This is a genomic window from Nocardioides flavus (ex Wang et al. 2016), from assembly GCF_014653115.1.
Classification (GTDB): Bacteria; Actinomycetota; Actinomycetes; order Propionibacteriales; family Nocardioidaceae; genus Nocardioides; species Nocardioides flavus.
Window position 1 is genome coordinate 1 of the sequence record NZ_BNAD01000003.1, and the last position, 56,769, is coordinate 56,769.

Sequence of the window (56,769 nt, forward strand, 5' to 3'; positions counted from 1 at the left end):
GGGGAGCGGTCATCGTGATGGTCCTCGAGGATTCGGTAGAAGGTTGACTCGAAGGATCACGCGGTGGCCGCGCCTACGTCCGACGTACACGCCGGTGACGATCTCGGCGACCGCGCTACACCACTATCGGGGACTCAACTCCTCCGACGTAGGCCCCGAGCCATGTCCGGCGCCCTCCAGGGCCGCATCTTCAGCGAACCTTCACACGACGGCCGACGTCACCTTCACCCTGCGGCGCCACTGTGGAACTGGACCCACAGAACCCGCGGTCCAACCAGGAGTGGAGGACACCATGACTACCCGTTGGAGCACCAACATCACCCCCGCCGAACGAGCGGCTCGCATCCTTATCGGTGGCCTCGGCGCCGTGGCCGGCATCGTCTTGTTGGCCGGAGCCACCTCAACCCTGGCCGTAGTGCTCGAGCTCCTGCTCGTGGTGGCCGGTCTGGACCTGGTCGTCACCGGGGCGCTCGGGCACTGCCCGCTCTACGCCAAGCTGGGTCACGTGCCCGCCTCCTTGAAGGGAAGCGCCTCATGAGCACCCCGAACGGCATGGGACACGACCACGGCCGCAGCCCGAAGGACTGGATCTACCCGACCGAGACCATGCCCCCGACACAGACCCACGATGCCGGCCACGGGCAGGACACCGAGAAGGCCGGTCACGGCGGGCACGGTGGCCACGGGCTGATGATGATGATCTGCTGCATCCCGATGCTGGTCATCGCCGGGCTCCTGGTCGCCACGGGTGTGGCCGGGTCCGGGATCATCGTCACCGCTCTGCTGTGCACCGCCATGATGGCCGCGATGATGTTCGCGATGCCGGGCGGACACGGCGGTCACGGACAGAAGTAGGGCATAGCGCCGAGCCTGTGCTCGGTCGAGGGATGTGAGCCGACATGAGCGGCCGCAGCAAGGCATCGGTCCCGGTGACACGCCGCCTGCTCTCCGCACATCCTGTGCGCACCGCGGCCGGCGCCGCCGGGATCGGCCTCGCCCTGATGCTGATGCTGCTGCTGGCCGGGCTCTGGGTGGGCGTTCAGGACCGCGTCACGACGTACGACGACCACCTCGGCGCGGACCTGGTGGTGGTCCCGGCCGGCACCCGCAACCTGTTCGCCGACCCCGGGGTCCTGCCAGCGCCCGCCATCGACGAGATCGCAGGGACACCAGGGGTCACGGCTGCCGCGCCGCTTCGCACGATGTACCAGATCCTCGAGCTACCGCACGGGAAGGCCGCCGTCGCCGCGGTGGCCTACGACCCCGCCACCGACCTCGGTGGCCCGTGGGCCTTCACCGAAGGCAGGGCACCGGCGTCCGCCGACGAGGTCGCGGTCGACTCGCTGTGGGCCGACCAGCACGGCTTTGCGATCGGAGACCGGCTCCCGATCCTGGGCCACCCGATGCGGGTGGTCGGCCTGACCGACGACACGGCCCTGTTCATGACCCCGTTGCTGTTCACCACCACCTCGGGGATGGACCAGATGCTCCGGGCCACGGGCACCACCGGCGCCGTGCTGGTCACCACGTCAGATCCCGCGGGCGTCAGTCAGCGGCTGCGCGATGCCGGATTCACCGTCCGCACGCCGGCTCAGCTGCGCGCGGCGTCGCTGCAGCTGGCCACCGACATCTACGGCTCGCCGGTGCGCCTCATGGTCGGGGTGGCCTTCGCGGCCGGCACGCTGATCGTCGCGCTGGTGGCCTACACGCGTGTCACCGAGCAGCAGCGCGACCTCGGTGTCCTCAAGGCCCTGGGTGCCACCCCGCGACGTTTGCGGCGGATCGCTATTGCCGAGACGGCGGCCCTGACCCTGCTCGGCACCCTCGCCGCCGTCGTGCTGCTGGTCATCACGCGAGAGCTCCTCGCATGGTGGCGGCCCGCGTTCCCGGTCCTGCTGACCCCGGGCACGATCGTGCAGACCGCTGCCGCGGCTGCGGCGATGGCGCTCCTGGCGGCGTGGCTGCCGGCACGCCGACTCAACCGGCTCGATGCCGCCACTGCGTTCCGGAGCGGACGATGATCACCGCCACGCCGTCGACGGCGCCGAGGTCCGGCTTCGGGCTGGGAACAGCCGTGTCGCCCATCGTGCCCGTGGGACGGCGCTTCCTGTTCGCCGACCGGCGCCGCGCCTCGCTGACCGTGCTCGGCGTGGCCGCGTCCCTGATGCTCGTCCTCATCCTGGACGGCATCTTCGCCGGCGCCGTCGACCGGGTCACCTACTACATCCGCACCTCGCCGGCCGACGTGTTCGTCTCCCAGGCAGGGGTCCGCACCATGCACATGTCCGCCTCCACGCTGCCCGCCGACACCCCGGCCCGGGTTGAGCAGGTGCCAGGTGTCACCTGGGCCGCGCCGATCGCGTTCGCCTCCGGGTCAGTGGCGGGACCACGCGGCCGACAGCTGTCCTACCTGTTCGGCTACGACACCAGCACCGGCCGGGGCGGGCCGACCCGCCTGGTGGCCGGGCGCGCGCCGGGCGTCGGCGAAGCGGTCCTCGACGAGCAGGCCGCGGACCGGCTCGGCATCGGTGTGGGCGACCGCTTCATGGTCATGGGCATGCCGGTCCGCGCCGCCGGCTTCTCCACCGGCGGCAGCAGCATCACCAACACCACCATCTTCGTCGACCTCACTGAGTTCGCCCGGATCCACGACGACCGGGTCTCGTACGTGCTGGCCGGCCTCGATGACGGGGCCGATCCCGAGACGGTCGCCGACGCGATCCAGGCCGAGGCTGCCGGGGTGGAGGCACAGACGACAGAGGAGTTCGCCGACTCCGAAGCACGCGTCGTGACCGACATGAGCGCGGACCTGCTCCGGCTGATGTCGACCATCGGACTGGTCATCGCACTGGCCGTCATCGCGCTGGGCCTGATGACGGCCACCTTGACCAGGCTGCGTGACTTCGCGGTCCTCAAGGCCCTCGGGGCCCGCACCCCTCGCCTTGCCGGGGCAGTAGCCATGCAGGTGCTGCTGACCGTCGTTCTCGCCACCACCGTCGCCACCACCGCCGTGCTGGCGCTCGCGTGGCTGCTGCCGCTGGCCGCACCGGCCGTCCAGATCTCCATCACCGCCGCAGCCGTCCTCCAGACCGCCACCACCGCCCTGCTCGTCGGCATGCTCGCCGCGCTGTGGCCCCTTCGCCGCATCGCCAGCCTCGACGCCGCAACCGGCTTCCGGGAGACACGATGACCACCAACACCCACAGCAGTGCCGTTCCGGTTCCTGCCCCGGCTGCCCCCTCCCCCGACGACCCCAACGGCAATCGGAACGGAGCACCCGCAGTGCGTGTCTTGACCGTCCGAGGACTCACGAAGACCTACGGCACCGGTGACACCGCCGTCGACGCCGTCCGCGCGGTCGACCTCGACGTGGCCGCCGGTGAAGTCCTTCTCGTGATGGGCCCGTCCGGCTCGGGCAAGACCACCCTGCTCCTGATGCTCGGCGCACTGCTGCGACCCACAGCCGGATCCATCACGGTCACGGGCCGTGAAGGACGCGACGTCGACATCGCGAAAGCGCCCGAGAAGCAGCTCCCCGCCCTGCGATCTCGCACCTTCGGGTTCATCTTCCAGGACTACGCGCTCCTGGACGCCCTCACCGCCACCGAGAACATCGCCGTCGCCGCCAACCTGGCCGGCACCACGGGTCCCCACGCACATCAGCGCGCCACCGAGCTGCTCAACCGGGTGGGTCTGGGCCACCGCGTCGCCGCGCGACCCTCGCAGATGTCCGGCGGCGAGCAACAGCGGGTCGCCGTGGCGCGTGCCCTCGCCAACGACCCACCCGTCCTGCTCGCCGACGAACCCACCGCCAACCTCGACGCCTCTCGCGGCCGAGACCTCGCCCGCCTGTTGCGCCATCTCGCCGACGAGGACCGCCGTTCGATCATTATCGTGAGCCACGACGACCGGCTCCGCGAGATCGCCGACCGTGTCCTCTGGCTCGAAGACGGGCGGTTCCGTCAGGTCGCAGCCCTCGCCATCGACCCGGTGTGCCGCATGCAGGTCGAACCGTCCGGGCCACACGCCAGCTGGCGCGGCGACGACTGGTGGTTCTGCTCCGATGCGTGCCGCCACGAGTTCCTGACCCAGCCCGAACGGTTCGCCGGAGTTCCGCCGCCCGGGTGATCCACGTTCAGGGGCTCGGGCTTCGCTCAACGTGAGCTGAGCTGTGCGCGGAACCGGAATGAATCGCGCCGAGTGTCGACCCCGCCACCGGGGAATCCTGCGGCACGCAGCCGCCCCGGCAACCTTTCCCTGTCCACGGGGGTGTACGTGTCCCCAAGGTGCACCAATGCAAACAACGGCCCACCTCGGCTGTCCGACCCGGCGAACACGCCACCCGGCCGCAGGACACGGGCGGCCTCGGCGTACAGGCGATCCTGTGCGGCGGACGAGGGCAGGTGGTGCAGCATCGTGAAGCACACCACCGCGTCGAACGATCCGGCCCCGAACGGCAACGCCGTCGCGTCGCCGTGGTGCACCTCCACTCCGGGACTCCTCTGCGCGAGCGCCGCGGCGGCGCTCGCGTCGTACTCCACACAGGTCAACGACCCCACGCGTGGTAGCAGCCAATCCGTCGTCAGCCCGGGGCCGGGCCCCAGTTCCAGGACGGTCGCCGCCTCGAGCGCGACCCCTTCCAGCGCCCATGGCAGCACGTCGTCGACGTGGGCGCGCCAGATCCGGGACCGGCAGCAGACGCGATGAGCGAGGTTCACCGTCGAGTCCCCTTCCGGATGCAAGGTGGCGTGCGGCCATCAGACCATGCCGGGACCGGTCCGGCTCGAAGGCGAGCCATGTGTCCGCCTGCGCGGGTGCTCCTTCATCGGTTCTTCACCGAAATCCATGGCATTCCCTCCGGGTTGGGCAACAAGGGTGTCGGCACGCCCCCTCCAGCAGGGGCCCCAGCACTCCGCCGAAAGGTTCACCATGAGCACCACGCCAGGCACAGGCAGCGATACGTCGCATCACCAGCGGTCACATGACGAGCAAGAGCGGAGCCGGCGCATGCGCCGCGGTCTTCTTGCTGCTGGGTCCCTCGCCATCCTCGTCACCGCCGGCGCCCTGGTCCTGGTCAACCGTGACAACAACGACGGCTCAAACGCCGCCGGTCGCAGCGTGACGGCTGCCGCCTCCCACCGCGGCATGGTCGACGGCACCGTCTGGATCGCCAACGAGGGCGGCGGCTCCCTCACGGCGATCGATGCCGCCACCAATCAGGTCACGACGACCGTGTCGGGGGTCGAGGGGCCGCACAACGTGCAGGTGTCCGCTGACAGCTCCTCGGTATGGACGGTCAGCGGACATGACGGCTACGCCGCCATGGTCACCGCCGACAGCCTGGACCTCCACGGGGTGGTCCGCACCGGGGCCGCCCCAGCCCACGTCGTGGTCTCCCCCAACGGCGCCACCGCCTACACCACCAACGGCGGCGACGACACCGTCACTGTCATCGACACGACGACCATGAAGCGCGTCGACACCATCAAGGTGGGACGAAGCCCCCACGGCCTGCGCCCCAGCCCGGACGGACGCTGGGTCGTCGTGGCGAACGTCGCCGACACCACGCTCAGCGTCATCGACACCCGGACCAACCGCTCAGTGGCCGATGTCGAAGTCGGAAAGGCGCCCGCGCAGGTCGCCTTCTCCCCCGACGGGCGATTCGTCTACGCCTCGCTCAACGGCGAGGACGCCGTCGCCAAGGTGGACATCGCCACACGCAAGCTCGTCGACACCGTCAAGGTCGGCGACGGCCCCATCCAGACCTACGTCAGCCCCGACAACCGCTACCTGCTGGCCGCGAACCAAGGCACCGAAGACGCACCGGGCACCACCGTCTCAGTCATCGACACCAAGACATTCACCGTCATCGAGACCGTCGAGACCGGGCAGGGAGCGCACGGCATCGTCGTCGACCCCTCGAGCCGGCACGCCTACGTCACCAACATCTACGGAGACGACGTCGCCGTCCTAGATCTCAGAGAACTCAAGGTCGTGGCCCGAATCGCCGTCGGAGACAAGCCCAACGGCGTGAGCTTCTCCACCTTCGCGACGGACGATGGCCCCGACAGCGTCACGCTCGACCTCCCCGACACCGCCGGGATGACCGAGGACGACATGGAGGACGGGCACGACGACGAGCGCCACGACGGCGGCCACTGACCATCAAGAGTGGCCCCGACCATTGCCCCACCCCCCCACGGCGTTCGCAGACTCGACATATCGCGCCCACCGACAGGCGGCGCACTGGGTGTGGGTACGACGATCGTCGAGGCCAATGGTGCTGCGTCGCGACGCGACGAGGCTCCGAAGAGCAGAATGCACATGGGACGGACTCAAGCGAAGACGCTGACCTCTGGCGAAACTGGCGGCTTCACTGGGATGCCTCTTACTATCTGGCATAGTACTTACCCATGCATGCTCGTCTGCCGGCTTACTCGTCCGAGTCCTACACGGTTCGCTGGATGACGTCCTCCGACCTGGGGTTCGTCGCCCAGGAGCATCTGCGGAACTTCCCCGACGGGTTCTTCGCCCGGCTTGGACTCCGGTTCCTGTGCGCCTACTACCGCTCGTTCCTCGGCAGCCCCCATGCGCGAGCCTTCGTCGTGACCGATAGCGGCGGACGGCCGCAGGGCTATCTCGTGGGCATGACCGCGCCGCCCCAGCACCGCGAACTGGTGCTGCGCGAACACCGGCTGCGCCTCGCCGCTCTGGGTGGCACGGCTCTCGTGCTGCATCCGACACTCCTGCTCGAGTTCGCGCAGCGTCGGGCCCGCCGCTACTGGAAGAAGATGTGGGCGTCCGCCAAGGGTGCAACCGACCTCCTTCCTGACAAGAAGAGCGTGGCCCCGGGCAGCACGCAGCGCTCGGGGGTTCTGGCCCACGTCGCCGTAGGCAGCGCCCACCGCTGTCGGGGACTGGGCGATGCGCTGGTTCGACGGTTCCTCGAGGAGGCAATATCGGCTGATTGCGACCACGTACTCCTGGTCACGCAATCGGGCGGCCCCGCAGCGCGGTTCTACGAGCAGCGGCTCTGGACGCCAGTGAACGAGAAGGTGACCGTGGACGGGCACAAGTTGACGACATACAGCTACCCGACGACGCTGCCCGAATGCGCCCCCAGCAGTCGCCTGGCGAACGCCGGGCGCGACCGCGACCGTGCCAGTCGTCCTGAAGGGGCATCCTCCGGATGACCAGGACCTTCAGGCTCACGGCCGCGACTAGCAGACTATGGACCGCGCGGTCACTAGGGTGCATGACCTTCGGCGTCCTGGCGTTGGCCGTGGTCACGCTCGGCGCCTGTAGCGCAGGCGAGGAGGCGAGCCAGCAGGGCCGGCCCAGGCCTGAGTCAGATGCCACAGCGTTGGGCCTCGGGGAAGGCCGCTCCTCTCAGTCTGACGCCGACACAGTCGTCACCAAGATTCCGCACAGTCAATGGCGGCGGATCGTCGCGGCTGGTATGTCTCGTCGCGGATGCCCACTGACTCGTCGCGACCTGAGGCGGGTGGAGGTGAACCATCACCGCTTCGATGGGACGGTGGGTCGAGGGACATTGGTGGTGCACCGGGACGTCGCAAGATCGGTTGCAGACATCTTCACCCGCCTGTACGAAGCAGAGTTCCCCATCAGAAAGATGCGGCCAGTCGAGTCCTACGGGGGTGATGCCAACGCCAGCCTTGCGGACGACAACACCTCCGCCTACAACTGCCGGCGGGCGGACCAGATCAACGCACCCGCGATGAAATCGCCGCACGCGAATGGGCGCGCCATCGACATCAACCCACGGGAGAACCCGTGGAGGGACCTGCGGTGCAACTGTTGGTTCCCGACTGCCGAGACCGCACCGCGCGAACCGGGGCAGGGCGTCATCCTCAAGGGCGGCCTCGTATGGCGCCTCTTCACCCGTCGGGGGTGGGTGTGGCAGAACATCGACGTCCCGGATTACATGCACTTTGACACCGGCTACCCCTCAGGCCCCTACCGCGAACCGGATGGGGTGAACCGCTGACGCCTTGATGACCCGAGCAGCAGGCGAAAAAGTCATGCCTTCGACCTGTTCGAGAGTCGCCGGGCCCGAGAGCGCCGACCGCCGAGCCACTTCGCCCGGCGATGTGTGGCGCCGTCACACCTTCTTCGCGTTGACGATGATCCGCGTGCGGTAGACCCCGGTGGTGTTGTTGCGGTTTCCGCACGTGATGAGGACCAGGCGGGGCCTGCCCCTGTCAGAGAAGAGTCCACGGACTTCGGTGCGGGACAACTGCGTCACCCGCCGCACCCTGGTCACCTGGAACCCGACCTCTCCGACGTGCAGGCGGTCCCCAGGACGGAGCTGCCCCAAGCGGTCGAAGACCCCTGCTCCCCTGGACCATGTGTGCCCGGCCAGCACGGCGCTGCCAGGCTGCCCGGCGACGACTCCGCGCCGCCATCGGTAGACCGACCGTACGCTCGTGCCGACAGCCAGCTCGCCGGCACGGTTGGTGCCGACAGGGATGCTGCCAGCGTCGACGCCGATGGCTGGAATCACGAGGCGCCTGCCCGCCGAGGTCGTCACCCCTGAGGCTTCGAGGTCGGCGGCAACGACGCCGGACGCCGGTGCTGTGGGTGGCGCCGCCGGCGCCTGGGTCCCGGACGCGATCGTCAAGGCGACGACCAGCGTCGTAGCCACGGCCGCTGCCTCAGCGCGCATGATGTCCCCCTAGTGGTCGACTGTGCTGGCCGCCTGAGCGTACGTCCAGTGTCGCCAACGTCATTCGGCTTGATGGATTCCTCGGAGAACTCGTAGGCAAGGCTTCTGTGGTGCGGATGTGCATTCATCGCGCTCGAGAGCAAGCCGTGACCGCACGACGACGCCCTTCCCGGATGCAGCCAGAGGGTTCTGTCACCGGGTGGGAACCCGGTCACGCTGTCCTGCTGGCGGTCAGTGCTGCGAGCGCCGTCGTCAGTGGGACGGCCGCGATCAGCCCCAGGGTCGCGACGACCGTGCGAACGATCTCCTGCGCGATGATCTGATCGGTGACCACTCCGCCGAACGAGTCGCTGTTGGCCACGATGAGGATCAGTAGCGGTAGCGCCGAAGGGACTGCTGCACGGATAGGTGACAGTTGTTGTCACGCAGCCTGAGTGGCTGGCGTGGTCATGATGGTCTCGAACTCGATGGGGGTCAATCGGCCCAGGGATTCCTGCCTGCGTCGTCGGTGGTAGGTCCGTTCGATCCAGGTCACGATCGCGAGGCGGAGCTCGTCGCGGGTGGCCCAGGCGCGGCGGTTCAATACGTTCTTCTGCAGCAGGTCGGAGACTCCACTACTGCGGAGTCGGCCTCACTCCGGCGAACCTGGCTCAAGCGAGCGCCTTCCCACGGTCTCAAGTCGCGGCGTCGCAACCGCACACCGTCATTGAGCGTCCTACTGAGACAGCAAAGGGGCGACCCTCTGCGAAACAACGTTGTGCGGCCGAGCGCGCGCCTTGTTCGCGTGCCCGCGCCTCTCAGTGTCTGTTCGGTGCCAACGACGGCGCCTGTGAAGGGAAATACTGAGGTTACGAAAGGACTTGAGGAGACCTTGACCGAACCTCGAGAAAGGCTCCACTATTCGCGTACGTGATCTGCGTTGGCGTAGGTGGATCGGGGGAGCAGCGCTTTGATGAACCATTCGATCGCGCCAGGCCCGGGGCAAGAACCCCGTGGGTCGGGTGGCGGAGGCAGGCGACGTCGCATGCTGATCGTCGGGACTCTCATGACTAACGGATTGGTGGCCGCAGGCCCCCGGTTACGCGGACGAGTGGGGGTACCAAGACGGCGACACGGGCGCTCATCCTGACGAGAACCCGCATACCTACTGCTACTCCAGCACGGTGGGTGGTGACCTACAAGAGAACATCGTCGCGGCAGAGAACAACGCCCTTCGAGACGAGACGCAGGCGACGGTCACCTACGTCAGCGCCTGCAACTGGGACGGCTACCAGGAAACAGATGGCGTGTGGCGGAACGTCGACCTGGCCGGAACTACAACCGGCTCGACTCCGTGTCAGTCATGGGAGAACGGTGTTGTCCAAAGTCAGTGCGACCAGTACTACATCAACCTCGACGGTCCGGAGATCCGGTTGGGTGACAACGACGAGATCGACGAGACGCAGACTGCGTGTCACGAACTGGGGCACGCAGTGGGCCTCACGCACGGTGGCGACGACTGCACCATCTCCACCGGTCAGACTCCACCAACAGAACTCAAGTACCGGCGCTTTGGCTCTCACCACAAGGATCACATCAATGGCTGGTTCTAGAAGCAAGAAGGCAATCCTGCTCGGCGCACTGACTGTTTCGCTTGCATTGTCTGGGTGTGCAACTGAGCCCGAAGCAGAGTCGGCAGCGGCACCTCGAGCGCAAGCGCAGGAGAAGCTGGTCGAGAACTTGCGTGCTGGAATCTCGTTCGAGTACGTGCCCTTCGCGACTCCGGCAGAAGCAGAACGCGATGCAGACGTTGTGTTTGCTGGGCGCGTCCGTTCGATCGAGCCGGCGTTGATGAACAACGAAGTCGGACAGGAAGGCACAGCTCTGTTGGAGTTGGTGCCCACGAACGTGTGGAAGTCTCGAGCTCCGGGACGGGCGGAAGCCGAACCCGTGCGAGTGCTGTTGTACCGGGCCCGCAACGCGCCGATCGAGCCGTATCGGGAGGCTCTGCCGGAGGGCACCCAGATAGTCGTCTTCGGATACCTTCGCGAGGGCATCGACTTCGACGGAGACATCCCCGACGGCAGTGCCTACGAGTTGGCTCCACAGAGTCTTCACCTTCCAGTCGGCAACCAACTCGTCAACGTCTGGGGCGCCGATTCCGGCGGCGAATGGCCCGGCGTCGACTCCGTTGCGGACTTCGACCAGGCCTTGGGACAGTCAAAGAAGCCGTGATCGGTGGCCCGCCCGTCGTCGCGCCAGCGTGACGGCGGGCGGGCGGCGGCGGTTGCGACCGGCATGACCGCCGAGGGCGAGGAGGCATCATCGGTCTCGATGTCGGCGACAGCGAGGTCCGGGTTCGGGTGGTGACTCGACCAGCAATCTCGGCTGGTCGGAGCGCTGCGACGCTTCTTCCAGGGCATCGCGCATCACCGTCCGCGTACGCCCCTGCCACCCGTGTGAGATGACGAGCTCAGCTCATCGGGGGCCCCTGGCCGCCCAACTTCACGGCCGGTCCCACGCGCGGATGGGCTCGCGGAGCGACCCGGTGGCGGATCCGGTTGTGGTCACGCTGCGTGACGATGGGCTCGCGGAGCGACCCGGTGCGGGATCCGCTTGCGGGACTCCTTCTCACCTGTCGAGATGCAAGAATGATTGACGACGGCCCCGCGTGCAACCGTGTCGGATCTCTGCGCCCGGCCCGAGCCCGTCAAGGTAGCCATCTTCCGGATCCAGCCGAGGAGCGGTCGATTCGACGCTAGTCACTTAGACCCATCCACAGTCGGCGTTGACGCGCTGGATGGCGAGCTGGGCGCCTGGAACGGCTAATCAGGTCGCAGGACTCCCACAGCCGCCGCAAGAAGACCAAGACGGTCCTCAAGATGATGTTTGACGCCGCGGTCATCGACGACGCGCTCCCAGCCAACCCGGTCTCCTCCACATCACGGCTTCGAGGCCAGAAGAAGGACGTCCAAGCGCTCTCGGTGGAGGACCTCAACGCCGTCCGCTCTGCCGTGGACTCCTGGATGACCAAGAAGCGGCCCGGTCCAAAGCCGAACCAGGACATGCCCGACATCATTGACCTGCTACTCGCCACGGGCTGCCGGATCGGAGAAGTACTCGCCATCCGATGGACGGACATCGACTTGAGTGCGACGCCACCGACCGTGTCAATCAGCGGCACGATCAAGACGGAGACGGGAAAGGGCACCTACCGCAAGCCCAAGCCGAAGTCCGACTCTTCGAAGCGCACCATCGCCCTGCCGCCGTTCGCAGTCGATGTTCTGATAAGGCGACGTGTCGAGCAACGACCGAATCACTACAACGCCGTCTTCGCCACCCGAAACGGCACATGGCACCAAGTCGGCAACATCGAGCGGCGGTGGCGCACGATCCGAGCAGACACAGGCTTCGACTGGGTGACGCCACACACCTTCCGCAAGACCGTCGCGACCTTGATCGACCGCCTAGTCGACTCGGACACCGCGGCCCGCGTTCTCGGCCACTCGTCAGACGCGATCACCGAGGAGTTCTACATCGAGAAGGACAGGACGACACCCGACGTGACGCACATCCTTCAGTCCTTCGCCGGCAAAGCCACGACGACCAAATCGGACGTCTGACGTCGCCCAGGCGGCCGCCTCGAGCGCCAGCCTGGCCCCAACCACGGGACCACAATGGGCTGCCAACGCGGAGGTTTCCGGGACATAAACGCGGCACAAGGCTATGTGGCTCAAGAAACCAAGTGGCCCCCGAACTGCGTTTCCGCAGGTCAGGGGCCACTTTCTTGTAGCGGGGGCAGGATTTGAACCTGCGACCTCTGGGTTATGAGCCCAGCGAGCTACCGAGCTGCTCCACCCCGCGTCGGTGAACAGAACATTACAGGGGGTGGTGGGCAGGGCCCAAATCGGGGTCGGGTGGCGATGGTCACTGGCCGAGCTGGCGCACCGCCTGCTCGACGAGCTCGCGTCCCTCCTCCATCAGCTGCGCCCATCGGACGGTGTCGCCGGCCTGCTGTGCCTCGTCGGCCTCGGCGAACTTCGCCTCGGCCTCGCGCAGCAGCTCGTCGACGGTCGCCTCGCCCCCCGGGCCCTCGCCCGGGGTGTTGGTCGGCTCCTCCGTCGGCTCCTGGGTCGGCTCCTCCGTGGGCGTCTCGGTCGGCTCCTCGGTCGGCTCCTCACCGGACCCGTCGGTCGACGCGTCGGAGGTCAGGGCGTCCTCGATCGCGCCCACCAACGTGGTGCCGATGCCGACACGGTTCTGGTAGGAGACGAGGACGAACCGCAGGATGGGGAAGTTCGACTCACCGGCGCGGCGGGTGTAGACCGGCTGGACGTACATGAACTCGTTGCCGATCGGCAGGGTGAGCAGGTTGCCCGGCACCCGGTCGGCGTCACCGGTCGTGTAGGGCAGCAGCGCCTGGCTGACGTCCTCATTGGTCGCGAAGGTGTTGGCGATCTGCAGCGGTCCGCCCGTGGGCTCGTTGGGCAGCTGCAGGACCGAGACCTTGCCGTAGTCGGAGCTGGTCGCGTCGCTGTTGACCGCCATGTAGGCCGCGAGGTTGTTCTCCTTGTCGCGCGGCACGTAGACCGAGGTCAGCGACCACGTCTCGCCCTCGCCGGTGTCGGTGAAGAGACGGTACGGCGGCTGCAGGCGGTTGGGGCTCTGCGGGTCGCTCGGCACCTCCCAGCGGCTCGAGCCCTCGAACCACGCCGACGGCGAGGTCTCGTGGTAGCGCTGGAACTGGAAGCGCTGGGCCTTGAACAGGTCCTCCGGGTAGCGCAGGTGCTCCAGCAGCGCCTCGGGGATCTCGGACCTCGGCTGCACGACGTCGGGGAAGACGCCCTTCCACGCCTGGAGGATCGGGTCCTCCTCGTCCCACTCGTAGAGCCGCACCGTGCCGTCGTACGCGTCGACGGTCGCCTTGACCGAGTTGCGCAGGTAGTTGACCTCGTCGGTCGGCAGGGTCTGGAAGCCGGTGTTCTGCTGCAGCGCGTCGTCGGTCATCTCCTCGAGGGACTCACGCTGGGACAGCGGGAACTTGTCGGTCACGGTGTAGCCGTCGAGGACCCACTGGATCTTGCCCTCCACCACGACCGGGTAGGGGTCGGAGTCGACGGTCAGCCACGGCGCGACCTTCTCCACCATCGTGCGCGGGTTGCGGTCGTAGAGGATCTTGGAGTTCTCGTGGACGCGGCTCGACAGGATGAGGTTCGGCTCGCTGAAGCGGACCGCGTAGAGCAGCTGGTTGACGATGTTGCCGATGTCCACCCCGGCCTCGCCGTCGTACGTCGTCGCGATGTCCTCCTCGGTGCGCTCGCCGCGCGGCAGGTCGAACTCCACGGGCTCGCCGTCGGGGTCGAGGCCGACGATGCTGTAGGTCGGGCTCTGCTCGCCGAAGTAGACGCGCGTCTCGTAGCCGTCCTCGCCGGAGACGCGGGTGAGGGTGTCCTCGTCCGCCTCGGCGCCCTCGGCCCACTGGATGCCGGACTGCTGGCGCGAGTCGTCCTCGGGCCGCTGGTTGGCGAAGGCGGCGATGACGCCGTTGCCGTGCGTGTAGGCGGTGTGGAGGTTGGACCAGTTCTGGTCGTTCTCGGCGAGTCCGCTCTGGTCGAGCTCGCGCACGCCCAGCACGACGGCACGGTCCTTGCCGTCGATCTCGTAGCGGTCGACGTCGAGCACGTCGGGCACGGAGTAGTAGGCCCGGACCTGCTGCTGCTGCTCGAAGATCTCGCTGACGATCTGCGGGTCCACCAGGGGGATGCCGGCGGTCACGCCGTCGAGCTCCTCGAGCCCGCCGTCGTTGGGGACCCCGGCTCCGCCGACGTTGCGGACGTCGATCTGGTCGAGCTGGTAGGCCGCACGCGTCGCCTCGATGTTCGCCTCGATGTAGGGGCGCTCCCGGTCCGGGACGTTGGGGTTGACCCGGATGGCCTGGACGACCGACGGCACGATCAGGCCGAGGATGATCGCCGAGAGCGCGAACAGCGCCACGCCCACCGACGGCAGCAGCCAGGTGCGCCGCCAGATGTTGGCGAGGAAGAGGAGCGCGCACACGATCGCGATGCCGGCCAGGATCTCCTTGGCCGGGAGCACCGCCTTGTCATCGGTGTAGCCCATGCCGGTGAAGATCGACCCGGAGTTGGTGACGAGGTCGAAGCGGTCGAGCCAGTAGTCGACGGCCTTGGCGAGCACGAAGATCGCGAGCAGCGCCGACACCTGCACCTGGGCGGCGCTGGTCAGGCGGTCGCCGGGGCGGGCCGAGAGCCGGATCCCGCCGAAGAGGTAGTGCATCACCAGGGACGCGATGAGGCCGACCACGGCGAGCGCCATCACGTAGTCGACGATGTAGTGCCAGAAGGGCAGCTCGAAGACGTAGAAGCCGGCGTCCTTCTCGAAGTACGGGTCGGTCGTCCCGAAGCTCTGCGAGTGCCGCCACAGGGAGTAGCTGCGCCACTGGCCGGACGCGGAGGCACCGGCGAAGAGCCCCATGAGGATCGAGGCGCCGGCGATCACCCAGCCCATCCGCGGCGCGAGCAGCTCGCGGTAGCGGTCCATCCCGTCGTCGGGCATGCCGGGCATGCCCGGCCACAGCACCGGCCGGAACCTGTAGGCCAGCGCCATGGACGTCGCGACCGTGGCGGCCATCAGGCCGGCGAAGACGAGGAACAGCCCGATGCGCGTGAGCAGCAGGGTCGTGAAGACCTCCTGGTAGCCCACCGAGCCGAACCAGAGGCGCTCGGTCCAGAAGGACGCGAACGCGCTGAGGAGCATGAAGGCGACCACGAGGATGATCGCGGTGATGACCAGCGCGCCGGGGCGCCGCGAGGCGACGGCGGGGCGGACACCGCCGGGTCCGCCGGGTCCGCCGGGGCGCTGGGGGCCGCTCGGGCCGTCGGGTCGGTCGAAGGGATTGCTCATGGCCTGCTCAGGGGTTCTCGTCGGGGCGGGTCTGGGGGTCGTGCAAGGTCGCGTGCAGCAGCTCGAGGAGCCCGGGCACCAGCTCGGTGCCGTTGACCACGGACTGCTCGTCGTCGTGGGCCCTCAGCCGCAGGGCGCAGTAGGACGCGCCGGCGCGGGTGACGCCGGCGACCATCCGCACCTCCTGCCGGTCGGGGTGCTCGCGGGCGTAGAGCTCGGCGGCGGCCGGGTCGTCGGGAATGTCGTCGTCGGTGCCGGGTGGCAGGACCAGGCGCTCGATGACCGCGGCGCAGCCCGCCACGCTCTCGGGCCAGGCGATCGTGTGGAGTGCCTCTTCGAGGGAGTGGCCGGGCGGGAGCCCGTCCTGCTCGATCGGGGTGAACGACCCGTCGTCGCCGGGCCCGTCGATCTCCATCATGGCCGCGAGCGCCGGCTCCTGGGCCACGAGCGCCGCGGTCTCGACGAGGGCGTACAGGCGGGCCGGCTGGTCCCAGCCGTCCTGCGCGACGTGGGCCTCGATCTCGAGCACGGCCGCGGCCAGCGCGGGGTCCTCGGGAAGCGGCTGGTCGGGCAGCGACTGGTCGGGGAAGGGCTGGTCGGGCAGGTCGGTCATGACGCGGTGTCCTCGCAGGTGGGGAGCTCGGTGTCGGGGTCGGCGACCCAGTCGGCCAGGGTCTCGACGGCGCGATGCATCGTGGTCGCGCGGGCCAGCCGCATGCCACCGGGGTCCACTCCCCCGATGCCGTCGCAGTTGTCGGCCGGCACGAAGAAGAGGTCGGCGCCGGCGTCGCGGGCGGCGGCGATCTTCTGCTGGATGCCGCCGATCGGGCCGACCTCGCCGGCCGGTGTGATCGTCCCGGTGCCGGCCACGTCGGCGCCGCCCGTGATCGAGCCCGGGGTCAGCGTGTCGTAGACGGCCAGCGCCATCATCAGCCCGGCGCTGGGACCGCCGATGTTGTCGGAGATGTCGACGGTCACCCGGAACGGGAAGTCGAAGCCGACTCCCGGGGAGATGCCGATCCGGAGGTCGCCGTCGACCTCCTCGGGCGTGATGTCGACGCTCACCTCCTCGCCACCGCGACCCACGACGAACGTCAGGGGCTCGCCGGGCACGGCGGCGTCGACCGCGTCCACCACGTCCTGCGCGTCGGCGATGGGCGTGTCCCCGACCCGCAGCAGCCGGTCGCGCACCTCGAGCAGCCCGTCGGCGGGCAGGCCGGGGGTGACGCTGGTGACCTCGACGACCGGGTCGAGCTCCTCGCCGAGCTCGGTGAGGGCGGCGGCGACGGCGGTGTCCTGGGACGAGGTCATCGCGGCCTCGGACTCACGGTCGCTGGACTCGTCGGTCTCGTCGGGGGCGTAGATCGACGACCGGGGCCACACGGCCGCGTCGGGGTCGAAGTAGGCCTGCATCAGCTCGGGCAGGGTGACGTCCTCCTGCGGGGTGCTGACGTAGACCGTCGTCATCCGCAGCTCGCCGTCGTCGTGGTAGGCCTCGCGGCCGTCCACCCGGACGATCTCACCTGCGTCGGACTCGGCGAGGATGTCGACCGTCGGTCCGGGGTAGTAGGTGACGTAGGGCAGCGGGACGAACACGGCGCTGGCCCAGAGGACGGCCAGCAGGCACAGCGCGAGCAACCCCGCCCTGGTCCGCTGACTCATGGGCGCAACTCTCTCAAACGACGGCAACCTGCCCGCACCCAGCCGTGCCGCCAGCGGGTCCGGAGCCCACGTCAGCCGGCACGGCGGGTCGTGCCACGGCTCGCGGGGGCGCTGTGGCTGGGACGCACCGCGATGCCGGTGCTGCGGTCGCGCGCCGGGGCGGACGTACGCCGGGTGCCGGCCGGCAGGTCCTTGGCGAGGGCCCGGCCGAGCCGCTGGGCGGCGACGTCGCGGTCGACCTCGCCGCGGCCGTCGCGGCTGGCCCACGACACCCACGCCATCGCCGCCGCCGTGACGACGGCGGACGGGACGAGCCAGAGCAGGATCTCCACGCGCCGAGCGTAGGCGCCCGCGGGGGCGTGAGCGCGGAGGTCCTACGGCGTGCCGACCCACTCCTCGGTGCGGTCGTCGAAGACCTGGTGCTTCCAGATCGGGACCTCGGCCTTGAGCGTGTCGATCAGCGCCCGGGAGGCGGCGAACGCGTCCCCGCGGTGCGCGGCGGTCGTGGCGACGACCACCGCGAGGTCGCCGATGCGCAGCTCGCCGACCCGGTGCACGGCGGCCACGCCGCGTACGTCGTGCTCCTGCGCCACGCGCCGGCAGACGTCCTCGAGGCGGGCGAGCGCGGTCGGGTGCGCGGAGTAGTCCAGCGCGGTCACGCCCTTGCCGCCGTCGTGGTCGCGCACCTGGCCCACGAAGAGCGTGAGGCCGCCGGCACCGTCGTCACCGAGCGCGTGGAGGACCTCGGTGACGTCGAGCGGGGTGTCGCGGATGTCGACGAGGCGCACGGGATCGCGGGCGGCGTCGGAGGCGGCATCGGAGGCGGCATCGGTCACGCGACCGAGTCTAGGAGAGCAGGGGTGCCGAGGCTGGGCGCGGTGAGTACCGTTGATGCCATGAGTGACACCCCCGGAGGCGGACAGTCCGGCCAGGGCCCCGACGAGAACAACCCCTTCAAGGGCACGCCCTTCGAGCAGATTTTCTCCCAGATGGGCGGCTTCGGAGCGGGCGGCGGGATGCCCGACCTCAACGCGCTGATGTCGCAGATGCAGTCGCTGTTCGCGCCCCACGACGGACCGGTCAACTGGGACACCGTGACCGACCTGGCGCGCCGCGCCGCCGCGCAGGAGCCGGACCCGGCTGTCACCGCGGTGCAGTCGGGTGCGGTCGCCGATGCGGTGCGTCTCGCCGACCACTGGCTCGACACCACCACCGAGTTCCCCTCCGGCGTGACGACGACCGCCGCGTGGTCGCGGGCGGAGTGGATCGTGGAGACCATCCCGGTCTGGAAGGTGCTCGTCGAGCCCATCGCGGGCTCCGCCACCCAGGCCCTCGGCCAGGCGATGCCCGAGGAGATGCGCCAGCTCGCCGGCCCGCTGATGGCGATGCTCGGCAAGGCCAGCGGCGCGATGGTCGCCTCGCAGGTGGGCAGCGGTCTCGGTGCGCTCGCCGGCGACGTGCTCAGCGCCTCCGACATCGGCCTCCCGCTGGGCCCGATCGGCAAGGCCGCCCTGCTGCCGACCAACGTCACCGCCTTCGCCGCCGAGCTCCCCGACGTCTCCGCCGACGACGTGCTCCTCTACCTCGCCCTGCGCGAGGCGGCCCACCAGCGCCTCTTCGCGGGCGTGCCGTGGTTGCGCGACCACCTCCTCGGGGCGGTCGCCGAGTACGGCGCCGGGATGGACTTCGACACCTCCGGCATGGAGACCAAGCTGCGCGAGGTCGACATGACCAACCCGGCTGCGATGCAGGACGCCCTCGCGGGCGGCCTGTTCGACCCCGAGCCGTCGGCCGCGCAGAAGGCCGCGCTGGAGAAGCTCGAGGTGACGCTGGCGCTCGTCGAGGGCTGGGTCGACGAGGTGGTCAGCCAGGCCACCGCCGAGCGGATGCCGGCCGCGGCCAAGCTGCAGGAGACCGTACGCCGCCGGCGCGCGGCGGGCGGGCCCGCCGAGCAGACCTTCGCGACGCTGGTGGGCCTCGAGCTCCGTCCCCGCCGGCTGCGCGACGCCGCGACCCTCTGGGGCTCGTTGCGCACCCGCCAGGGCGCGGAGGCGCGCGACGGCGTGTGGATGTCGCCGCACCTGCTCCCGACGGCCGCCGACCTCGACGACCCGCTGGGCTTCCGCGAGGACTCGGTGACGCCCGAGCAGCTGTCGGAGGAGGAGTTCGACGCCGGGCTGCGCGACCTGCTCGAGGGCGGGTCCGGCACCGACTCGCCGCCGGAGTGACCCTTCGCGACGGGCGCGGGGCGCCCTCCTCAGGACAGGCCCTTCGCGACGGGCGCGGGGCGCCCTCCTCAGGACAAGGGCTCCACGAGAGCGCGCTCGCCACGCTGTCCGGGTGGGTCGCGCCGACGCCGGAGCAGGCCGTGCTCCGCGACCGCTACGTCGCCCACCTCGTCCGGCACCCCGACGGCCTGGCCAAGGCGTGCTTCCCCGACCACCTCACGGCCGGCGCCATCGTCGTCTCCCCCGACGCCGACGCGGTGCTGCTCAACCACCACCGCAAGGCCGACGCCTGGCTCGCCTTCGGCGGCCACCTCGAGCCCGGTGACCCGTCCCTGGCCGCCGGAGCACGGCGCGAGCTGGTCGAGGAGTCGGGTCTGGCGTCGTTCGACTTCGACACCGAGCCGCTCTCGCTCGACGAGCACACTGTGGAGTTCTGCTCGGACCGCGGCACGGTCCACCACCTCGACGTACGATTCCTCGCCACCGCGGAGCCCGACGCCACCCATGCCACGAGCGAGGAGTCGCTGGACGTGCGCTGGTGGCCGGTCGAGGCGTTGCCGGCGACCTTCGACGACATGTACGTCCTCATCGACGCCGCCGTGGCGCGGGTGCGCAGCCGTCAGTCGTTCTCGATGCCGGGCGGCGGCTCGAGGCGCGCGCCGGCGGAGTAGCCCTCGAGGTAGCCCTTGGCCTTCTCGGCGCGGGGATAGCGGTCGACCCACGCCCAGAACGCCGGGGTGTGCCCGGCCTCGAGCAGGTGGGCGAGCTCGTGGACGAGGACGTAGTCGACGACCCAGCCCGGCACCTGCTGCAACCGGTCGCTCAGGCGGATGGTGCGGTCGCTGGGGGTGCAGGAGCCCCAGCGGGAGTTCTGGTTGGTCACCCACCGCACCGACGCCGGCGTGGCCAGCCCGCCGAAGTAGAGGTCGTTGAGCTTGGCGGCGCGCGAGACCAGGTCGTCGTCGGAGCGCAGCTTGCGCTTCTCCTGCCGCTGGACCCGCGCGACCATGTCGGCGACCCACGTCGCCTCGTCGCGCTTGCTCATCGTGGCGGGGATGAGCACGACGATCCGGTCGCCGTCGCGATAGGCCGAGACCGTACGCCTGCGGCGGCGCGAGCGGCGCACCTCCACGTCGGGCGGGACGGCCGGGGTGCTCATGTCCTCGAACCTAGCCGCCACCACCGACGACGGCCCACCGGACGCGCGGGTCAGAGCCGGGCCGAGGCCCACGTCAGCAGGCGGTCGCGGTCCCAGGTGTTGACGATCCGGTCGGGGTCGATCCCCGCCTCCGTGGCGCGCGCGGCGCCGTGGTCGAGCATGTCGAGCTGCCCGGGGGCGTGGGCGTCGGAGTCGATCGAGAAGAGGCAGCCGAGGTCGCGAGCGAGCTCCAGCAGGCGGGTGGGCGGGTCCCGTCGCTCGGGCCGCGAGTTGATCTCGACCGCGACCCCCTCCTCGGCGCACGCGGTGAAGACCGCCTTCGCGTCGAACCGGCTCGGCGGCCGGGTGCCCCGGTTGCCGGTGACGAGCCGTCCGGTGCAGTGAGCCAGCACGTTGGTGTGCGGGTCGCGCACGGCCGCGACCATCCGCCGGGTCATCGGTGCCTCGTCCATCTTCAGCTTCGAGTGCACCGACGCCACCCGCACGTCGAGCCGCCCCAGCATCTCGGGGGTCTGGTCGAGCGAGCCGTCGTCGAGGATGTCGACCTCGATCCCCTTCAGGAGGGTGAACGCGCCGCCCAGGTGCTCGTTGACGGCGTCGACCACCCCGAGCTGACGCGCGAGGCGCTCGGCGCTCAGGCCGTTGGCCACCCGCAGCCGCGGGCTGTGGTCGGTCAGCACGAGGTAGTCGTGACCGAGCTCCATCGCGGTCATCGCCATCTCCTCCAGCGGCGAGCCGCCGTCCGACCAGTCGGAGTGCGAGTGGAGGTCCCCGCGCAGGAGTGCCCGCAGCTCCTCGCCGCCCCGGGCGAGCGGCCCCGCCGTCGCCTCCAGCCGCTGGAGCCGCTCCGGCACGACCCCGCGGCATGCGTCGGTGATCACGGCAGCGGTGCTCTTGCCGATGCCGGGCAGCTCGGTGAGCGTGCCGGCCTCCGCCCGGGCGCGTACCTCCTCCTCGGGCAGCGGCAGGATGGTGCGCGCGGCGTTGCGGAACGCCTCGATCCGGCGGGTCTCCTCGCGCTGGCGCTCCATCAGGAACGCGATGCGTCGCAACGTGGCGACCGGCCCGCGTGCGGCCCCGGACGGGGTGTCGTTCACGTCTTCTCCTCCACAGCCTGACGGTTGGCGAACCCGCTGGTTATCCGCACAGTACGGGCCTGCGCGCGGGCGTGTCGCCCACAGCCCCGTGCACACCCGGACTGCGGTCGTCCACCGCTCCGCCGTCGGGGTGCACAGGCTGTCCACAGCCCCGTCCACAGGGGTGGAGGGACACCCGTTGACCGGCCGGGGCGGCGGCCCTAGCGTTGCGCAGCAGAAGGGCCCCACGGCTCTTCGACGCCAGCAGGGGAAGGCAGGCGTCGGAGGCCGCGGGGCCCCTTCCCACGCGGAGGGTCACTCGCCGCGGAAGCGCGGCGCCCGCTTGTCCCGTGCCGCCGCGATGCCCTCCTGGAGGTCGGCCGTCGCGAGCGTCATCGGCTGGGCCAGCGCCTCCCACTGCAGCGCGGACTCGAAGTCGGCGTGACCGCCGTCGGCCAGGGCGATCTTGGTCAGCCGGGCCGCGATGGGCGCGGTGGCCGCGATGCCGGCCGCGGTCTCGAGCACCTCCTCGAGGAAGCCCTCGCGGTCCAGGACTCGCGAGACCAGGCCCAGGCGCAGGGCCTCGTCGGCCTCGACGACCCGGCCCGTGAGGAGGAGGTCGCGGGCGTGCGCGGGGCCGACGACGTCGGGCAGCAGCCACGTGCCGGCCATGCCGGCGTGCATCCCGAGCTTGTTGAACGGCAGCCCCAGCTTGGCGCCGTCGGCGGCGTAGCGGATGTCGCAGGCGAGGGCCAGGCACAGGCCGGCGCCGATGGCGTGGCCGTTGACGGCGGCGATCGTCGGCACCTCCAGGCGCCGGATCGAGAGCCACGCCCGGTAGAACGGCAGCATCCGCGAGCGCAGGTGGTCGACGCTGGCGTCCGGCTCGCTGGCGATCCACGAGGTGTCGCCCCCGGAGCAGAAGGCGCTCCCCTCGCCGGTCACCACGACCGTGCGCACCGTGGGGTCGGCGGCCAGGGCGTCGATGGCCTCGACCCACGACGAGGTCATCTCCTCGCTCATCGCGTTGCGCATGCCGGGGTTGTCGAGGGTCAGCAGGACGACCCCCTCGGACGGGCGCTCGAGACGCAGGTGCCTGAGGTCTGGATCGAGGTCTGGGGCGTGGTCTGGGGTGTGGGCGGACATGGGCCGAGCGTACTGATGCGGCCGAGCGTGGACGCAGCAGGTTTCACGCTCAGCGCGTGTGGTGCGTGAGCGTGGGCCGAGCGTGGCGTAGGGTCGCACGCGGAGCCCTGACGCAGGTCAGGTTCCCCGGCGGGCTTCCCCTTCGACCACCCCGTCGCGACGACCACGAAGAAACAAGCAAGGAGGCCGTCATGGCGGAGACCTGGAGCGGCGAGTTCTACTGCGTCAAGTGCAAGGAGAAGCGCGAGGCGGAGGGCGAGATCAAGGTCAACGACAAGGGCACCAAGATGGCCAAGGGCGTCTGCCCGGTCTGCGGCACCAACCTGAACCGCATCCTCGGCAAGGCCTGAGCCCCACCCCGTAGTCACCGAGCGGCGGCGTCACCCTCCGGGGTGGCGCCGCCGCTGGCATCTGCCCTGTGGACGACGGCCGGCGCCGGGACCGGTCGTGGCACCGTCGGAGGCGTGAACGGTCCTTCGTACGCCTCGCCCGTCCGGGCCCAGCTCGACTGTCCCGCGCCGTGGCGTGAGGTCGTCCTCGACGCACTCGCCGCAGCCGGCGTCGTCGTCGACGACGGCGCTCCCGTCGGGGTGGCCGTCGCCGCGGGCCGGCAGGTGTCCGCGGTCGTGGACGACTGGAGCGTCGCCTCGCTCCCCCACGTGCTGGTCGCGGTGCAGCCGTACGCCGTCGAGGTCGGGCCGTGGGCGCTGCCGGGCGTCGGTCCGTGCGCGAGGTGCGTCGCCGCGGCGGTCCTGGACGTCGGCACACCCGCCCGTACGGGCCAGGCGCCCCGCCCGCTGCTGGCTCTCGCGGCCGGCGCGGTCGCCCGCGACCTTGGTGCCTGGGCCCGCGGCGAGCCACCGCACTCGTGGCTCACGTCGTGGCGCTTCGACCACGAACCCGTGCCCACCGCTCGCCGGTGGGAGCGCCACCCCTACTGCGGGTGCGCGTGGTTCGAGACCGCCTGAGGCTCACCACCACTCGCTGTCGAGCTTGCCCTCCATCGCCCGCAGGTTCTGCCGCGAGCAGGCGTCGCAGAACACCTGCCGGCGCCCCCGCTCGACCGCCGTGCTCCACGTCAACGTCTGCTCCTGCGGCGCCTGGGTGCCGCAGAAGTCGCACGTCACGAGTTCGCTCACACGGCGAGGCTACTCCGCGCGCACGTCCCTCGACGGCAGCGAGCCGGTACGTCGTCACGGTGACGACGTACCGGCTCGCTGTGTGTGCTCACCCGCGATCAGGGTGAGAGCCTCCCCCGGTCGGGGACGGATCAGATCGCGCGAGCGAGGGCGAGACGCGCCTGCTGCGCGGCCTGCTCGGCCTTGCGGCTCATCCGACGGGCCAGGGCCAGCTGGTGGCCGCGTCGCAGTGCGTGCGCCTCTCCCAGGCGCGCGGACATTTGCGCGCGGGCGAGTTCTTCATGCATGAGATTCATGTCGTTGCGTCCATTTCGGTAGGTCTTCATCGATGTGTTTCCTGTGTTTCCTCGGAGGTGTCTGAGCGGTGGTGCCTCGCGGCGGCCCCGTCAGCTGAGCTGCCCGACCCGGTGGCCGGCTAGGCGACCTGCACGGTCTGGTCGGACTTGCGGGGCCGGCCTCGCGGCCGCTTGCGCGGGATCACCACGCCCTGGAGGAAGAGCTCGCCTCCCCAGACGCCCCACGGCTCACGCCGTTCGAGGGCTCCGTCGAGGCACAGCGCCTGCACCGGGCAGTCGATGCAGAGGGCTTTGGCGTGCTCCACGTCCGCGGGGGACTCGGCAAACCACAGCTCTGCGTCGTTGACGCGGCAGGGCAGCAACTCCTCATCCACTCCGGCAGCTGCGTCGTGCAGTGCTCCGAGGGGGGCCTGGGGCTCCACCACGGTTGCGTCGGCAGCTCGGTTGCGGTCGAGAACGCTGATGGTCATGTGTTCACCTCCTACTCGTTGACCTGATCGCGGGTGTTGACTCACTGGACAAACAGAAAGGCCGCGGATCCCGGGTGTCGGGTTCCGCGGCCTGGAGGCTGCCGATGTAGGTGCGTGACCTATGTCGACGGACTCCAGGCGGGAGAACCCGGGAAATCGCCCTTGATGCGAACGATGGCGGCGGCGTCCTGGACAGCCACCACGCCAGCGCCGAAGGCGCGCGTGTGCGCGCAGGGGCGGCCGAGGGTGGACATGCCGAAGGACGGCGTCCAAGCCGTCATCGTCTTCGTGTAGTTCTCCATGGGGGCCACCTCCTTCGGGGCATCGGGCGCGGATCCTTGTCAGGGATCCCATGCGCGTGGGTTGTTGGGTGGAACGTTAGACCCCTCACAACGTCAGGGGCAAACCATTTTATGGGTATTACCGAGAATTCTTTTCCGGACCGGCTCCGACGGCCTCGCCCGCGACGAGGGCGAGCACCTCGTCGCCGTACTTGGCGATCTTGCCCGGACCCACGCCGCTGATCGCGCGCAGGCCCTTCTCGTCCCGGGGGACGTGCTCGGCGATGAGCTGGAGGGTGGCGTCGGTGAAGACCACGAACGCGGGGACGCTGTCGGCAGTGGCGCGCTCCAGCCGCCATGCCCGCAGGCGCTCGAAGAGGGCTTCGTCGTAGGAGGCCGGGCAGTCGGCGCACCGCCCGGTCTTCTTCTCGAGCGCCGTGGAGAGCGCCGTCCCGCACTCGCGACAGTGCATGGCGGCGCGGTTGCGGCGGCTGCGCTCACGCCGCTGCCCCGTGACCCCCGGCACCCCGTCGAGCAGGGGCGCGAGGAACGGCGAGCTCCCGCGGTTGGAGCGGCCGCCGGGCTCGCGGGCCGTCGCCCACGACACCGCCAGCTCGTCACGGGCGCGGGTCATCGCGACGTAGAGCAGCCGACGCTCCTCCTCGACCTCGGCCGGCGTCTGCGCCTGGGAGATCGGCATCATCTTCTCGTGCATGCCGGCGACGAAGACGGCGTCCCACTCCAGGCCCTTGGCGGAGTGGATGGTGGCGAGGGTGACGGCGTCGGCCACGGGGGCGTGCTGCTCGCTCGCGCGGCGGTCGAGGTCGTCGACGAAATCGCCCACGCCGGCTTCGGGCCGCTCACGGCCGAACTCGGTCGCCAGGTCGACCAGCGCCTGCAGGGACTCCCAGCGGTTGCGGACCTCTCCCCTGCCCTCGGGGGGCTCGGTGGAGTGCCCCATCTGCGACAGCACCGCGACCACCGCCTCCGCCACGGCTCCGGAGGCCTCGCCGCTGCGCGCGGCGCCGCGCACGAGGGTGATCGCCTGCCGCACCTCGGCGCGGTCGAAGAAGCGTGCCGCACCCCGTACGACGTAGGGCAGGCCGCGCGCGGCCAGCGCCTCCTCGAAGCGCTCGGACTGGGCGTTGATGCGCAGCAGCACGGCCATCCGGCTCGCGGGGGTGCCCGAGGCGCGCAGCGCGGCGATGCGCTCGGCGACGGCGTCGGCCTCCGCGACCTCGTCGGGGGCCTCGCGCCAGGTGATCCGCGCACCGGAGGGGCGCTGGGCGACGAGGTCGACGCCCTTGCTGGGGGTGCCGGCGAGCAGCTGGTTGGCGGCGCCGACGACCTCGGGGGTCGAGCGGTAGTTGCGCACGAGCTCGACGCTCGTCGCCGACGGGAAGCGTTGGGTGAACTCGCGCAGGTAGCGGGCGTCGGCGCCGGCGAAGGAGTAGATCGTCTGGGCCGGGTCGCCGACGACGCACAGCTCGTCGCGCCCGCCGAGCCACAGGTCGAGCAACGCGTGCTGGAGCGGGGAGACGTCCTGGAACTCGTCGACGACGAACCACTTGTACTGACGGCGGACCTGCGCGGCGACCGCCTCGTTGTCGGCGAGGAGGCCTGCGCCGAACAGCAGCACGTCCTCCATGTCCATCCGGCCCTGGCCGCGCTTGACCTCCTCGTAGGCGTCGAACGCGCGCGCCACGACCTCGGGGTCGAGACCGGAGACCGCACGGCCGCGGCTGCGGGCGATCGCGGCGTAGGACTCGGGGCTGACGTTGGAGACCTTGGCCCACTCGATCTCGCTGGCCAGGTCGCGCAGCGTGGCCTGGTCGACGCCGAGCCGCTGGCGCCGGGCGGCGAGGGCGAGCATGCCGAGCTTGGACTCGGTGAGCTCGGGCAGCTCGCGGTTGTGCACCCGCGGCCAGAAGAACCGCAGCTGGCGCAACGCGGCCGAGTGGAACGTACGGGCCTGGACGCCGGGAGCGCCGAGCGAGCGCAGCCGCTCACGCATCTCGCCGGCCGCCCGGGTCGTGAAGGAGAGCGCGAGGACCTCGGTCGGCGCGTAGACCCCCTGAGCGACGCCGTGGGCGATGCGGTGCGTGATGGCGCGGGTCTTGCCGGTGCCCGCGCCGGCCAGGACGCGCACGGGGCCGCGCAGCGCCTCAGCGACCTGCCGCTGCTCGGGATCGAGCGCTTCGAGCAACGGAACAACTCCTGGGGGATCGTGGTTGAGGGGGTGTCTGACCCTTGTCCAGAAGCCTAGACGCCGGAGGGGACACTCCATCCCATGACCTTCACGATGTTCACCACGCCCTGGTGCGGCTACTGCCACCGCCTCAAGAGCCAGCTCGACCGCGAGGGGATCCCCTTCTCCATCGTCGACATCGAGGCCGAGCCGGAGCACGCCTTCACCGTCGAGCAGGCCAACGGCGGCAACCAGACCGTGCCGACGCTGCTGTTCGGCGACGGCAGCACGCTGACGAACCCGTCCGTGGCACAGGTCAAGGAGAAGCTGGCCGCCCTCGCCTGACCGGCCGAGGGGTTCCGGGGTTAGCCTGACGTCGTGTCACTGCTGAACTCGATCGACCGCGACCACGTCCTGACCGCGATGGAGACCTGGGACGCGGCGGGCGGGGCCAACTACATGCTCGTGCGCGGCGGCGTCTCCACCCACGTGCTGCTGCACCGCGGCAGGGAGTACGACGCCGCGGCGATCGCCGGCATCGCGCACGGCCTCGCCACCGGTCGTACGCTCACGCCCGCCGACATCCCCGGCGGCTCAGCCGGCGCGAGCAAGGCGCTGACCCGGCTCGGCTTCCAGATCCGCGACGACTCGCCCCCGACCGAGCGGGTGCCCGGCACGCGCGCCCGCACCCCGCGTACGCCCTCCTCCGCCCGTGCGGCGTCGACCCGCGCCACCTCGACGCCGCGTTCCTCGCGGGTGGCCGCCAGCGACAAGCCGGTCACCCTGTGCCCGCGCTGCTTCATCGCGCTGCCCGCCACGGGCGTGTGCGACACCTGCGACTGACCAGCGTGTCGAGGCACCTGAGCCCGCTCAGCCCCAGCCGGGGCCCTCGAGAGGGCGGCCGAACCAGTCCTCGATGAGCGAGGAAGAGATCGAGACGCCGCGCGGCACGAACATCTCGCCCGTGCGCACCGCTGTCTCGAACGCCTCGCGGCTCCACCACCGGGCTTCCGCGATCTCGGCACCGTCGACGTCGATGTCGGTCGTCAGCGCCCGGCCGGTGAAGCCGAGCATCAGGCTCGCCGGCAGGGGCCACGGCTGGCTGCCGAAGTAGCGCACCTCGCCCACCCGTACGCCGACCTCCTCGGCCACCTCACGGCGCACCGCGTCCTCGAGGGTCTCCCCCGGCTCGCAGAATCCCGCCAGCGTGGACCACCGTCCTGCCGGCCACGCGGCATTGCGGCCCAGCAGCAGGGCCTCCTCCTCACCCTCGCCGTGGGTGATCGCCATGATCACCGCCGGGTCCGTGCGCGGGAACTGTGCCCGCGCGCACTGGGTGCAGCGCAGCTCGTGACCCGCGGCCCGGCTGACCAGGCTCCCGCCGCAGCGCGCGCAGAAGCGGGTGGCGTGGTGCCACTCGGCGAGCCCGACCGCGTGCATCAGCAGCGGCGCTTGGTCGGGTGCCTGGTCGGCGAGCACCGGCAGCACCGAGCGCAGCGGCACCCACTCCTCAGGGGCGCCGTCGGCGTCCCTCGGGTCGACGACCACGGCGAGGTGGACCAACCCCGCGACCTCGCCGAGCAGCACGAGCGTCCCGTCGGGCGCGTCCTCCGGCGACACCCACTCCACGACCCCGTCGCGGGGCCGCAGCCGGTTGCCGGCGACCACCAGCACCCGTGTCGACTCCTCCTCCATGCGCGCGGCCAGCCAGGCCTCGTCGGTGCGCCTCAGGCCCATGCGGTTGTGGGCGTGGGCCGACAGGGCGACGTGCGGGAGGGGGCGCTCGGCGGTCACGTCGACCACGCTAGTGGGTCCCGGGTCGGTAGCGTCTGGCCCCGTGAGCACGCACATCGGCGCCCGTCCCGGCGACATCGCCCCCACCGTCCTGCTGCCCGGCGACCCCCTGCGAGCGAGGTGGATCGCCGAGACCTTCCTGACCGACGCCCGCTGCTACAGCGAGGTCCGCGGGATGTACGGCTTCACCGGCACCTGGAACGGCCATCCCGTCTCCGTGCAGGGCTCCGGCATGGGCCAGCCCTCGATGGCGATCTACGTCAACGAGCTCTTCACCCACTACGACGTGCAGTCGGTCGTACGGGTCGGGTCGTGCGGTGCGGTGAGCGAGGCCGTCGCCGTGCGCGACGTCGTCATCGCCTCCGGCGCGTGCACCGACTCCGCGATGAACCGCATCGCCTTCCACGGCCTCGACTACGCCCCCGTCGCCGACTTCGGCCTGCTGCGCCGCGCGGTCGAGGCAGCCGAGGCGCGCGAGGGCGGCTCGCCGTTCCACGTCGGGCTGGTGTTCTCCAGCGACTCGTTCTATCCCGCACGCCCGGAGCTGCTGGGCGAGATGGTGCCGTACGGCGTGCTGGCCGTCGAGATGGAGGCCAGCGCCCTCTACACCCTCGCCGCGAAGCACGGCCGGCGCGCGCTGGCGATCTGCACCGTCTCCGACCACGTCATCCACGGCGAGGAGACCTCCGCGCAGGAGCGCGAGCAGACCTTCGGCGAGATGGTCGAGATCGCGCTGGCGGCCGCTTTGCGCTGACGTATCGCCGGGCGGTGCGTGAGGCCGGTTCTCGGCGGCCAAAAGATGTTCCACGCACCGCTCGAGCGAGCCGAGTTGGATCAGAGGGCGAGCAGCTCCTCGAGCTCGGCACGCCCGGGGAGGTCGTCCGGCTCGATGGTGCGGCCGGTGCGGACGTAGTGGAAGACCGCGCGCACGCGTTCGAGCGGCGTGCCGGTGAGCTCGGACCAGGCCAGGCGGTAGAGGGCGAGCTGGAGGGGGTCGGCGGCCTCGTGGCGGCTGGTCTTCCAGTCGACGACGAGGAAGCCGCCGCCTGCCGACTCCGGCTCGGCGTAGACGGCGTCGATGCGGCCGCGGACGACCTGGCCCGCGAGCACGAGGGCGAACGGCGCCTCCACGGCGTGGGGGGCGCGGTCGCCGAAGGGTCCGTCCTCGAACCGCTTGACCACCTCGCCGAGGTCGGCCTCGTCGTCGATGCCCGCGTCGGCGCGACCCGGCAGCTCGTCGGGCTCGATCAGCGCCTGCTGGCCGAAGCGGTGCTCGACCCAGGCGTGGAAGGCGGTTCCGAACCGTGCTGCCGGGGCGGGCGGTCGCGGCATCGGGCGGGCGAGCTCGGCGGCGAACGTCTCGGGGTCGTCGCGCAGCCGGGCCAGCGACGTGGCGGACAGGCTGCTGGGCAGCGGGAGGTCGAGGGTGGTGGCCCGCTCGGCCCGGGCCTCGGCGAGGAGCTGGGCGAGGTCGTCGTCCCACTCGGCCACCCGGGCCGCCTCCACCACGTCGAGGCCGTCGTCGGGTGCGGTGGGGTCGACCGAGCGTACGAGGTCCGCGGCGGCCAGCCGGCGGCGCGCCTCCTGGCCGACGCCTGGCACCGGCCACGGGCGCGAGGTGTCCACGTCGTCGTTGGGGTTGGGTGACTTCGCCGGCGGTTTCTCCAGCCACCGCTCGACCGGCCGGCCCCAGTCCTCGAGCTGGTCGCGCACCACCTGCTGGTAGGCCGAGGGCCCGAACGGCGTCGAGCGCTGCCCCCAGACGTAGGACGTCACGCTGAGGTGGTGGGCGGCGCGGGTGAAGGCGACGTAGCCGAGGCGGAGCTCCTCCTCGGCGTCGTGGGCCTTGGTCGCGGCGCGGTAGGCCTCGAGGGCGGCCTTGTCGTGGCCGGCCAGCTGCGGTTGGTCGGCCCGGTCGCCGCGCAAGGGCGCGGGCAGCACGGCCGGAGAGGACGTCCACAGCGTGCGCGACCGGTTGCTCGGGAAGCGGGTCTCCCCCACACCGACGCAGAACACCGAGGACCACTCGAGGCCCTTGGCGCGGTGGACGGTGAGCAGCTTGACGGAGTCGGCGGCAGTGGGGGTGGCCACGTCGAGACCGTTGCCCTGGTCGTCCTCGGCGGTGAGGTACGCCAGCAGCGCCGGGAGGGTGACGTCTCCGTCGACGGACTGGAACTCCGCGACCGCCTTGACGAAGAGGTCGAGGTTGTCGCGCCGGGCGGCTGCCGCAGGCGAGGTCGCCGAGGCCAGCTCGACGTCGACCCCGGTGGTGTCGATGATGCGGCGGACCACGTCGAGGAGCGGGTCGCCGACGTGGCCGCGCAGCCGGCGCAGCTCGGCGGCGAGGAGGCCGAAGCGCTCGAGCGCCTCGGGAGAGTAGGCCGCCTCGCCCGGGGACTCGACGGCGTCGCTGAGCGCCGGCAGCTCGGAGGCGTCGATGCCGTCGGCGATCTGGAGCAGCGCCTCCGCGATCGACGCGGTCTCCCGCCGCCCGCGCACGCCGGCGATCTCGGCGGCGCGCTCGGCGAGCAGCCGCAGGTCGCGCGGACCGATGGCCCAGCGGGGACCAGTGAGCAGCGTGAGCATCGAGGAGTTGGCCGTGACGTCGTGCATCAGGGTGAGCGTCGCGACGACCTCGGCGACCTCGGGCAGCCGGATGAGTCCCGACAGCCCGACGATCTCGACGGGGACGCCCGCGGCGGTGAGGGCGTCGTAGACCTCCTCGGCCTGGGCGTTGTCGCGGCTCAGCACACCGATCTCCGACCACGCGGTGCCGGCCTCGTGCACCCGCTGCACCTCCTCGGCCAGCCACCCGAGCTCGTCGACCGCGCGCTCGAAGACGTGGGCCTCGACGTGGCCGTCGGCGGCTCCCTCGGCCGCACGCAGACGGGCGACCTTATCGCCGTAGGCGGCGAGCAGGGGCTCGGCGAGTCGGTTGGCGACGTCGAGGATGTGCCGGTCGGAGCGCCGGTTGACGGTGAGCGGCAGCCGCCCGGGCTCGCCGTCGGCGGCCGGGAAGGTGTCGGCGAAGTTGAGGATGTTGGACACCGAGGCGCCGCGCCAGCCGTAGATGGCCTGGTTGGGGTCACCGACGGCCATCACCGGGTGCCCGAGGCCGTGATCGGGATCGGGACCGGAGAAGAGCCGGGCGAGCATCGTGGCCTGCGCGACGGACGTGTCCTGGTACTCGTCGAGGAGGACGACCTTGAACCGGGCACGCTCGAGCTCTCCGACCTCGGGCTGGTCGTCGACGAGCCGGGCCGCGAGGGCGATCTGGTCGCCGAAGTCCATCAGGCCCAGGTCGGCCTTGAGGCGTCGGTAGCCGGTGACCAGCTGGAGGAGCTCGGCGCGCCGGTCGATGGCATTGATCGCCTTCGCCGGCGGGTCGAGGTAGGTCTTGCGGGCCTTGCCGGCCTGCTCCTCAGCGAGCGCGCGCTCGAACCCGCGCCGGGCCTCCTCGTCGATCCGCCGCACGTCGTCGGCGTCGACGAGGTGCTCGCTCATCGCGCCGTCGAGGGCGAGGAGGTTCTGGATCGCGGTCGCCGGGTGGTCGGTCAGCAGCTCGATGTGTCCGGTGAACCGCTCGATGACGCGCGCGCCGAGCTGGTAACGGGAGGCGTCGGAGACGACCCGGGTGTCGGGCTCGTGGCCGATGCGGAGGCCGTGGTCGGTGAGCAGGTTGGCAGCGTAGGCGTGGTAGGTCGCGACGGTCGGCTCGAGGACGTCCTCGCCCTCGGCGACGACCGACCGGTCGAGCAGGCCGGCAGCCCCGAGCGCGGCTGTGACCCGCTGGCGCAGCTCGGCCGCGGCCTTGGTGGTGAAGGTGAGGCCCAGGACCTCCTCGGGGCGGACCTTGCCGGTGGCGACGAGCCACACGACGCGCTGCGCCATCAGGGTGGTCTTGCCGCTGCCGGCGCCCGCGACGACCACCGTGGGCCGCAGCGGCGAGGTGATCGCGGCCCACTGCTCGTCGCTCGCGGCGTGCGCGGCGCCCATGAGGGCGCGGAGGTCCTCGGGGCTGTCGAGCGGGACCGGCCGGAACGGCGGGGCCGCCTGCGGGGGCGGGACTGGCTGGGTCACTGGACGGTCACGCTCCCTGCGCCCTTGGCCGGGCAGATGGCCGTGAACGGGCAGTCGCGGCAGTGCGGACCCGCCGTGGCGGGGAAGGTCTCGGACCGGACGAGGTCGGCAGCGCGGGCGAGCCCGGCGCGGAGCGCGAGCCGCTCGGCCCCCTCGTCGGCGTGCGGCGGCTGCGCCTGCACCTTGGCGCTCGCGGAGTCGTCGTCGATGCCGAGCTGGACCAGCTCGGCACCCCCGGAGCTGAACGACCGGCCGGACGGGTCGTCGAGCGCCCCGGAGTCGACGGCGTACTGGTAGAGCGCGAGCTGGAGGTTGCCGGCGACGGCCGGACCGGTGGGAGCGGCGCGAGCGCTCTTGAAGTCGACGACGACCACACGGCCCGCGTCGTCGATCTCGAGACGGTCGGCGAACCCGGTGAGCCGGACCGATCGTCCGTCGACGTCGACCACGCTGGCGAAGCGCTGCTCGGCGCCGAGGAACTCGCGCGGGTTGTCGAGGTGCCACTGGACGAAGCGGGCCACGGACTTGCGGATGCGCACGAGCTCGCGCCGGCGCGACCACGGTGTGCGGAACGCGAGCCGGTCCCACACGGCCTCGACCTCGGCCATCAGCGGCTCCACCTCGGCCGGCAGCTCGCCGACGGCGACCCGCTCGGCGAGCGCGTGGAGGACCTGGCCGAGGTTGGCGGACTGGTGGACCGCCGAGACACCGCCGGCCTCGCGCTCGAAGAACCACTGCGCCGGGCAGGTGAGGATGGACTCGAGCATGCTCGCCGAGACGGGTACGGGACCCTCGGGGTCGCGGATCGGCTGCACGGAGCGGGTGGCACTGCGGGTGCCCCACCAGCTGGACGGGTCGGCCGACGGCACCAGCCGGCGGCCGTCGACCTCCTCGGCCGCGAGCGCGGCCAGCCGGCGGGCGGCCGCGTCGCGCAGCGGCGGTGACGTCGCTGGGTCGGCGGCGGTGCGACGCAGCTCGGCGACGAGTCCGCCGAGGGAGAGCGGGCGCGGCGGCCGGCCGTCCTGGTGGTCGATGGTCACCCCGAGCTCCTCGAGGAAGCGGGAGGGCTGCTCGCCGTCGTCGTCGGGCGAGCGCACCGCGCTCACGACCAGACGCCGTCGGGCGCGGGTGCACGCGACGTAGAACAGGCGCCGCTCCTCCATCAGGAGCGCCCGCGTGGTCACGGGCGGGACGAGGTCGGGGTGGCCGGCGGCGTCGACGCCGATCCGGTCGGCGCCGAGCAGGGTCGTGCGGCGGCGCAGGTCGGGCCACCCCTCCTGCTGCACGTGGGCGACCACGACGAGGTCCCACTCGAGGCCCTTGGAGCGGTGCGCGGTGAGCAGGCGGACGGCCGCGCCGCGTACGCCCTGCTCGGCCAGGGTGTCGGCCGGGAGCTGCTGGGCGACGACGCTGGCGAAGAACGCCGCCACGCCGACGTGGTCGCGCTGCTCGACGGCGCGCGAGGCGAGGTCGAACAGCGCCACGATCGCGTCGAGGTCGCGGTGGGCGCGCCGCGCTCCCGCTCCCCCGCCGTCGACCTGGCGACGCAGCCGCTGCGGCCAGGTCGTGCCGGACCACAGGTGCCAGAGCACGTCCTCGACACCGGCCCGCTCGGCCAGCATCCGCGCCCCCTGTCCGAGCAGGGTGGCGAGCGCGGCGGCGCGGTCGACGTCGGGCCCGTCGAGGCCGTCGAGGAAGCCGGGCTCGACGACGGCCAGCCGGAGCAGCTCGCGCGAGGTGCGGCGCTCGGAGGCGTCGGCCGCGGCCTTCTCCCGCGCGCGGAGGCGGCGTACGAGGGCACGCAGGTCGGAGGCGTCGAGCCCGCCGAGCGGCGACAGCAGCAGCGACTCGACGCGGCCGGGGTCGAGGAAGTCGGGCGAGTCGGGGTCGTCGTTGTCGAGGTTGACCACCGCACGCAGCGCGTCGAGCAACGGGACGACGGCGGGGTCGTGGACCAGCGGCAGGTCGTCGGAGGCGACCTCGACCGGCACGCCGGCGGCCGCGAGCGAGCGGCGCAGCGGGGGGATGCTGGCGCGTCCGGAGCGGACGAGCACCGCCATCCGGTCCCACGCGATGCCGTCCTCGAGGTGCGCGCGTCGCAGCAGGTCGGCGAGCCGCTCGGCCTCGGCGCGCTCGGTGTCGTAGGTGACGACCTCGACCCGGCCCGCTCCCTGCGGGCCCGGCACGGCCTCGGGGGCGAGGAACGCCTCACGGGCGGCGGTGTCGATGCTGCCGGTGAGGGTGAGCCGGCCGGCCACCCGGCCGGCCGCCAGCAGGATCCGCGGGCCGAAGCGGCGGGTGCGCTGGAGCACCACGACCGGCGCCGGCGCGCCCGATGCCGTGGGGAAGGCCGCCGGGAAGTCGAGGATGCCGCGCACGTCGGCGCCGCGGAAGCCGTAGATCGACTGGTGCGGGTCGCCCACCACCGTGAGGTCGCGGCCGTCGCCGGCGAGCGCGCGCAGGAGCGCCACCTGGCCGGGGTCGGTGTCCTGGTACTCATCGACGAAGACGTGGCTCCAGCGGGCACGCAGCTCGTCGCGGTGCGCCTCGGCCTCGATGACGGCGCGTCGGATGAGGTCTGAGTAGTCGGTGGCGCCGAGGTTGTCGAGGACGGTGAGGTACTGCTCGAGGAAGAGGCCGGCGGCGACGAGCTCGGGCAGGTCGTGCTCGATGCCGAGCGCGCGCAGGCCCGCGGGGTCGAGCCCCTTCTCCCGGGCGCGGGCCAGCACGGCCTGGACCTCGCGGACGAAGCCGCGGGTGCCGGCGGCGCGACGCAGCTGCTCGGGCCACACCACCGACTCGGGGTTGTCGCGCAGCAGCTCGCGCAGGACGACGTCGGCCTCGGGCGCCGACAGCAGCCTGATGGCCCCCTCGTAGAGCTCGGCGGGGGCGTACTTCCTCACCAGGGCGTAGGCGAAGGAGTGGAACGTCGAGCAGGACGCCGCGGACGTCGTCCGGGCGACGCGCGCGGTCACCCGGTCGCGCAGCTGCTCGGCGGCCTTGCGCGAGAAGGTGAGCGCGAGCACCGCGTCGGGCGAGGCGCCGCGGACCTCGATGCGGTCGACGATCGCCTCGACGAGGGTCGTCGTCTTGCCGGTGCCGGGACCGGCGAGCACGAGCAACGGACCGCCCTCGTGGTCGACGACGCGCTGCTGGTGCTCGTCGAGCTCGGGCACCACGACCTCGCGGTCGGGCTGCACCAGGCGGTAGCGGGTGGTCGGCGTGCTCACGGGGCCAACCCCATCACGCGGGACCGACAGTCGCCTGCCGGCCCCGCGCGGGAGCGTACGACGTGTCGTCAGCCGAGGTCGACGATCGCGGCCACGGGGCCGCCGCCCTCGGGGCCCTGGTGGGCCGCGGAGACCGACACGAAGACCGCCGGGTCGCCCGTGACGGCAGCGGTCACGCCGCCGACGCACGCCTTGATCTGGCGGTGCCAGTGGACGTCGGAGTCGTCGAGCATCGCGTTGCGGCGACCCCGGACCATGCCGTCCTGGCTGGCCTCGCACTTGAGGAACACGTTGACGAGCCTGCCGTCGAGGTCGCTGGTGCGCGGGCGCTCGGGCAGGTCGAGGCCGGCGGAGCGGATGGCCTCCCAGATGCCGTCGGAGTCGAGCGCGTCCTTCATCACCGAGTGGCCGATGCGGTAGCGGCCGCCGACGCCCTTGGCGTTGCCGACCACCACGATCTGGGCCTGGTCGAGCTCGACGCCCGAGGAGCACGACGCCACGGAGGAGTACAGCTCACGGTTGTGCATGACGTCGGCGTCGGTCGGCATGTCGATCTCCCCGAGCGCGACGGCGATGCCGAGGCCGGTGACGCCGTTGGAGAGGTCCATCGACTCGTGGGTGTGCTCGGTCCAGACCTTCTTGCCGCGCGACTTGGCGTCACGGATGGTGTGGATCGTCAGCAGCGGGGTCTTGGTCTGCACGTAGTGCACGTCGGCGGGGTCGGTGATGCCGGCGCGCTCCATGGCGACCCTCACGCCCGCGGCGACCTTCTCGATCATCGCGGTGTAGCCGATCTCCTCCGGCAGGATCGCCTCGCTCATCGCGAAGCCGGCGGTGAGGCGCATCTCCTCGCGCGAGGGGTCGTCCTCGGGCACGTCGGTGGTGGCGAAGATCGTGGCGTGGGGGCTGATCACGCCGTCGGTGCCGCCCGACCACACGATCGGCACGCCCTTGACCTGCTCGGGGTCGGCGCCCTTGGCGACCAGCGCCTCGCGGAACGCGCGGTCGGCGATGATGCGCGTGTAGTCGTTGACGCCGCCGTTGCCCTCGGTCTTGCCGATGATCGCGAAGACCCGGTCGGCGGCGATGACCCCGTCGTCGATGAGCTTCGTCAGCTCCGAGGCGTCGGCCACGGAGTGGATGGGGACCTTGCGGACCTCGATGGCAGAGGGCATGGCAGTGCTTCCTTTCGGGTTGTGGTCAGTTCGGTACGACGACGGTGCCGGCGTCACCGGCGACGGCGTCGGTGATGTGGTCGAGGCTGGTGATCACGCCGCGCTTTCCGGTGGCCTCGACGAAGCGGCACACCGCGTCGACCTTGGGGCCCATCGAGCCCGAGGCGAAGTGGCCCTCCTCGGCGTACGCGCGGAGCTGGCCGACGGTGACGGTGCCGAGCGGCTCGGCGTCGGGCGTGCCCCAGCGGATGACGGCGTGGGACACGTCGGTGGCGATCACGAGCACGTCGGCGTCGGTGGTCTGCGCGAGCAGGGCCGCACCGAGGTCCTTGTCGATCACGGCCTCCACGCCGACCAGTGAGCCGTCTGGGCGGCGTACGTGCGGGATGCCGCCACCACCGTTGGCCACGACGACGAAGCCGGCCTCGATCAGCGCCAGGACGGCCGGGGCGTCGATGATCTCGCGCGGCTCGGGCGAGGCGACGACGCGGCGCCAGCCCTTCTCGCCGCGGTCCTCCCAGGTCTCGCCGTGGTCCACCAGGACCTTGGCCTCGGCCTCGGGCAGGTGCCGCCCGATCGGCTTGGTCGGGTGGGTGAAGCCCTCGTCGTCGGCGTCCACGAGCGTACGGGTCACGAGCGCGGCGCATCGGCGGTCGACCGACCGGGCCGCCAGCTCGCCGTCGAGGGCGTCCATCAGCACGAAGCCGAGCGTGGCCTGCGTCTGCGCACCGCACCAGTCCAGCGGGACGGGCGGCACGACGCCCGCGGCGAGCTCGTTCTTGACGAGCAGGTTGCCGACCTGGGGGCCGTTGCCGTGGGTGATGACGACGTCGTGGTCGTGCTCGAGCAGGCCCGCGACCGCGGCCATCGCCACGCCGGCCGCCTCGATCTGGTCCTCGGGGCGCGCGCGGCCGTCGGCGTTGGTCATGGCGTTTCCGCCGAGTGCGAGCAGGACCCTCATGGCGCAAACCTAGTGTCGGCGCTCACACCGCCCCACGGCAGATTCGGCCAACGACGGCCGGGATCGATGGCAACAGTTGTTACGTGCGGAGGGGCAAACCAGGCTGGCGGGGAAGATCCTCGCGACATTCCGGGCGCGATCGTCCCCACTGTTCGTCAGGCAATGACGCGGTACCGCTCGAGACGGCGGCCGGTGGCGCGCGAGCTGGCCAGGCACTCGACGACGGTGAGCACCTTGGTCGGACTCATCCAGCCCTGCGACGGCTTGTGGAGCGCCCAGCCGCCACCGAGCGTCACCGCCGCGTGCTCCACGAGGCCGGAGGGCGCGCGCCACACGAGCACGGTGCCCGGCGCTTCGTCGCGTCCTCCGGGCCGGGTGTGTGCTGCGAGCCAGTCCTCGAAGGGTTCGCGCAGCATCCAGACCTCGTCGGCCCCTGCCACCCCGGCGGCTGCCATGACGGTGCCGAAGCAGTTGGGCCCGCTGCGCTCGGGGAAGGTGCCGGCGATGCGTCGTGCACCGGGCACGACGCCGGCAGCGGCCCCCCAAACCTCCTCAGGGACCTCGTCGTGGCGGCTCGGGCGTCGCCCCTCCTCGACGTAGTCGGTCAGCGCCTCCGACTCCACGCGCGCGAGCAGCGACGGCCACCACACGAACCGGTGGCCGTCGGCCTGCCGTCGCACGGCTGCACCGAGCCGCGGCTCCCAGGCCCGGACGCTCGGCACGACCTCGCGACCCCACGTGACCTGCGCGCGCACGAGCCGGGCACGAAGGACACGTGGCAGCGCCGCGAGCCCGTCCTCGTCGAGCCACACGTGCCGCAGCCCGCCGGGCGGGCCGTAGAGGCAGAAGGTGTCCCGGACCTCGTCGCCGAGCTCCTCCTCGCGACCGCCGACCGCCACCGCGAGCGCCTCGTCGGCGAGGAACGGCTGGATGCTAGGGGCGAACCAGCCGGCCCACCGCTCGACGAGCCGGGACGGGACGTCGATGCCGAGGACATGCACGCGCAGACCCTCTCACGAGTGCCTCATCGGCCCACCGGGGTGGTGGCGCGGGACGCCCGGACGTCGTCGTACCAGCCGGCCAGGCGTCCGCTGCGGCTGACCGCACGCAGCCGCTCCTCCACCGCGCCCCGCGCCTCGCGGGAGGTCGCCACGAGCGCGTGGTCGCCGGCCCGCAGGGTGGTGTCGGGCCCGGGGACGAAGACCTCGCCGCCGCGCATCACGAGCGACAGCACCGCCCCGGCCGGCAGGCGGAGCTCGGCGACCTCCACGCCGGCCAGCTGGGAGCCCGGGCCGACGGAGAACTGCACCAGGGTGGCGTGCAGGTCGTCGAGCGGTGCGGAGTCGATCGACACGTCCCGGGGCGCGACCGGCTCCGTCACCCCGAGCCGCCGCGCCGCCCACGGCAGCGTCGGCCCCTGCACGAGGGTGAAGACCACGACCAGCACGAAGACGACGTCGAAGACCCGCTCGGCGCCTTGCAGCCCCACGGCCGCCGGGATCGTCGCCAGCACGATCGGCACCGCCCCGCGCAGCCCCGCCCAGCTGATGAACGCCTGCTCGCGCCACGGCACGCGGAAGGGTGTCGCGCACACCAGCACCGACAGGGGGCGCGCGACGAAGGTCAGGACGGCACCGACGACGAGCGCGGTCGGCAGCGCGTCGGGCAGCCGGGCCGGGCTCGCGAGGAGGCCGAGCAGCACGAAGAGGCCGATCTGGGCGAGCCAGGCGAGGGACTCGACGAACCCCGTCGTGGTCCCCTGGTGCGGGAGGCGGGCGTTGCCGAGGGTGAGCCCGGCGACGTAGATCGCGAGGAAGGGGCTCGCGCCCGCGACCCCGGCCACGGCGAAGGCCAGGAAGGTGAGGGCGACGGTCGCCAGGGGGTAGAGGCCCGCAGCGGGCAGGGCGCTGCGGCTGAGCAGCCACTGGCCCGCCAGCGCCACGGCGGCGCCGAGGACGGCTCCCACCACGAGCTGGTAGGCGATCATGGCGCCGACCCCCACGACGCCGGCCTCGCTCCAGGCGCTGGACGTCACGACGGTGACCAGGATGATGACCGGGGGGTCGTTGAAGCCGGACTCGGCCTCCACCACCGCTCGCAGCCGTCCCTTGACAGGCAGCCTGCGCAGCACCGAGAAGACCGCCGCCGCGTCGGTCGACGACACGACCGCCCCCAGGAGCACGGCGGTGCGCACGTCGACGTCGAGCAGCACGTAGACCAGTCCGGACGTCACGCCCACGGACACGAAGACGCCGACCGTCGCCAGCACCCCGGCCAACCAGCCGACCGGGCGCACGACACGCAGATCGGTGCTGAACCCGCCCTCGGCGAGGATCACCGCCAGCGCCACCGACCCGAGCACCTGGGTGAGGGCGGCGTCGTCGAAGTCGAGGCCGAGACCGGACTCGCCGATGGCCAGCCCGACGCAGAGGAACACCAGCAGGGTCGGCAGGCCAGCGCCCGACAGCAGCCGCACCGCGGTCACGCAGCCCAGGAGGACCGCGGTGGTCACGAGCAGGACCACGTTGAGCTCGTCGGCGCTCACGGATCTCTCCGGGGGGCGAGCAGCACCTCGACCCGCGTCACCTCCAGTGCCTCAGCGGCGTGGGCGTCGGGCGGCATGCCTCGAGTCTTCGTCGCCCACGCGCCGGATCCCATGGGGTGCTGACCCCATCTGGGAAAGTGGGGTATGCGCCTGCCGAGCCACGTCCCGCTCTTCTGGACGATCTTCCTGCTCAACGGCGTGGTGCTCGTGGTCGCGGTTCTGCTGCTGCTCTTCTCCCCCGCCCGGGTCTCCGCCGACGCCGTGCGGTCGGAGATCCTCGTCGTCGGCGCGGGCCTGACGGTGATGCTGCTGACCAACGCAGTGCTCATCCGCTGGGCGCTCGCCCCGCTGCACCGGCTGATCGCCCGCCTCGAGGGCATCGAGCACCTCGAGCCGATCGAGCTGCCGGAGGAGGGTTCGGGCCCGGCGCCCGGCATCGCGCGCAGCGTCAACCGGCTGCTGGCCCGGCTCGCGGAGGAGCGCCGCACGGGAGATGCCCGGGCGCTCGCGGCGCAGGAGGCGGAGCGGCACCGGATCGCCCAGGAGCTGCACGACGAGGTGGGCCAGAGCCTGACGGTCGTGCTCCTCGGTCTCAAGCAGCTCGAGTCCCGCGCTCCGGCGGCGCTGGTGCCCGACCTGGCCGCGGTGCGCGAGAGCGCGCGCACCGGCCTCGACGACGTACGCCGGGTGGCGCGCCGCCTGCGTCCCGGCGTCCTGGAGGACCTCGGTATCACCAGCGCGCTGGCCGCGCTGGCGACCGACTTCGCCGACCACAGCGGCGCGTCCGTACGCCGGTCCTTCGCTCCTGGCCTGCCGGCGCTGCGCCCCGAGGCGGAGGTGGTGCTCTACCGCGTCGCGCAGGAGGCGCTCACCAACGCCGCCCGCCACGCCGAGGCGAGCGAGGTCGAGCTGTCGCTGCAGAAGGTCGGGCAGCACGTCGTGCTCGAGGTCCGTGACGACGGCCGCGGGTTCGCCGGGCTCGAGGAGGGCTCGGGTCTCATGGGCATGCGTGAGCGCGCGGCCCTGGTGGGCGCGGAGCTGGCCGTGACCAGCCAGCCGCGGCACGGCACCACGGTGCGCCTGCGCGTGCCGGTCACGACCGGGGAGGTCGCGTGATCCGCATCCTTCTCGCCGACGACCACACGCTCGTGCGCCGGGGCGTACGCCTCATCCTCGAGCAGGAGCCGGACCTCTCGGTGGTCGCGGAGGCCGCCGACGGCGCCGAGGCGGTCCAGCGGGTCCGCGACACCGAGGTCGACCTCGTCGTGCTCGACATCGCGATGCCGCGGATGACCGGGCTGCAGGCGGCCGCAGAGATCGCGCAGCGTCGCGACCCGCCGAAGATCCTCATGCTGTCGATGCACGACAACGAGCAGTACTTCTTCGGCGCGCTCAAGGCCGGCGCGAGCGGCTACGTCCTGAAGTCCGTCGCCGACGAGGACCTCGTCGGCGCGTGCCGGGCAGCGATGCGCGGCGAGACGTTCCTCTACCCCGGCGCGGAAAGCACGCTGGTGCGCGACTACCTCGACCGGCTGCGCCGCGGCGAGCGGGTGCCGCCCTCGGTGCTCACCGCGCGCGAGGACCAGGTGATCAAGCTGATCGCCGAGGGACGCTCGTCGCGCGAGATCGCCAAGGAGCTGCACATCGCCCTCAAGACGGTCGAGGGCCACCGCGCGAACATCCTCGGCAAGCTCGGGATGCGCGACCGGGTCGAGCTGACCCGCTATGCCATCAGGGCGGGGCTCATCGAGCCGTGAGCCCCGCACGTCGCACCGTCAGGCGGTGGTGACGGTGACCGTCGTCGAGCAGCTCGAGGCTTAGCTGTTGAGGTCGTTGGCGTACGCCTCGCGGCGGGCGGAGGTCCAGCTGCGCGCGCCGGAGCCCCAGGCCTCGGCGAGGGGCACCATGTGGTCGATGTCGACGTCGGAGGCCAGGGTCCAGGACACACGGTCGTAGTAGGAGAACCCGCGACCGGTGGACACCGTGCACTTGCCGGAGGTGGTGTAGGTGATCGGGGTGTCGGGCTCCGCCTCGCTGACGAGCACCTCGGCACGGGCGTTCTGGCAGTCGCCGTTGGCGTCCACCCAGTGCTTGAAGAGCGTGCGGTCGTAGCCGGTGTTGGACTCCGCCGCGGTCGGCACGGCCGCCACGGCCTGGGCGAGCGACCCGGAGAAGGTGGCGGCCTGTGCCGGGGCGCGGGCACGAGCAGCACCAGCGAACCGACGACGGTGGCCAGCAGGGCGGTGGACCACCGCCGGGCGAGGGCGGGCAGGGCGGGGTGCATCCGAGAACGAGACATCGAGATCTCCTGCGTGAGGCAGGCCCGATGCCTGCGTCTGCGCACTTCCTACTGTCGCCACCTGTCCGCGGACGGACGACGCGCGGAACGACACGCAGACGTCATGCGGACGTCACGCGACGGCGTGCCGGACCGCTCGGCCGGGCGGGCTGGGCCATCGGTGCGTCAGGGCAGGTTCCACCAGGTGTCGAGCCGTGCGACGACCGGGGCCGTACGCCCCTCCCGGAGGACGCGCGCGAGCCGCATCAGGTGCGCCGCGATGCCGGCCGCGCCCTGCATCCAGCCGACGCCGGGCGGCAGCAGCGGCTCGGCGTCGCGGTGCTCGGTGAAGCGCCAGCAGGCACGGTCGCCGTCGACGAGGGCACGCTCGACGAGGGCGTCGCCGAGGACCTGCGCGAAGGCGAGGTCGTCGTCGACCCCCACGCGCTGCCAGGCGTCGAGGAACACCTCCCCCACGCCGGCGGTGCCGCAGCAGCGACCGTCGTTGTCCCAGAACCCCGGGTGACGGCGCTCGGGGATGCCCGAGGTGCGGATGCTGCGCAGGCAGCGGCGGTGCCACTGCGCCGGGGTCTCCCCCGCGATCGCCTGGACCCCCGCGTGCTCGAGGGCGGTGAAGAGCAGGGAGGTGCCGGCCGGCCCGTGGCACCAGGTGAAGGTGACCGGGTCCTCGTCCGGCTCCGCCGGGATCGTGCGCGGCACGACGAACCCGCCGCCCGAGGTGTCGCCGAGCGTGACCAGGTGCTCCGCACCGCTGCGTGCGGCCCCCACCAGGTCGGGGCGACCCAGCTCGCTGCCCGCGACCGCCAGCGCGGCGGCGACGCCTGCCACCCCGTGCGACCAGTTGGGCATCTGCATCTCGCCGCGCTCGGCGCGTAGCTCCTCGGTGAAGCGCGGCGGCAGGAAGGACCAGTTGGTGCCGGCCGCGGTCGGCTCTCCCTCGGCCAGCAGGATGTCGGCGGCGCGGTGGGCCAGCTCCTCGGCCCCCGGCGTGCCGTGGCGCCCGGCCCAGACGGCCCCGAGGAGGTTGCCGGCCGTGCCGAGCGTGGCGTCGTTGACCCGGGCGTGCGGGGCGAAGGGCGGGTGCGGCATCCACGGCTGCTCCCAGCCGTCGTCGGTCGCGAGCTCCGCGAGCCGGGCGATCGCCTCGGCGGCGCCGTCGACGCCGAGCGCGCCCAGCACGCCCAGGTCGCTCACCAGGCCGTCGAAGTAGGAGTACTCCGTCGTCGTGGCCAGCCGGGCCCGGATCCGCGTCGCGATCCCGTCGGCCAGCCGGCGCTCCTCCACGGTCCACTCGCGCGTCTCGCGGACCTCGGCGAGCACGTGCGCCAACCCACCGATGCCGCTGTGCATCCCGTCGCGCTCCTCGGGCGCCCCGCCCTCGTGGGGCGTCGACACCGGAATCCAGGGGCCACCGTCGTCCCACCGGACCTGGTCGAGGACCCAGCGCCAGCCAGCCTCGCCGAGGTCGGCGTACGTCCCGGGAGTCGTCATGGGGGCGATCATGGCAGGGCCGGGAGCGGAGGTTCCTGTCCTTTTCATCGGGTTCCAGCCCGTTGCAACGGGCTGGAACCCGAGCGATCACCGGTTCACCGGTGGTCGCGACGGCGAGGTCAGCCCCGCCCGAGCAGCGCTGCGAGCACGCGGGTGCCCACCGGCAGCCCGTGGAGGTCGTAGTAGACGAACATCGCGCTCAGCCAGGGGTGCTGCTCGGGGTCGGGCACCTGCCGCACGTCCGCCCCGGCCTCGTCGGCGAGCTCGCGTACGGTCGCGACGCGGGTCGCGAGCTCGTACGTCGCTCCCGCGTGCCCGTCCTCGGTCAGGACAACCGCCGCGGCGCGGCCGAGGTCGGCGAGGTCGAGGAAGCCGAACGGCACGTCGGGCGAGTAGGGCAGCTCGAGCGGACCGCACAGGTCGAGGTTCTGGAGGTACGCCCCCGGCTGGAGGATCGTCCACCCCAGCCCGCTGCGTCGCACCAGGTCCTCGCTCACGGCCTTGCCGACGTGGTGCGGCATCGCGGGGACGTACGGCGAGGCGACGGAGTGGTAGACCACCCGCCCGACGCCGGCCTCCGCCAGCACGTCCAGCGCCGAGGCGACGTACGCCGGCTCGTCGGGGCGCAGGTTGGGCGCGATGACGTACGCCGCGTCGCAGCCCGCGACCGCGCGCGCGAGGTCGGGCCAGTCGGCCCGGCCCAGCGGACGTGGGTCGACACCGCGGTCGGCGAGCGCGCCGCAGACGGCCCGGCCGGTCTTGCCGTGGCCACCGATGACTGCGACGCGCCGCACCGTCACGCTCAGACCCGGTCGACCTCGGCGAACGCGGCACCGTCGGCGAGCGAGGCGTAGCCCGGACCGCGGTCGAAGAACGCGTCGTCCTCGCGGCTCCACGCCGCCCGGCCGGCACGCTCGGCCCCGGTGGCCGCGGCGTCGAAGCCGAGGTCGCCTCCGTCACGCGAACCGGTGAGCACCACGCCGTAGTCGCGCAGCGCGGCCTCGGCCGACACCTTGCCCCAGACCACGTCGCGCACGACGAGCTCGGGGTCGCGGGCGAGCGGGTCGCCCCAGCCACCTCCACCGGTGGTACGGATCCGGACGACCTGGCCCGCCCTGATCACCTCGGCGTCGGCGAGGGCGTCGACCTCGCGCTCGTCGGGCCCGCCCGGGTCGATGACGACCTGGAACGGCGCGCCCGCCTTGCCGCCGCGAACTCCCCAGCAGGCCAGGATCGAGCGGTCGGCGATGGACATGAAGTGCGCGTCCTTGAGCATCCGGATCTGCTTCTCGTAGCCCAGCCCGCCGCGGAACTGGCCCGCGCCGCCGGAGTCGACGGCGAGGCCGAGACGCTCGACGATGAACGGGAAGCGCGACTCGGTGAACTCGGTCGGCAGGTTCCGCGAGTCGGGCACGACGTGGATGGTGTCCTCGCCGTCGGCGTAGTAGCGCCCGCCGGAGCCGCCGCCGAGCACCTCGCGCATGAGGTAGTCGTTGCCCTCGAGGTCCTTGCCGTAGACGCCGGTGTAGCGGATGGTCTCCTGGTCGGCCGGCATCTTGCCGTCGACCGCCTTGGCCACCACGCCGGCGAGCACGCCGAGGAGCCGCAGGATCACGAACGTACGGGCGTTGGTCGGGCCCGGGTGGATCGGCGTGAGGAGCGTGCCCTTCTCGGGGAAGCGCATCTCGATCAGCGGCACGATGCCCTCGTTGACGTCGAGCTCGGCCATCCGCTCGGGGGTGTCGGCGAGGTTGCGCAGGATCGGGGCGAGCCACTTCTTGAGGAAGTTGCCGCCGACGTAGTCGCCGCAGTGGTTGATCGGGCCCTTGGCCTGCGCGCTGGTGCCGGTGAAGTCGATGATCAGCCGCGGCCCGGCGGGGCGACCGTTCTCGGGGTCGGCCGGGGCGTCGCTGACCTTGGTCAGGGTGATCCGCTGGGTGTGCAGCTGCGGCTCGTCGACGCCGTCGTGCTCGGCGTAGTCCTCCCAGACGTAGGTGCCGTCGGGGATCTTGGACAGGATCTCGCGGCGGTAGGTCTCGGTGGTCGCGTCGAGGATCGCGTCGAACGACGTCTCGATGGCTTCGCGGCCGTAGCGCTCGAACAGCTCGCTGAGCCGGCGCGCACCCATCAGGCACGCCGAGCACTCGGCGTCGAGGTCGGCGGCGAGGCTGTCGGGCATCCGCGAGTTGCGGGTCATGATCCGCAACGCCGCCTTGTTGGGAACGCCCGCGTCCCACAGCTTGATCGGCGGGACCGCGAGGCCCTCCTCGTAGACGCTGGTCGCGCCGCTCGGCATCGAGCCGGGGCAGGCGCCGCCGATGTCGTCGTGGTGGCCGAAGGCCTGCACGAAGGCGACGACCTCGCCGTCGTGGAACACCGGCACGGTGACGCACAGGTCCGGGAGGTGGCCGATGCCGCCCTCGGACTCGTAGACGTCGTTGTGGAAGAAGACGTCGCCCTCGCGCATCTCCTCGAGCGGGAAGTCCCGCACGATCGGGTGCACGAGCGCGCTGTAGGAGCGGCCGGTGAGCTTGCGAAGCTGGCGGTCGTGGATGCCGGCGCGGAAGTCGTGGGCGTCGCGGATCATCGGCGAGCGGGAGGTACGGCCGATGGCGGTCTCGACCTCCATCTCGACGCTCGCCAGGGTGCCCTGGACGATCTCGACGAGGATCGGGTCGACGGTCGAGCCCTCGGGCGTGAGGCGGTTGCCGTGCTCGTACGCCGTGGGCAGGCCGGCGGGGTTGACCGGCTTCGCCGTGACGTACGCAGGGTCGACGGGACGGGTGCTGACGTCGGTGCTCATCGAGCGCCCTCCTGGGTGTCGGTGCCGGTCTTGCGGATGACGAGGTTGGCCCAGTCGTCGACCACGACCTCGAAGCCGGGGTGGACGGGGATGGTCGAGCCGAACTCCTCGACGATGGCGGGGCCGCTGAACGAGTCGCCCGCGCCGAGGTCGCCGCGCCAGATCACCGGGGTGTCGACGTAGCCGTGGTCGGGGTCGAAGCAGACGGGTCTCGTGACAGGACTCCGTCCTTCCTCGGCCAGCGAGGCGCCGAGCTTGGGGATCTCCGGGCGGGTGATGGGACCGATGCCGGTGACGCGGAGGTTGACCCACTCGACCTGCTGGTCGCGGTCGCCTCGGAAGTCGTAGCCGTAGAGCTGGCGGTGCTCGGCGTGGAAGGCGTCGGCGACCTGCGCGACGTACGCGTCGTCGACGACGCCCTCCGGCGCCGAGACGCGGACCTCGAAGGCCTGGCCGACGTAGCGCACGTCGATGGTGCGCTGGAAGCGGTGCTGCTCGGGGGCGAAGCCCTCCTTGGCGAGTGCCTCGCGGGCCTTGTCGGTGAGGTCGTCGAGGATGTGCTGCACCGCCGCGTGGTCGAGCGCGGACTCCTTGGCGACGTGGGTCTGGACGTAGTCGTTCTTGACGTCGACGGTCAACAGGCCGAAGGCGCTGACGTTGCCCGGGTTGGGCGGTACGACCACGCCGGCGAGGTCGAGGATGTCGACGAGGCGGCAGGCGAGCAGCGAGCCGGAGCCGCCGAAGGTCGTGAGCATGAAGTCGCGCACGTCGAGGCCACGCTTGACGCTGACCTGGCGCAGCGCGTTGGCCTGGTTCCACGCGGAGATCTCGAGGATGCCGGTGGCGCACCGCTCGAAGTCCACGCCGAGCTGGTCGGCGAGGTCGGCGATGCCCGCGCGGGCCGCGTCGACGTCGAGCGGGATCTCGCCGCCCAGCAGGTGGGGAGGGATCCGGCCGAGGGTGACGTGCGCATCGGTGATCGTCGGCTGCGTGCCGCCCTTGGCGTAGCAGAGCGGGCCGGGGTCGGCGCCGGCCGAGTGCGGGCCGACCTTGAGGGTGCCCTCGGGCGAGAGCCAGGCGATCGAGCCGCCGCCCGCGCCGACGGTGACCACGTCGATCATCGGGATCTTGCTCGGGTAGGCGCCGACGGTGCCCTCGGTGGTGAGGGTCGGCTCGCCGTCGAGGACGACCGAGACGTCGGTGGACGTGCCGCCGCCGTCGCAGGTGAGGATCTTGGGGAAGCCGGCGACCTTGGCGATCAGGGCCGCACCGAGCGCACCGGCGGCCGGGCCGGAGAGCACGGTGGTGATGGGCTGGTGCACCACCTCGTCGGCCGACAGCACGCCGCCGTTGGACTTCATGACGTAGAACGGGATGGCGTTGCCCGTGAAGTTCAGCAGCCGCTCGGAGATGTTGGTGACGTAGCGCGAGACGTTGGGCTTCACCGCCGCGTCCACCAGCGTCGTCATCGAGCGCTCGTACTCACGGTACTCGCGCAGCACCTCGCTCGAGATCGACACCACGGCCTCGGGGTGCTCGCGGCGCAGGATCTCGCGCAGACGCTGCTCGTGTGCGTCGTTGGCGTAGGCGTGCAGCAGGCACACGCCGATCGTCGTGATGCCCCGGTCCCTGAACCAGCGGGCCGCGGCGACGGCCTGTTCCTCGTCGAAGGGACGGATCTCGGCGCCGGTGAAGTCCAGGCGGCCCCCGACCGTACGGACGCGGTCGGCCGGGACGATGCGGTCGGGCTTGACCCAGAAGTAGGAGTTGCCGTAGCCGTCGGGCACCGACTGGCGGGCGATCTCGAGCATGAACTCGTAGCCCTCGGTGGTGATGAAGCCGAGCGCCTCGACCTTGCCCTCGAGGAGCTTGTTGGTCGCGACGGTGGTGCCGTGGGAGACCGCGGTGATGTCGCTGCCCTCGGCCCCGACGATGCCGAGGATCTTGTCGATGCCGGCGATGAAGCCGTCCGCGGGGTTGCCGGGCGTGCTGGGGGTCTTGGTGGTGACCAGCTCGCCCGAGTCCTCGTCGAAGGCCACCACGTCGGTGAAGGTGCCGCCGGTGTCGATCCCGATCCTGATCCGCCGATTGCTCATGAGGAGGATTCAACCGAGGGTACGTGGCGGCGGCCACGGCAATTCCTGCCGACGAATCAACGATCCATCGGCAGATCACGCCTCATGCGAATCCGTCGACGGGGTTCCGGGGCAGCTCGGTGGTCGAGTGCCCGTACCTCTCCTGGGTCGGCACCATGTCGTCCTCCGCGCCCAGGACGCCGCCCAGGGCGCCGGTCAACGCAGCCACGAGGAGGATCGGGGCGAGGGTCGGCCCGCCCGACGCCCGCCGGCGCTGCAGCTCGAACCACGGGCTGCCGGCGAACCGGTGCAGAAGGGCGACCTGGAGCACCGTGAGGGCGAGTGCGGTGACCGTCCACCCGGTCGGGGTGTCGACGACCGCGATCACCTCCGTCACGAGCGCGAGGGCCAGCAGCAGGGCGACCAGCCAGAACCGCACCGGGCGGGCGCGCAGGACGCCGTGCGAGACATAGGTGACCAACGCGACGCCGAGGAGGATCGACAGTGGCCAGGCATCCGCGGACTGCGGACCTCGCTGCGCGAGCTCCAGGACCTGCCCGACGACGAACGACCAGGCCAGCGCCCACGCACTGACGGGGACCTCGACGCTCGACGAACGGTCAACTGCGGAGTCCGAGACATCGGTCATGCGAGCATGCTGGCACCCTCGCACCGCATGGGCCCGTGGACACGCGCGGGCGTCCGTACGCCCCGGACACGGGCGAAGGGCCCTCGGCGGTATGAGCGCCAAGGGCCCTTCTGGTTGAGGTAGGTCGCCGGAGCGTCCAATCCTCGGGTTGACCGTTCGCGGTGATGCTCCCGGTCGATCGCTCCGTTCCTTCGGAGTCCCAGCCACCTCATCACCCGGTGTCTGCGACGGTCCCCGGCGTACCGGTTGGCGTCGTGCGGACCCTCCATCGTCGGAGCCATCCCGCCTCCCCTTGCGGGGCTGCGTGGCTCCAGTTCTATGCCCCGGACCACACCGTCCGCAAGGGACCTTCGGCACTTGTTTCGACGGGTCCTGCGGCCTCGGCGTGTCGTGCACAGGAAGGCCCTGTCCGTCCCCAGCCGACGGGCTTTCTGCACAGGTCTGTCCACAGGTGTGTGCACAGGCGTCAGCCGGCGAGGAGCTCCTCCAGGGCCGCGGCCACCTCGAGCAGCCGGCGATCGGCACCGTGGCGGGCGACGAGCTGGACGCCGACCGGCAGGCCGTCGGCCGTGCGACCGGCCGGGACCGAGATGGCCGGGCAGCCGGTCACCGTGATGAACCATGCCGAGCGCATCCACGCGAGGTAGTCGGGCATCTCCTGGCCGTTGATCGTCTCGGGGAACTCCTGCTCCACCGGGAACGGCGGCACCTGCGACGTCGGCAGCAGCAGCACGTCGTGGTCGCCGAAGAAGAGCCGCATCGTCTCCGACAGCGACGTGCGCTGGGTGTACGCCCGCGCGACGTCGGCACCGGTCAGCGTCTCGCCGGCGCGGATGTTGGCCTCCAGGGACGGCTTGAACGACGTCGGGTGCTCGGCGAGCAGCGCGCCGAACTTGGCCTGGAAGTGCCATGCCCGCAACGTGCGGAAGGTGTCGTCGGCCAGCGACAGGTCCGGGTGGGCGTCGGCCACCGCTGCCCCGGCGTCGGACAGGCGCGCGGCGGTGGCGCGTACGACGTCCGCGACCTCGTGGTCCACGACCAGGTCGCCGCCGAGGTCCACCGACGCGGCGACGCGCAGGCCGGCCAGGGGTGCGGGCGCCAGCGGCGGGGCGAAGGACGACCCCGGGTCGCCGAGGGCGTGGGGCGCGCGGGGGTCGGGGCCGGCGAGGACCGACAGCAGCAGCGCGAGGTCACCGACGTTGCGAGCCATCGGGCCGCCGACCGACGTGGTCTCCCACTGGTTGTAGAGCGGCCACTCCGGCACCCGGCCGAGCGAGGGGCGCATCCCGACCACCCCGCAGAACGACGCGGGGTTGCGCAGCGAGCCGCCCATGTCGGAGCCGTCTGCCAGCGGCACCATGCCCGAGGCGAGGGCACACGCCGCTCCCCCGCTCGACCCGCCGGCCGAGCGCGTCGGGTCGACCGGGTTGCGGGTGACGCCGAAGACCGTGTTGAAGGTGTGCGAGCCGGCCGCGAACTCCGGCACGTTGGTCTTGCCGACGAAGACCGCGCCGGCGTCGCGGACCCGTTCGACGAGCAGGTCGTCGTGGTCGGCCACGGAGTCGGCGAAGATCGGCGAGCCGTACGTCGTGCGCCACCCCTTGAGGGCGTGGGTGTCCTTCACCGCGAACGGCAGGCCGTGCAGCACGCCCACCTCCTCGCCCGAGGCGTACGCCTGGTCGGCGACGGCCGCCCACGCGCGGGCCCGTTCGGCGTCGAGGGAGACGATCGCGTTGAGCTCGGGGTTGCGCTCCTCGATCCGGTCGAGGTGCAGCTCGAGCAGCTCGGTGGCCGAGATCGCGCCGGAGCGGAGGGCTGCGGCCTGGTCGCGGGCGGTGGAGTCGACGGTGACGTCGGTCATCGGGTCAGCGCCGCCGGCCGAAGATGCCGCCCACCACGACACCGAGGACGACGAGCCCGGCACCGACGGCGACACCGGTGAGGAAGTCCTGCCTCGAGGCCGCGGCCGGCGTGGGCGCCGGGGCGGTGAAGACCTGTCCGGCGCTCACCGGGCCACCGACGGGCGCCGCGGCAGGTGCTCCCGCGGCGGGCGCAGCCTCGACCGGGGCCGGTCCGCCGGCGATGGCCGCGTCGACGTTGCCGAAGAACTCCCCTGCCATCCGGCGCGAGACGCTCGTCAGCATCCGCTGGCCGACGCCGCCGATCATGCCGCCGACGACGGCGTCCGCGTCGTACGCCACCCTGGTCGTCGAGCCCTCGGGCACGAACCGCACGTTGACCGTGGCGCCGATGGTGCCGGGCGCCCCGGCGCCGTCGAGCTTCATCACGAGCGACTCGTGCTCCACGAGGTCGGTGAGCACGCAGGAGCCGGCGTACGTCCCCTTGATCGAGGCGACGCCCGCGGTCACCGTCATGGCGTAGGCGTTCTCGCCGGTGGCCTCGAGGCGCTCGCAGCCCGGGATGGTGCGGACCAGCACGGCCGGGTCGAGCAGCGCGTCCCACGCCTGCTCGACGGGCGCGGCCAGCGTGTTCTCTCCGGTGAACTTCATGGGGTGCTCCTGGTGGGAGGGGTAGTTCGGGACGTTCTGGTAGGCCGGAGGGGCTCTCGGCCTACCACTTCGTCCCTAACTACCGAGGGATGGGCTGGTGGGGTGGGGCTCGTCGGCGTGCGCGAGGCGCAGCTCGAAGAGCTCGGACGGCGAGATGGGCATCGCGGTGATCGGGAAGCCCTCGGCGTCCTCGATCGCCGCCGCGAACACCGCAGCGGACGGGATGACGCCGGCCTCGCCCGCGCCCTTGATGCCGAGCGGGTTCAGCGGCGACGGGGTCTCGAGGTGGTCGATGTCGATCGACGTCGGCACCTCGGTGACGTAGGGCATGAGGAAGTCCATGAACGAGGCGTTGAGCAGCTGCCCCGACTCGTCGTAGGCCATCCGCTCGTAGAGCGCGCCGCCGACGCCCTGCGCGACGCCGCCGTGGATCTGGCCCTCGACGATCATCGGGTTGATCAGGTGGCCGCAGTCGTGGACCACGGCGTACTTGAGGATCGTGATCTCCGCGGTGTCGGGGTCGGTCTCGACGATCACGGCGTGCATGCCGTTGGCGAAGGTCGAGCGCGGCGGGGAGTAGAAGTCCTTGCCCTCGAGCCCCGGCTCGTCGTCCTCCGCGACCGGCGGCTTGCCGGGGTCGCCGACCGAGAACTGCGTGGCCGCCTTCGACGCCTCGTCGAAGGCGTAGCGCAGGGGGTTGGACAGCACCGCGACGGTGCCGAGGTCGATGCTCGCGTCGGTGCCCTTGACGCTCACCACGCCGTCGGCGATCTCGAGGTCGTCCTCGGAGGCCTCCAGCGCCTCGGCGGCGATGCGCAGCGCCTTCTCCTTGGCGCGCAGCGCCGCGAGGTGGATCGCCGAACCGCTCATCACGGCGGCACGCGAGGCGAAGGTGCCCACGGCGTACGGCATCTTGCGGGTGTCGCCGGTGGTGATCTCGACGTCCTCGAACCGGACCCCGAGGGTGTCGGCGACGATCTGCGCGAACGCGGTCTGGTGGCCCTGGCCCTGCGTGGTGAGGCCGGTGGCGACCTTGACCTTGCCGGACGTCTCGATGTGGACGTGCGCCCCCTCGTAGGGACCGACGCCCGTGCCCTCGACGTAGCAGGCCAGGCCGATGCCGACCTTGCGCCCCTGCGCGGCCATCTCGGCGCGGAACTCCTCGAACTCGTCCCAGCCGACCAGCTCCTTGAGCTTGGCCAGTGACGCCGGGTAGTCACCCGAGTCGTAGGTCAGCTCGCGACCGTCCTGGAAGACCAGCCCGTGCTCGTAGGGGAACTCGTCGGGCTGGATGAAGTTGGTCGAGCGGACCTCGGTGCGGTCCTTGCCGAGGTAGGCCGCGATCGCGTCCATCGTCCGCTCCATCACGAAGCAGCCCTGGGGACGACCGGCGCCGCGGTAAGGCGTGACGATGACGGTGTTGGTGTAGAGCGACTCGAAGGCGACGCGGTAGTTCTGCGGCTTGTAGGGCCCGAGCAGCTGCGTCGAGGTGATGATCGGGACGATCAGCCCGTAGGGCGTGTAGGCGCCGTGGTCGTGCCAGAACTCGACGTCGAGCCCCAGCACGCGGCCGTCGTCGTCGAAGCCGACCTCGACGTGGTGCTGCTGGGCGCGCTCGTGCGCCGAGGAGATGAAGTGCTCGCGGCGGTCCTCGGTGTACTTCACCGGCCGGCCGAGGGTCTTGGCCGCCAGCGGCACCAGCAGCTCCTCGGGCCACGGGTGCACGACCTTGACGCCGAAGCCGCCCCCGACGTCGGGGGTGATCACGTCGACCTTGGCGAGGTCGAGCTCGAGCTTGGCGGCCACGCACCCGCGGACGCCGGTGGAGGTCTGCGTCGAGGACCAGACCGTCAGCCGCGACGTGTCGGGGTCCCAGCGTGCGACCGTGCCGCGGCCCTCCATCGGCGTGCAGGCCGAGCGCTCGATGTCGAGGTCGAGGGTGAGCGTGTGCGGGGCGGCGGCGATGGCCGCGCGGGCGTCGCCGTTCTCCTGCTCCATGCGCGCGCCGACGTTGTCGGGCACGTCGTCGTGGACCGTACGCCTGGCCGCGCGCGCGGCGTCGATGCCGACGACGGGCTCGAGGTGCTCGTAGTCGACGCGGATCCGGGCGACGGCGTCCTCGGCGACGTAGCGGTCGACGGCGACGACGAAGGCGATCGCCTCGCCGACGTAGTTGACCTCGTCCCTGGCCAGGGCGTACTGGGTGCGGCCGTGCGTGAGCGTCGGGTGCGGGATCAGGAGCGGGAGCGGCTCGGCCATCGGGCCGGTGAGGTCGTCCCAGGTCCACACCGCGACGACACCGTCGAGGTCGAGCACGTCGGAGACGTCGATGTCGACGATGCGCGCGTGGGCGTGCGGCGAGCGCAGCACCGCGGCGTGGAGCAGCCGCGGGTCGTCGGTGAGCAGGTCGTCGACGTAGCGGCCCTGCCCGCGCAGGAAGCGCTGGTCCTCGACGCGCGGGACCTTGGCGCCGAAGAGCTTGGTGGTCATGACCGCTCCTGCCCGGCCTCGGCCTGGATCTCTGCCGCCCGCAGCACCGACTTGACGATGTTCTGGTAGCCGGTGCAGCGGCACAGGTTGCCCGCCACCATCTCGCGCGCCTCGTCCTCGGTGGGGTCGGGGTTCTCCTCGAGCCCGGCGGTGATGGCGGTGAGGAAGCCCGGCGTGCAGAATCCGCACTGCAGGCCGTGGCAGTCGCTGAACGCCTGCTGGACCGGGCTCAGCGACCCGTCGGCCTCGGTCAGCCCCTCGACGGTGGTGATCTCGGAGTCGACGGCCGACACCGCGAGCATCAGGCACGACCGCACGGGCCTGCCGTCGACGAGCACGGTGCACGCACCGCACACGCCGTGCTCGCAGCCGACGTGGGTGCCGGTGAGCCCGCAGTCGTGGCGCAGCGCGTCGGACAGCAGCCGACGGGCCGGGACGTGCACCTCGTGGACGGACCCGTTGACGTGGAGCCGTACGTCGTGGAGCTCCTCGGGGGTGGGGGCGCTCATGACTTCTTCCTGTCGCGGGCGTGGTGGACGGCGTCCGCCAGGACGCGCGGCGTCAGCACCTTCACGAGGTGGGCGCGGTAGGCGGCGGTGGCGTGGATGTCGTCGGCGGGCTCGAGCTCGGCGAGCGCCGCGGAGGCGGGGTCGTCGAGGGAGTCGGTGACGTCGACGACGACGGGCACGTCACTCACCGACACGAAGCCGACGCGGGCACGGGTGACCTCTCCCCCGTCGGTCTCGACGTGCGCGGCGACCCCGACCAGCGCGTAGTCGCCGTGACGGCGGGCGATCTCCTGGAACGCCACGCCCGCGCCGGGCGCGAGGGCCGGGAAGCACGCCTCGACCGCGATCTCGTCCTGGGCCAGGGTCGACTCGAGCGGACCAGCGAACAGCTCGGCGGCGGGGATCGTACGGCGCCCGCGCACCGACGCGACGTCGACCGACCCCTCCAGCAGCCGCAGCACCATCGGCATCTCGGCCGCGGCGTCGGCGTGGACGAGCGAGCCGACTGTGGTGCCGCGGTTGCGGATCGTGGCGTGCGCGACGTGGCTCAACGCCATCGCGAGGAGCGGCTGGCGCTCGGCGGCCTCGCGGGAGGCGAGCACCTCGGCGTGGCGGGCGAGGGCGCCGATCCGGACGCCGTCGTCCGAGACGGCCACGTGGGAGAGGTCGGGCAGGGCGTTGATGTCGACGAGCGTCGACGGAGCGGCCAGTCGCATCGACAGCAGCGGGACGAGCGACTGGCCGCCGGCCAGCACCTTCGCCCCCTGCTGCCCCGCGAGCGCCGCGAGGGCTTCCTCGAGGGTGGCCGGGCGCAGGTAGGCGAAGGGTGCGGGCTTCATCGGTTGTGCGTGCCTCCGGAGGCTGCGTCGTCGACGCCGCCGTCGTAGTCGGGGTGGCTGAGGTTGCGGGTGACCGTGCCGGCGCCGT

At 71.7% G+C, this 56,769-nt stretch carries 55 protein-coding genes, 1 tRNA gene and 1 pseudogene (1 of these 57 only partly in view); 20 read left to right on the plus strand and 37 right to left on the minus strand.

The genetic code is table 11. The features are described 5' to 3' along the window. The first annotated feature begins 292 nt into the window (after window positions 1-292). The 5 genes from IE200_RS06935 to IE200_RS06955 all read left to right on the plus strand — a co-directional run bounded on the left by IE200_RS06935 (window position 293) and on the right by IE200_RS06955 (window position 4,128). Window positions 293-538 (plus strand): YgaP family membrane protein, encoded by a 246-nt coding sequence (locus IE200_RS06935; protein WP_191278685.1) that lies wholly within the window; start codon window positions 293-295, stop codon window positions 536-538. Beyond that, complete coding sequence (locus IE200_RS06940; protein ID WP_191279096.1) at window positions 535-855, plus strand: hypothetical protein; 321 nt, start codon at window positions 535-537, stop codon at window positions 853-855. Before IE200_RS06935 ends, IE200_RS06940 begins: the two co-directional genes overlap by 4 nt. Before the next feature lie 44 nt (window positions 856-899). Next, window positions 900-2,021 carry an ABC transporter permease gene (locus IE200_RS06945; RefSeq protein ID WP_191278686.1) on the plus strand — a complete coding sequence of 374 codons (1,122 nt, stop codon included), beginning with the start codon at window positions 900-902 and terminating at the stop codon, window positions 2,019-2,021. Beyond that, window positions 2,018-3,190 carry an ABC transporter permease gene (locus IE200_RS06950; protein WP_191278687.1) on the plus strand — a complete coding sequence of 391 codons (1,173 nt, stop codon included), beginning with the start codon at window positions 2,018-2,020 and terminating at the stop codon, window positions 3,188-3,190. Before IE200_RS06945 ends, IE200_RS06950 begins: the two co-directional genes overlap by 4 nt. Before the next feature lie 92 nt (window positions 3,191-3,282). Further along, a complete protein-coding gene (locus tag IE200_RS06955) occupies window positions 3,283-4,128 on the plus strand; it encodes an ATP-binding cassette domain-containing protein (RefSeq protein WP_407940969.1) in 846 nt (281 codons plus the stop codon). A gap of 26 nt (window positions 4,129-4,154) precedes the next feature. Here the strand turns inward: IE200_RS06955 and IE200_RS06960 are convergent, their stop codons facing one another. Continuing rightward, window positions 4,155-4,718, minus strand: a complete 564-nt coding sequence (locus IE200_RS06960) for a class I SAM-dependent methyltransferase (protein ID WP_191278689.1) — start codon at window positions 4,716-4,718, stop codon at window positions 4,155-4,157. Between the two features lie 289 nt (window positions 4,719-5,007). On the opposite strand from IE200_RS06960, the gene IE200_RS06965 reads away from it, so the two are divergent. The 3 genes from IE200_RS06965 (at window position 5,008) to IE200_RS06975 (ending at window position 8,008) form a co-directional block, all read left to right on the plus strand. Then, window positions 5,008-6,162, plus strand: a complete 1,155-nt coding sequence (locus IE200_RS06965; protein WP_229856226.1) for a YVTN family beta-propeller repeat protein — start codon at window positions 5,008-5,010, stop codon at window positions 6,160-6,162. A 302-nt stretch (window positions 6,163-6,464) separates the two neighbouring features. Beyond that, entirely contained in the window at window positions 6,465-7,193 is a 729-nt protein-coding gene (locus IE200_RS06970) for a GNAT family N-acetyltransferase (RefSeq protein WP_191278690.1), read from the plus strand. A gap of 62 nt (window positions 7,194-7,255) precedes the next feature. Continuing rightward, window positions 7,256-8,008 carry a M15 family metallopeptidase gene (locus IE200_RS06975; protein WP_191278691.1) on the plus strand — a complete coding sequence of 251 codons (753 nt, stop codon included), beginning with the start codon at window positions 7,256-7,258 and terminating at the stop codon, window positions 8,006-8,008. Window positions 8,009-8,122: 114 nt separating this feature from the next. Here the strand turns inward: IE200_RS06975 and IE200_RS06980 are convergent, their stop codons facing one another. The 3 genes and pseudogenes from IE200_RS06980 to IE200_RS20660 all read right to left on the minus strand — a co-directional run. Continuing rightward, window positions 8,123-8,686, minus strand: coding sequence for a class F sortase (locus tag IE200_RS06980; protein WP_191278692.1), 564 nt, complete (start codon window positions 8,684-8,686; stop codon window positions 8,123-8,125). Window positions 8,687-8,897: 211 nt separating this feature from the next. Next, a complete protein-coding gene (locus tag IE200_RS06985) occupies window positions 8,898-9,101 on the minus strand; it encodes a YibE/F family protein (protein WP_191279061.1) in 204 nt (67 codons plus the stop codon). A 6-nt stretch (window positions 9,102-9,107) separates the two neighbouring features. Next, window positions 9,108-9,287: pseudogene (locus IE200_RS20660) on the minus strand (IS3 family transposase); the annotation flags it as partial. 562 nt (window positions 9,288-9,849) lie between these two features. Between IE200_RS20660 and IE200_RS06990 the strand changes: the two are divergent. From IE200_RS06990 to IE200_RS07000, 3 genes are all read left to right on the plus strand, one after another. Beyond that, entirely contained in the window at window positions 9,850-10,278 is a 429-nt protein-coding gene (locus tag IE200_RS06990; RefSeq protein ID WP_191278693.1) for a hypothetical protein, read from the plus strand. Then, window positions 10,265-10,900: a hypothetical protein gene (locus tag IE200_RS06995; protein ID WP_191278694.1), complete on the plus strand. Its 636-nt coding sequence runs from the start codon at window positions 10,265-10,267 to the stop codon at window positions 10,898-10,900. The genes IE200_RS06990 and IE200_RS06995 overlap by 14 nt, the downstream gene beginning before the upstream one ends. Before the next feature lie 647 nt (window positions 10,901-11,547). Beyond that, the gene (locus IE200_RS07000) at window positions 11,548-12,288 is read left to right on the plus strand and encodes a tyrosine-type recombinase/integrase (RefSeq protein ID WP_191278695.1); all 741 of its coding nucleotides are present in this window, start codon (window positions 11,548-11,550) and stop codon (window positions 12,286-12,288) included. Between the two features lie 167 nt (window positions 12,289-12,455). Here the strand turns inward: IE200_RS07000 and IE200_RS07005 are convergent. The 6 genes from IE200_RS07005 to IE200_RS07030 form a co-directional block, all read right to left on the minus strand. Then, a tRNA-Met gene (locus IE200_RS07005) sits at window positions 12,456-12,529 on the minus strand. Between the two features lie 63 nt (window positions 12,530-12,592). Beyond that, window positions 12,593-15,586 carry a UPF0182 family membrane protein gene (locus tag IE200_RS07010; protein WP_191278696.1) on the minus strand — a complete coding sequence of 998 codons (2,994 nt, stop codon included), beginning with the start codon at window positions 15,584-15,586 and terminating at the stop codon, window positions 12,593-12,595. A 7-nt stretch (window positions 15,587-15,593) separates the two neighbouring features. Further along, the gene (locus IE200_RS07015) at window positions 15,594-16,199 is read right to left on the minus strand and encodes a PPA1309 family protein (protein WP_229856229.1); all 606 of its coding nucleotides are present in this window, start codon (window positions 16,197-16,199) and stop codon (window positions 15,594-15,596) included. Continuing rightward, a complete protein-coding gene (locus tag IE200_RS07020) occupies window positions 16,196-17,248 on the minus strand; it encodes a YlbL family protein (RefSeq protein ID WP_191278697.1) in 1,053 nt (350 codons plus the stop codon). Before IE200_RS07020 ends, IE200_RS07015 begins: the two co-directional genes overlap by 4 nt. Window positions 17,249-17,319: 71 nt before the next feature. Then, window positions 17,320-17,580, minus strand: coding sequence for a hypothetical protein (locus IE200_RS07025; protein ID WP_229856230.1), 261 nt, complete (start codon window positions 17,578-17,580; stop codon window positions 17,320-17,322). A gap of 42 nt (window positions 17,581-17,622) precedes the next feature. Beyond that, a complete protein-coding gene (locus IE200_RS07030) occupies window positions 17,623-18,084 on the minus strand; it encodes a molybdenum cofactor biosynthesis protein MoaE (RefSeq protein ID WP_191278698.1) in 462 nt (153 codons plus the stop codon). Between the two features lie 60 nt (window positions 18,085-18,144). Between IE200_RS07030 and IE200_RS07035 the strand changes: the two genes are divergently transcribed. After that, the gene (locus tag IE200_RS07035; protein WP_191278699.1) at window positions 18,145-19,476 is read left to right on the plus strand and encodes a zinc-dependent metalloprotease; all 1,332 of its coding nucleotides are present in this window, start codon (window positions 18,145-18,147) and stop codon (window positions 19,474-19,476) included. Continuing rightward, window positions 19,473-20,147: an NUDIX hydrolase gene (locus IE200_RS07040; protein WP_191278700.1), complete on the plus strand. Its 675-nt coding sequence runs from the start codon at window positions 19,473-19,475 to the stop codon at window positions 20,145-20,147. The genes IE200_RS07035 and IE200_RS07040 overlap by 4 nt, the downstream gene beginning before the upstream one ends. Here the strand turns inward: IE200_RS07040 and IE200_RS07045 are convergent. The 3 genes from IE200_RS07045 to IE200_RS07055 form a co-directional block, all read right to left on the minus strand. Further along, window positions 20,096-20,635, minus strand: coding sequence for a M48 metallopeptidase family protein (locus IE200_RS07045; protein WP_191278701.1), 540 nt, complete (start codon window positions 20,633-20,635; stop codon window positions 20,096-20,098). The two genes, IE200_RS07040 and IE200_RS07045, sit on opposite strands and share 52 nt — an antisense overlap. A 50-nt stretch (window positions 20,636-20,685) precedes the next feature. Then, window positions 20,686-21,732, minus strand: coding sequence for a PHP domain-containing protein (locus IE200_RS07050; RefSeq protein ID WP_268245533.1), 1,047 nt, complete (start codon window positions 21,730-21,732; stop codon window positions 20,686-20,688). A gap of 294 nt (window positions 21,733-22,026) precedes the next feature. After that, window positions 22,027-22,857 carry an enoyl-CoA hydratase/isomerase family protein gene (locus tag IE200_RS07055; protein WP_191278702.1) on the minus strand — a complete coding sequence of 277 codons (831 nt, stop codon included), beginning with the start codon at window positions 22,855-22,857 and terminating at the stop codon, window positions 22,027-22,029. A 191-nt stretch (window positions 22,858-23,048) separates the two neighbouring features. On the opposite strand from IE200_RS07055, the gene IE200_RS07060 reads away from it, so the two are divergent. Then, window positions 23,049-23,207, plus strand: coding sequence for a DUF5679 domain-containing protein (locus IE200_RS07060; protein WP_090969683.1), 159 nt, complete (start codon window positions 23,049-23,051; stop codon window positions 23,205-23,207). A 114-nt stretch (window positions 23,208-23,321) separates the two neighbouring features. Further along, entirely contained in the window at window positions 23,322-23,825 is a 504-nt protein-coding gene (locus tag IE200_RS07065; protein WP_191278703.1) for a hypothetical protein, read from the plus strand. Window positions 23,826-23,828: 3 nt separating this feature from the next. Here the strand turns inward: IE200_RS07065 and IE200_RS07070 are convergent, their stop codons facing one another. From IE200_RS07070 to IE200_RS07090, 5 genes are all read right to left on the minus strand, one after another. Further along, on the minus strand, window positions 23,829-23,996 hold the full coding sequence (locus IE200_RS07070) for a hypothetical protein (protein ID WP_191279097.1): 168 nt from the start codon (window positions 23,994-23,996) through the stop codon (window positions 23,829-23,831). Between the two features lie 131 nt (window positions 23,997-24,127). Further along, on the minus strand, window positions 24,128-24,322 hold the full coding sequence (locus IE200_RS07075; RefSeq protein ID WP_191278704.1) for a hypothetical protein: 195 nt from the start codon (window positions 24,320-24,322) through the stop codon (window positions 24,128-24,130). 89 nt (window positions 24,323-24,411) lie between these two features. Beyond that, window positions 24,412-24,762 carry a WhiB family transcriptional regulator gene (locus IE200_RS07080; RefSeq protein WP_191278705.1) on the minus strand — a complete coding sequence of 117 codons (351 nt, stop codon included), beginning with the start codon at window positions 24,760-24,762 and terminating at the stop codon, window positions 24,412-24,414. Window positions 24,763-24,881: 119 nt separating this feature from the next. After that, window positions 24,882-25,064, minus strand: a complete 183-nt coding sequence (locus IE200_RS07085; protein ID WP_191278706.1) for a hypothetical protein — start codon at window positions 25,062-25,064, stop codon at window positions 24,882-24,884. A 118-nt stretch (window positions 25,065-25,182) separates the two neighbouring features. Then, window positions 25,183-27,249 carry an ATP-dependent DNA helicase UvrD2 gene (locus IE200_RS07090; protein WP_229856232.1) on the minus strand — a complete coding sequence of 689 codons (2,067 nt, stop codon included), beginning with the start codon at window positions 27,247-27,249 and terminating at the stop codon, window positions 25,183-25,185. 84 nt (window positions 27,250-27,333) lie between these two features. Here IE200_RS07090 and IE200_RS07095 point away from each other — a divergent pair, with 84 nt between their 5' ends. Both IE200_RS07095 and IE200_RS07100 read left to right on the plus strand, forming a co-directional pair. Further along, window positions 27,334-27,576 carry a mycoredoxin gene (locus tag IE200_RS07095; protein WP_191278708.1) on the plus strand — a complete coding sequence of 81 codons (243 nt, stop codon included), beginning with the start codon at window positions 27,334-27,336 and terminating at the stop codon, window positions 27,574-27,576. A 33-nt stretch (window positions 27,577-27,609) separates the two neighbouring features. Then, the gene (locus IE200_RS07100; RefSeq protein WP_191278709.1) at window positions 27,610-28,074 is read left to right on the plus strand and encodes a hypothetical protein; all 465 of its coding nucleotides are present in this window, start codon (window positions 27,610-27,612) and stop codon (window positions 28,072-28,074) included. Window positions 28,075-28,101: 27 nt separating this feature from the next. On the opposite strand, the gene nudC is transcribed toward IE200_RS07100, so the two are convergent. After that, window positions 28,102-29,025 (minus strand): NAD(+) diphosphatase, encoded by a 924-nt coding sequence (nudC, locus tag IE200_RS07105; protein WP_229856233.1) that lies wholly within the window; start codon window positions 29,023-29,025, stop codon window positions 28,102-28,104. 43 nt (window positions 29,026-29,068) lie between these two features. Here nudC and deoD point away from each other — a divergent pair, with 43 nt between their 5' ends. After that, entirely contained in the window at window positions 29,069-29,779 is a 711-nt protein-coding gene (deoD, locus tag IE200_RS07110; RefSeq protein ID WP_191278710.1) for a purine-nucleoside phosphorylase, read from the plus strand. A gap of 80 nt (window positions 29,780-29,859) precedes the next feature. Here the strand turns inward: deoD and IE200_RS07115 are convergent, their stop codons facing one another. The 6 genes from IE200_RS07115 to IE200_RS07140 all read right to left on the minus strand — a co-directional run bounded on the left by IE200_RS07115 (window position 29,860) and on the right by IE200_RS07140 (window position 41,016). Beyond that, window positions 29,860-33,105 (minus strand): ATP-dependent DNA helicase, encoded by a 3,246-nt coding sequence (locus tag IE200_RS07115; RefSeq protein ID WP_229856235.1) that lies wholly within the window; start codon window positions 33,103-33,105, stop codon window positions 29,860-29,862. Beyond that, window positions 33,102-36,335 carry an ATP-dependent helicase gene (locus IE200_RS07120; protein WP_229856236.1) on the minus strand — a complete coding sequence of 1,078 codons (3,234 nt, stop codon included), beginning with the start codon at window positions 36,333-36,335 and terminating at the stop codon, window positions 33,102-33,104. The genes IE200_RS07115 and IE200_RS07120 overlap by 4 nt, the downstream gene beginning before the upstream one ends. 68 nt (window positions 36,336-36,403) lie before the next feature. Then, a complete protein-coding gene (gene bar, locus IE200_RS07125) occupies window positions 36,404-37,510 on the minus strand; it encodes a barbiturase (RefSeq protein ID WP_191278711.1) in 1,107 nt (368 codons plus the stop codon). Between the two features lie 25 nt (window positions 37,511-37,535). After that, window positions 37,536-38,471: a carbamate kinase gene (locus IE200_RS07130; protein WP_191278712.1), complete on the minus strand. Its 936-nt coding sequence runs from the start codon at window positions 38,469-38,471 to the stop codon at window positions 37,536-37,538. Between the two features lie 155 nt (window positions 38,472-38,626). After that, entirely contained in the window at window positions 38,627-39,472 is an 846-nt protein-coding gene (locus IE200_RS07135) for a hypothetical protein (RefSeq protein ID WP_191278713.1), read from the minus strand. 23 nt (window positions 39,473-39,495) lie between these two features. Beyond that, window positions 39,496-41,016: a potassium/proton antiporter gene (locus IE200_RS07140; RefSeq protein WP_191278714.1), complete on the minus strand. Its 1,521-nt coding sequence runs from the start codon at window positions 41,014-41,016 to the stop codon at window positions 39,496-39,498. 144 nt (window positions 41,017-41,160) lie between these two features. Between IE200_RS07140 and IE200_RS07145 the strand changes: the two genes are divergently transcribed. Then, window positions 41,161-42,132: a sensor histidine kinase gene (locus IE200_RS07145; protein WP_191278715.1), complete on the plus strand. Its 972-nt coding sequence runs from the start codon at window positions 41,161-41,163 to the stop codon at window positions 42,130-42,132. Next, window positions 42,129-42,773: a response regulator gene (locus tag IE200_RS07150; protein WP_191278716.1), complete on the plus strand. Its 645-nt coding sequence runs from the start codon at window positions 42,129-42,131 to the stop codon at window positions 42,771-42,773. Before IE200_RS07145 ends, IE200_RS07150 begins: the two co-directional genes overlap by 4 nt. A 60-nt stretch (window positions 42,774-42,833) precedes the next feature. Here the strand turns inward: IE200_RS07150 and IE200_RS07155 are convergent, their stop codons facing one another. The 12 genes from IE200_RS07155 to IE200_RS07210 all read right to left on the minus strand — a co-directional run. Further along, window positions 42,834-43,268, minus strand: coding sequence for an HNH endonuclease family protein (locus IE200_RS07155; protein WP_229856238.1), 435 nt, complete (start codon window positions 43,266-43,268; stop codon window positions 42,834-42,836). Between the two features lie 212 nt (window positions 43,269-43,480). Next, window positions 43,481-44,806, minus strand: a complete 1,326-nt coding sequence (locus IE200_RS07160; protein WP_191278718.1) for a lanthionine synthetase LanC family protein — start codon at window positions 44,804-44,806, stop codon at window positions 43,481-43,483. A 119-nt stretch (window positions 44,807-44,925) separates the two neighbouring features. Then, a complete protein-coding gene (locus tag IE200_RS07165; RefSeq protein ID WP_229856239.1) occupies window positions 44,926-45,606 on the minus strand; it encodes an SDR family oxidoreductase in 681 nt (226 codons plus the stop codon). 2 nt (window positions 45,607-45,608) lie between these two features. Further along, complete coding sequence (locus tag IE200_RS07170) at window positions 45,609-47,609, minus strand: hydantoinase B/oxoprolinase family protein (protein WP_191278719.1); 2,001 nt, start codon at window positions 47,607-47,609, stop codon at window positions 45,609-45,611. Continuing rightward, complete coding sequence (locus tag IE200_RS07175) at window positions 47,606-49,705, minus strand: hydantoinase/oxoprolinase family protein (protein WP_191278720.1); 2,100 nt, start codon at window positions 49,703-49,705, stop codon at window positions 47,606-47,608. Before IE200_RS07175 ends, IE200_RS07170 begins: the two co-directional genes overlap by 4 nt. An 82-nt stretch (window positions 49,706-49,787) precedes the next feature. Further along, window positions 49,788-50,333: a hypothetical protein gene (locus IE200_RS07180; RefSeq protein WP_191278721.1), complete on the minus strand. Its 546-nt coding sequence runs from the start codon at window positions 50,331-50,333 to the stop codon at window positions 49,788-49,790. Window positions 50,334-50,799: 466 nt separating this feature from the next. Next, a complete protein-coding gene (locus IE200_RS07185) occupies window positions 50,800-52,194 on the minus strand; it encodes an amidase (protein WP_191278722.1) in 1,395 nt (464 codons plus the stop codon). A gap of 4 nt (window positions 52,195-52,198) precedes the next feature. Continuing rightward, window positions 52,199-52,843 carry an SRPBCC family protein gene (locus IE200_RS07190; protein WP_191278723.1) on the minus strand — a complete coding sequence of 215 codons (645 nt, stop codon included), beginning with the start codon at window positions 52,841-52,843 and terminating at the stop codon, window positions 52,199-52,201. Window positions 52,844-52,918: 75 nt separating this feature from the next. After that, window positions 52,919-55,333: an aerobic carbon-monoxide dehydrogenase large subunit gene (gene cutA, locus IE200_RS07195; protein WP_191278724.1), complete on the minus strand. Its 2,415-nt coding sequence runs from the start codon at window positions 55,331-55,333 to the stop codon at window positions 52,919-52,921. Continuing rightward, window positions 55,330-55,842, minus strand: coding sequence for a (2Fe-2S)-binding protein (locus IE200_RS07200; protein WP_191278725.1), 513 nt, complete (start codon window positions 55,840-55,842; stop codon window positions 55,330-55,332). The genes cutA and IE200_RS07200 overlap by 4 nt, the downstream gene beginning before the upstream one ends. Continuing rightward, entirely contained in the window at window positions 55,839-56,681 is an 843-nt protein-coding gene (locus IE200_RS07205; protein WP_191278726.1) for an FAD binding domain-containing protein, read from the minus strand. The genes IE200_RS07200 and IE200_RS07205 overlap by 4 nt, the downstream gene beginning before the upstream one ends. Beyond that, window positions 56,678-56,769, minus strand: the 3' portion of a protein-coding gene (locus IE200_RS07210) for a uracil-xanthine permease family protein (RefSeq protein WP_229856241.1). 1,333 nt of this gene lie beyond the right edge of the window; the window shows 92 of its 1,425 coding nt (coding positions 1,334-1,425); the start codon falls outside the window, past its right edge; its stop codon occupies window positions 56,678-56,680. The genes IE200_RS07205 and IE200_RS07210 overlap by 4 nt, the downstream gene beginning before the upstream one ends.

Bases quoted from the DNA above. Each gene is read 5' to 3' on its own strand.
- IE200_RS07160 (WP_191278718.1), bottom strand. From the start codon at position 44,806: ATGACGACTCCCGGGACGTACGCCGACCTCGGCGAGGCTGGCTGGCGC.
- IE200_RS07080 (WP_191278705.1), bottom strand. From the start codon at position 24,762: ATGACCATCAGCGTTCTCGACCGCAACCGAGCTGCCGACGCAACCGTG.
- IE200_RS07000 (WP_191278695.1), top strand. From the start codon at position 11,548: ATGATGTTTGACGCCGCGGTCATCGACGACGCGCTCCCAGCCAACCCG.
- IE200_RS07175 (WP_191278720.1), bottom strand. From the start codon at position 49,705: ATGAGCAATCGGCGGATCAGGATCGGGATCGACACCGGCGGCACCTTC.
- IE200_RS06940 (WP_191279096.1), top strand. From the start codon at position 535: ATGAGCACCCCGAACGGCATGGGACACGACCACGGCCGCAGCCCGAAG.
- IE200_RS07035 (WP_191278699.1), top strand. From the start codon at position 18,145: ATGAGTGACACCCCCGGAGGCGGACAGTCCGGCCAGGGCCCCGACGAG.
- cutA (WP_191278724.1), bottom strand. From the start codon at position 55,333: ATGACCACCAAGCTCTTCGGCGCCAAGGTCCCGCGCGTCGAGGACCAG.
- IE200_RS07185 (WP_191278722.1), bottom strand. From the start codon at position 52,194: ATGACCGACGTCACCGTCGACTCCACCGCCCGCGACCAGGCCGCAGCC.
- IE200_RS07205 (WP_191278726.1), bottom strand. From the start codon at position 56,681: ATGAAGCCCGCACCCTTCGCCTACCTGCGCCCGGCCACCCTCGAGGAA.
- IE200_RS06995 (WP_191278694.1), top strand. From the start codon at position 10,265: ATGGCTGGTTCTAGAAGCAAGAAGGCAATCCTGCTCGGCGCACTGACT.
- IE200_RS07170 (WP_191278719.1), bottom strand. From the start codon at position 47,609: ATGAGCACCGACGTCAGCACCCGTCCCGTCGACCCTGCGTACGTCACG.
- IE200_RS07020 (WP_191278697.1), bottom strand. From the start codon at position 17,248: ATGAGTCAGCGGACCAGGGCGGGGTTGCTCGCGCTGTGCCTGCTGGCC.
- IE200_RS07060 (WP_090969683.1), top strand. From the start codon at position 23,049: ATGGCGGAGACCTGGAGCGGCGAGTTCTACTGCGTCAAGTGCAAGGAG.
- IE200_RS07145 (WP_191278715.1), top strand. From the start codon at position 41,161: ATGCGCCTGCCGAGCCACGTCCCGCTCTTCTGGACGATCTTCCTGCTC.
- IE200_RS06935 (WP_191278685.1), top strand. From the start codon at position 293: ATGACTACCCGTTGGAGCACCAACATCACCCCCGCCGAACGAGCGGCT.
- IE200_RS07075 (WP_191278704.1), bottom strand. From the start codon at position 24,322: ATGAAGACCTACCGAAATGGACGCAACGACATGAATCTCATGCATGAA.
- bar (WP_191278711.1), bottom strand. From the start codon at position 37,510: ATGCCCTCTGCCATCGAGGTCCGCAAGGTCCCCATCCACTCCGTGGCC.
- IE200_RS06975 (WP_191278691.1), top strand. From the start codon at position 7,256: ATGACCTTCGGCGTCCTGGCGTTGGCCGTGGTCACGCTCGGCGCCTGT.
- IE200_RS06945 (WP_191278686.1), top strand. From the start codon at position 900: ATGAGCGGCCGCAGCAAGGCATCGGTCCCGGTGACACGCCGCCTGCTC.
- IE200_RS07180 (WP_191278721.1), bottom strand. From the start codon at position 50,333: ATGACCGATGTCTCGGACTCCGCAGTTGACCGTTCGTCGAGCGTCGAG.
- IE200_RS06965 (WP_229856226.1), top strand. From the start codon at position 5,008: ATGCGCCGCGGTCTTCTTGCTGCTGGGTCCCTCGCCATCCTCGTCACC.
- IE200_RS06970 (WP_191278690.1), top strand. From the start codon at position 6,465: ATGACGTCCTCCGACCTGGGGTTCGTCGCCCAGGAGCATCTGCGGAAC.
- IE200_RS07190 (WP_191278723.1), bottom strand. From the start codon at position 52,843: ATGAAGTTCACCGGAGAGAACACGCTGGCCGCGCCCGTCGAGCAGGCG.
- IE200_RS07015 (WP_229856229.1), bottom strand. From the start codon at position 16,199: ATGACCGACCTGCCCGACCAGCCCTTCCCCGACCAGTCGCTGCCCGAC.
- IE200_RS07200 (WP_191278725.1), bottom strand. From the start codon at position 55,842: ATGAGCGCCCCCACCCCCGAGGAGCTCCACGACGTACGGCTCCACGTC.
- IE200_RS06980 (WP_191278692.1), bottom strand. From the start codon at position 8,686: ATGCGCGCTGAGGCAGCGGCCGTGGCTACGACGCTGGTCGTCGCCTTG.
- IE200_RS07095 (WP_191278708.1), top strand. From the start codon at position 27,334: ATGACCTTCACGATGTTCACCACGCCCTGGTGCGGCTACTGCCACCGC.
- IE200_RS07045 (WP_191278701.1), bottom strand. From the start codon at position 20,635: ATGAGCACCCCGGCCGTCCCGCCCGACGTGGAGGTGCGCCGCTCGCGC.
- IE200_RS07010 (WP_191278696.1), bottom strand. From the start codon at position 15,586: ATGAGCAATCCCTTCGACCGACCCGACGGCCCGAGCGGCCCCCAGCGC.
- IE200_RS07130 (WP_191278712.1), bottom strand. From the start codon at position 38,471: ATGAGGGTCCTGCTCGCACTCGGCGGAAACGCCATGACCAACGCCGAC.
- IE200_RS06950 (WP_191278687.1), top strand. From the start codon at position 2,018: ATGATCACCGCCACGCCGTCGACGGCGCCGAGGTCCGGCTTCGGGCTG.
- IE200_RS07085 (WP_191278706.1), bottom strand. From the start codon at position 25,064: ATGGAGAACTACACGAAGACGATGACGGCTTGGACGCCGTCCTTCGGC.
- IE200_RS07055 (WP_191278702.1), bottom strand. From the start codon at position 22,857: ATGTCCGCCCACACCCCAGACCACGCCCCAGACCTCGATCCAGACCTC.